The sequence below is a fragment of the Prevotella pectinovora genome (assembly GCF_041323955.1).
Taxonomy (GTDB): domain Bacteria; phylum Bacteroidota; class Bacteroidia; order Bacteroidales; family Bacteroidaceae; genus Prevotella; species Prevotella pectinovora.
The window spans coordinates 1,903,156-1,960,826 of sequence record NZ_JBGLIV010000001.1; the positions used below are offsets into that span (position 1 = coordinate 1,903,156).

Genomic DNA, 57,671 nt, shown 5'->3' on the forward strand with positions numbered 1-57,671 from the left:
GGAAAGTATATAATTAATTGCGACTATGGAGTTGCAAGAATTTTGTTTGACTGGAGTAGGGAACCTATTGGCTTTGAGAGAATCAGCGACAAATTGATAGCGTTGACCATTTATCTTTCTACTTTAAAATCTAAGAGTAGTCGAACAAAGTTTGAAGTATATCGCAATTCAGTAAAAGACTTAAACGATATTTATGATGCTGTGATGACATCATATCCCTATAGAAGAATGTCAAAAGTCCAAAAGGATTCGATAGAAGATGCTCGCACTCAACTACCGAAATTATTAGAATTCGTTGAATCGTTTTCGTAACAAGAGAGAGACATTTTTTAGTTTTGGGCTATATAGAAAAAGTGGTGTAGAGGATTTCTACACCACTTTTTCTACTCTATATCAAACTACAACTCATTATTCCATCTATTATAATCAACCCATGGAACCGTTGGGAATATTTCTTTTATGTTATCTTCTGTGATTTGAATTTCAATTTCTTCATCGCTTCCCATGTAAACGATAGTGACAGCAAACGGAACTGCTCTTGTGTTCTTGTCAGTAGCGGTTATCACACCACTCGCCCATCTGCTATATGACTTTTTAACCTCAAATGGACCAGTCATGTCCAGTCTTTTCGGCTTTATGTATTCCTTACCTTTGAAAATGAACCCTCTATCTTTTCCAGAAATGACATCATCAACTGCATTAACAGCATAATACCAGACCTTTACATACTTCAAAGGTTTATCTGAAGTGTTCTTAAATTTACAATCTATAGCCTTACGACCTCTAAATGCACCGAAAGGTTCGTCTTTGATAAACTTAAACTTAGAAAACTGTACTTGTGACATTGCTGATAAAGCAAAAATGCCAAAGAGGAATGCTAATAATGTTCTTTTCATAAAACCTATAAATCTATTTGTTAATAATTATCATAGATTCATAAAAAAGAAGTGAGGCTCCACCTATCAAATCCAAAGTGAGGCCTTCGACTGCCCGAATAAAAGATAAGATAGACGAAAGCCTCACCTTGACCGTATATCGGGTTGTGATAATACAAAGTCAAGGGAGTACTTCCTCTACTAGTCCTGCTGCTTGTTTGTGAAGTTGTCGAAGTTTCACTGAACAGATTCAAGTATGGAATGCACTTCCAAATTATGTCTGCAAACGCTATTATGCGAATGCAGGTGTAAAATTACTAAAAAAATATGGATTTTCAACGGTTTATGGGCTTCATGAAGCGAAAAAACATGAAATTTAACGCTATATTGCCATTAAATGGCAGAATACGGCTGACATTGTGGCAATTCTTATCGGTTTGAAGCAAGAAACGGTGATATTAATGTGCCGGAAATGTGCACGAGAGAATTGTGGCACGATGATTGCATCTTTCCGAAGAGGAAGACGGCAGAAACAGCGTTTCTTGCATTACTCCATACGATATGGTGCACGAAACGCTGTTTTTGTGTCCTGACGGGACTGAGCGAATGTGGAAACAATGTGTCTGGCTGATTCCAAACAGTATTAGTTAACGGAAACAATGTTGTGGTGGTATCAGCAATATGTCTGGGGCGACGGCGACAGCGTTTCCACATTAGTACAAGGCATATGGAGCTACTACAAACCACCTCACATCACCCACATTTTTTGTAATTTCGGTGTAACAGAAGGTTAAATACGTTAAATCTCACGCTTTTCGTATCTAAACAGAATCCACACAGTCACTTTTCTACTGTTTAGAGCGTATAATACTGATAATCAACTAATAATAGACACGAGGGTTGTTATAACATCCCGTTAGTGCGAATCAGTAACAAATCGGCACCGCCGTCCCATTGCATGACGACTTTATCATACATTATGGACAAGAAACAGACGGTAATCGACTTTTTCGGTTGCCACTTTATTATATTGTAGACAAATAACCAGAATTACTCAATATAATAACCAGAATCACTTAATAGATTATGACGAGACTAATGACTACAATGACTGCCACTGCCACGATGGCGGCGGAGGCGATGCAGGTGGTGAAAGACCTGAGATGGATGATTGTGTGCATAGCGGTGCTGATAGTGACCGACCTGTGGTTCGGCGTGTCGGAATCGCAGAAACGGAAGGTGCCCATCAGACTGTCGAGGGCTGGCAGACGCACCTGCAACAAGCTGATAGACTATTTCGCATATCTCTTTTTCGGTGCGATAATGGGAATGGCAATCTTCGAACCGCTGGGCATCGCCAACCACACCACCACGGCGGCAGCAGGACTGTCGCTGGCTTGCGTGTGGGAGATGGACAGCATCGTGAACCACGTGCTCGCGCTGCATGGCTATGCCGGCAGGTTCTCGCTCATGCGGCTGGCAACGGGATTTCTGAAGCGAAAGGACAACGCACTGGGCGAGACGCTGGAGGAGAGTCTGAAAGAGAACCGGAAGGAGAACAGAAAAGAAAACCATGAGGAGGACGCGAAAGAAAATCGGGGGAACAGGAATCAGGAGGAGAACAGGGACAAGGACCTGGATGGAGAATGACAGTAAGGATAAACCCAAAACGGTCATTAGGCCGTTCAATGTATTATTTTAATACCGCTTGCAGTCTTTTGATTTTTATAAGGCGTCTTTCGTCTGTTTTTAATTCGCAATAGCTTGCTATTACTCATTAAAAGCCAAACAAAATCCATCCTTCTAAAAAACAAAATCCAAGCAAGCCCTAACGACCGATTCGGGATAATCAGAAAGGAACATGAAGCTTATCCTACTACTACAATAATCACACTAACAAATAATCAAAACATTATCATGAGAAACATCAAGAGAATTTTTATCCATTGCACGGCGAGCAGCCGCAAGACGAGTATTGAACAGTTGCTGGCAGAATTCAAGAGCCGCGGATGGCATGCACCGGGCTATCATTATGTGGCGATGCCAGACGGCAGGATGGTGAAGCTGCTCGACGAGGAGAAGGTGAGCAACGGAGTGAGGGGCTACAACCAGTCGGCGATAAACATCGCCTACGTAGGCGGCATCGACGCCAAAGGCAGCCCTACCGACAACCGCACGATAGAGCAGAAGGCAGCCATCGTACACCTGCTGATAGAACTGAGGAGCCGTTACCCCAACGCCCTCATCATGGGCCACCGCGACATCTGGGGCGCCAACAATCCCAAGGCATGGCAGAAGGCATGTCCGTGTTTCAATGCAACGAGGGAGTATGGGGCGATTTAAACCCATTCTTCTGAAAAAACAAAATCCAATCAAGCCCTAACGACCGATTTGGGTAAAAAGAAATCATCCTGCATACGAGCGGCGACAGGCATCGTCGCATCGCAATGCAGGATGATTTCTTTTTCTGTCCGTTAGCATCCGGATTATGTCCCTATCTCTTTATCATCTTGAAGGAGCGTGTCTTGCCGTCGGCAAACGTCTTCACCACTACGTTTACGCCCTTCTGCGGAGCCTGGAGCCGTGCGCCGTCAAGGCTGAATTACCTTCTTCTTTCCCATGATGTAGACGCCGCTCTTGAGATTCTTCACATTGTCGCCGGTTTGAACACGTATGGAGTGTTCTCCTTCAAGTTCTTCCTGTCGGAGATTTCGCTGAAGTACACCTTGTTCTCTATTTCGTCATATTCCTTGAGCTGCCAGTATTCGCCGTCAGGGTATTTTGCCACGTCCGGCAGGACGACAGTAGTCCATTCACCTTTTTTGAAGGCGTTGCGTCTTACCTTATTTTGTCAGAACTGCATATATCGCTGACTTTGTGCATAGACAAGTATTCGTTCCTCTTTCTAAATTCTTCCAATTTCTTCTTTCCGACGACAAAAGTATATATTTATTCCTTATCGTCAAATAGTTTTCTACAAAAATTAACGTTTTAATTGACGATAATCATAATACAAGCACATTTATGCGTTAAAAAGACTACTTTATTGACAAATATACAATAAAGTGTTATCCTTTTATACGATAGTTTGCCCTATTATTCCCCTCTTTTGTTTCTATGATGCGGTGTGTTATTGTTCCAGTTGCAAAGGTAATGCGCAAGGAGCGTATGTCATGGGATTGACTGATGGTTGGGATTAGCTGCCGGATGGGATTGACTGCTGCTTAGAGCATCACTTCACATAGTCTACGAAAGCATAGTCATGCGAATGGCGGTCGTCGGCAGAATGGGCTTCGCGAGCTGCTTCATGCCATGATGAATAATCGGGGAAGAAGGCGTCGGCTCCCTCCGTCTCGGCTTCTATCTCGGTGAGACACAGGCGGTCGGCAAACGGCAATGCCTGCCGGTATACGCTCTCGCCGCCGATGATATATACGTCTTCCTGGGCTGAACAAGACTTCAGCGCCTCGTCAATCGAAGGGTATACGTCGCATCCCGGCAGCTCCGCCACGCTGCGGCTCACCACCACGTTGCGTCTGTTTGGCAATGCTCCTTTGGGAAGCGACTCAAAGGTCTTGCGACCCATCACTATGGTGTGGCCCGTGGTGAGGAGCTTGAAGCGCTTCAGATCGTTGGGCAACCAATACAACAGTTTGTTTTCCTTTCCTATCGCCCTGTTTCTGTCCACGGCGGCAATGATGTTTATTCTCATGTTTTTTTATTTTAGGGGAGACAAAGATAATGCAAGGCGAGAGAAGAACGAAATGAATCCATTCATTTCTTATCCCGAGCCGAAGCTTATCTTATGCAAAGATAATGCAAGGCGAGAGGAGAACGAAATGAATCCATTCTTTTCTTATCCCGAGCCGAAGCTTATCTTATGCAAAGATAATGCAAGGCGAGCACAAAACAAAATGAAAAGACGCAAGACTTTCATTTTTTTGCCGAGCCGCAGCTTATCTTATTTAAAGATAATGCAAATACCTAACATTTTCGCCCAAGCGTGGCAAAATCTCACCAATAATGAGTATTTTTGCAGATTAGAACCGAATCCGGCATTAGAAACCTACTTGGATTTTCGGAACCGGAAAAAGAATATCACGGCATGACGGTCCAACGATGCGACAAGCATCTCAGGTTTTCTGCCGGCATGAACAAAAACAAGACAACAATATAGCAATATGGAAAGAATCGACATGAGAGATCTCAACGACAACGTGTTTGAGACTATAGGCAAGGAATGGATGCTCGTGACGGCGGGCAATGAAGAGAAGTTCAACATGATGACGGCATCGTGGGGATGTCTCGGATGGCTATGGAACAAACCTGTGGCAGTGGTCTTCATCCGTCCGGAACGCTACACCCACCAGTTCATCGAAGAGAACGACACGCTGACGCTGCAGTTTCTGGGCAACAGCGAGAAGGCACGCCAGGCATACAACTTCTGCGGTTCGAAATCGGGAATAGACTTCGACAAGGCACATGAGGCAGGACTCACACCGGTGACACTTGAGGGAGGAGAGGTGACCTTTGAAGAGGCCCGACTGACACTGGTCTGCCGCAAGCTATACAAAGACACACTGAAGGAGGAGAACATGATTGACAAGCAGCTGACGCAATGGTATGGCGAAAAGCACGGCGGATACCACGACGTGTATGTATTGGAAATAACCGAAGCACTGAGAAAATAAGCAGAGCCTACAAATGATAGTTTGCATAGCAGAGAAACCCAGCGTGGCAAAGGACATCGCCAAGATTATCGGAGCCAACAGCGCACACGACGGATATATGGAGGGCAACGGATACCAAGTGACGTGGACCTTCGGACACCTGTGCACGCTGAAGGAACCTGAAGACTACACCGCCCTATGGAAGCGGTGGAGCCTGGCGGCGCTGCCCATGATTCCACAACGCTTCGGCATAAAGCTCATCGACGACAAGGGAATAGCAAAGCAGTTCTCTGTCATCGAGAAACTGATGCAGAATGCCGACGGCATCATAAACTGCGGCGACGCCGGACAGGAGGGTGAGCTGATTCAGCGATGGGTGATGCAGAAGGCCAACGCGAAATGTCCGGTGAAGCGCCTCTGGATATCATCGATGACCGACGAGGCGATTCGCGAGGGATTCGGCAACCTGAAGCCGCAGGACGACTACCAGCCGCTGTATCTCGCCGGACTGAGCCGTGCCATCGGCGACTGGATATTGGGAATGAACGCCACCCGCCTGTACACGCTGAAATACGGGCAGAACAGGCAGGTGCTGTCGATAGGACGAGTGCAGACACCAACGCTGGCGCTGATAGTGAACAGGCAAAAGGAGATTGACAACTTTGAACCGGAGCCTTACTGGGTGCTCGCCACGATATACCGCGACACCACGTTCACGGCTACGAAAGGAAAATTCACCACCAAGGAGGAGGGAGAACAGGCGTTTGCCACGATAGAGGGAAAACCGTTCACCGTAACCGACGTGCAGAAGAAACGCGGCACAGAAGCACCGCCACACCTCTACGACCTCACCTCGTTGCAGGTGGACTGCAACCGCAAATTCGGCATGAGCGCCGACATGACGCTGAAGATAATACAGACTCTCTATGAGCGCAAGCTGACTACATACCCCCGTGTGGACACACAATATCTGAGCGACGACATCTATCCCAAATGCGGAGGAATACTGAACGGCATAAAGGGCTACGACCAGCTCCTCACAGCGCTGAGGGGAAAACCGCTGAAGAAGTCGAAAAAGGTGTTCGACACGAGCAAAGTGACCGACCACCACGCCATAATACCCACCGGAGTGCCGGCACAGGGACTCACCGACATGGAACGCCACGTCTACGACCTGATAGCCAGGCGCTTCATCAGCGTGTTCTATCCCGACTGCAAGTTCGCCACTACAACAGTGATGGGCGATGTGGACGGCATAGAATTCAAAGCCTCCGGAAAACTGATTCTCGATCCGGGATGGAGGGCGGTGTATGCCAAGGACGCTGCCGACAGGCAGACTGCAGACGACGGCGACGCCAAGCCGCAGGACGAGGAGCGCACGCTGCCGGCATTCGAAAAGGGCGAGAGCGGAGAACACACGCCTACGCTGACGGAGAAATGGACCACACCGCCGAAATACTACACCGAGGCAACGCTGCTCAGGGCAATGGAAACGGCAGGAAAGTTCGTTGACAACGAGGAACTGCGGGCGGCGCTCAAGGAGAACGGCATCGGCAGACCATCGTCGAGGGCAGGCATCATAGAGACGCTGTTCAAGAGGCACTATATCCGAAGGGAGAGAAAAAACCTCGTGGCTACGGCTACAGGCATCGAACTCATCGACCTCATCAAGGAGGAACTGCTCAAGAGCTGTGAGCTGACGGGAATATGGGAGAAGAAACTGCGCGACATAGAGCACAAGACTTACGACCCGGCTCAGTTTATCAGCGAACTGAAGGAGCAGATTGCCACCATCGTACACGACGTATTGAGCGACAACTCCAACCGACGCGTCACGATTCTCACTGAAGAGGACCTGAAAAAGAAGACCAAGCGGAAAACTGCCGCCAAACCTAAAGCTACGACGGCAACGAAGTCTGCAGCCAAGCCAGGCGACGCAGCCGGAGTGAAACCGGGCGACGTATGTCCGGTGTGTGGCAAAGGCGTGGTGATAAAGGGAAAGACAGCATACGGATGCAGCAGATGGAAAGAGGGATGTTCTTTCAGACTGCCTTTCGAACAATAAAGCTGCCGATTGCACAATAAAAACGGCAAGTTTGAGTTTTTTCTTATATTATTAAGGAATAAGCATGAACAATATATCAAGGAAATCAAAAAGCAACGCAATGCCCCGTCAGCCTCATCACTATCCGGGATTGAGGATGTGGGCGGCATTGGCTGTTCTCGTGGCTGTTCTCGCCTCCTGTGGCGCCGACCGCAACTTCAAGAAGGGTGAGAAATTTCTCGCTCTTGGCGAATACTTCGACGCTGCGGCCCAATACAAACAGGCATACTCCAAATCGAAACCCAAGGACAGGACGGCAAGGGGTCTCTATGCCATGCGCATGGCATACTGCTACAACCGCATAAACTCCAACGGGAAGGCTATCGCCGCCTACCGCAACGCCATCAGATACGGCGCCGACAGTCTGCAGACGCATCTCGATTTCGCACGTGCGCTGCTAAAAGACGCCAACTACAAGGAGGCGGAGAAGGAATTCCTCCTGGTGCTCGACTCCATGCCAGACAACCAGCTGGCGAAAGACGGACTGCAGTCGGCACGCACGGCAAAGGCTGCAAAGGATGCGGGATCGAGATATATAGTGAAGAAGATGGACATATTCAATTCACGACGTGCCGACTTCTCGCCGATGTTCTGCGGAGACCAGTATGAACAGCTGTTCTTCACCTCTACACGCAACGAGGCGGAGGGCGACGAACTGAGCGGAATAACGGGAACGAAAAACGGCGACATCTTCTATTCGCAGAAAGACGACAAAGGAAAATGGGGACGGCCGCAGACCATCACATCGGGACTCAACACAGAGTTTGACGAGGGTGCATGCTGCTTCTCGCCAGACCAGAGGGTGATGTATCTCACCCAATGCGTGAGCGACCCCTCCTACCCCAGATATGCCACGATAGCCACATCAAACCGTGCTGACGCGGCATGGGGAAAGGCAACGAAGCTGGAGATAACACGCGACACGCTGTCGAGCTTCGCCCACCCCGCAGTGTCGCCGGACGGAGAATGGCTCTACTTCACTTCCGACATGCCGGGAGGAAAGGGCGGACTCGACATCTGGAGAGTGAGAATCACGGCGGCAGGACTGGGAGGAGTGGAAAATCTGGGCGAGCCCATCAACACGGCGGGAGACGAGATGTTTCCTACATTCCGACCAAACGGTGACCTGTATTTCTCAAGCAACGGACATCCGGGTCTGGGCGGTCTCGACATCTTCATCGCCAAGACGGACAAGAGCGGAAAGAAAATCATACTGGAACATCCGGGATATCCGCTGAACTCCCAGGGCGACGACTTCGGAATGACTTTCGAGGGAGCACACAACAGGGGATTCTTCTCGTCAAACAGAGGCGACGGACGCGGCTGGGACCATATCTACAGCTTTGAGAAACCGGAAATAATACAGACCGTCACGGGATGGGTGTATGAGATGGAAGGATATGAACTGCCCGACGCACAGGTGTATCTCGTGGGCAACGACGGCACGAACAAAAAGCTCAGCGTGAAAGGCGACGGATCGTTCACCGAAGTGGTGGAACCGGGAGTGGACTACGTGCTGCTCGCCACCTGCAAGGGATTCCTGAACCACAAAGAGGAGATTAGCGTCAAGCCCACTGCGGAGTCGGAAGACCACGTGCTGCAGTTCCCGCTGGCATCAATCCGTGTGCCGGTGCTCATCGACAACATCTTCTACGACTTCGACAAGTCATCGCTGCGCAAGGAATCGGAAACGGCTCTCGACGAACTCGTGAAACTGCTGCAGGAGAACCCAAACGTGACGATAGAGCTGAGCGCACACTGCGACTACAAGGGCAGCGAGGCCTACAACAAGAAACTGTCGCAGCGAAGGGCTGAAAGCGTGGTGAGATATCTCATCGCCAAGGGTGTGAGTGCCAAGAGGCTCACGCCTGTGGGATACGGCAAGATGAAGCCTAAGACGATAAGGAAGAAACTCACCGAGAAATACACATGGCTCAAAGAGGGCGACGTGCTCACCGAGGAATTCATAAAGAAACTCGACAAGGAGAAACAGGAAATCTGCAACCAGTTGAACAGAAGAACGGAATTCATCGTGCTGAGAACCACCTACGGCATGTTCGATGAAAACGGACAGCTGAAGAATCCGCCGAAGCCTAAAGAGAAAGAAGACGACACAGACGCCAATGGCAACGAAGACATCTTCCTGATTGAATGACGGGACAGCAAGCAACGGAACAACAAGGAATGCTGCCCGACCCAAATCGGGTCATCTGCATCTGACGGCATAATGACCAGTTGGAGCTTAATGATGTTCTCCCCCATTACGGGAATGAATCATGGGATGACTTCATGACATTACAACAATCAAAAGAAGACAATGAACAACAAAGCAACATTAGAATTAGGCAACAAGCCTGTGGGCAAACTGCTCATGCAATATTCACTGCCTGCCATAATCGCGATGACGGCATCGTCGCTGTATAATATGGTGGACAGCATATTCATCGGACAGGGTGTGGGACCGATAGCCATCAGCGGATTGGCGCTCACCTTCCCGTTCATGAACTTGGGAGCGGCTTTCGGAGCTGGCGTTGGTTTGGGAGCATCAACATGCATCTCGGTGAAACTCGGACAGAAAGACTACAACACGGCACAGAGGGTATTGGGAAATGCTGTGACGCTCAACCTCATTATCGGACTGGCATTCAGCATCGTGTCGCTGCTGTTTCTCGACCCGATTCTTTATTTCTTCGGCGCAAGCGAACAGACACTGCCCTACGCCAGAGACTATATGGTGATAGTGCTGCTCGGAAATGTGTTCTCACACATGTATTTCGGAATGAACGGCGTGCTCAGAGCATCCGGAAAACCGCGCCAGGCAATGTATACCACGATATTCACCGTGGTGCTCAACACCATACTCGACCCTATATTCATCTATCCACTGAACATGGGAATACAGGGTGCAGCCTATGCCACAATCCTCTCGCAGATGCTGGCACTGGTATGGCAGATGCGCATATTCAGCAACAAGAACGAACTGCTGCATCTGAAACGCGGAATATACGGACTGAAGAAGGCAATCGTGAAAAACATACTCGCCATCGGACTCTCACCGTTCTCGATGAACGTGTGTGCGTGTATCGTGGTGATATTCATCAACAAGGGACTGCTCATGTATAGCGGCGACCTCGCCGTGGGTGCCTACGGCATAGCCAACAAGGTGTGCTTCATCTTCGTGATGGTGAACATGGGACTGACACAGGGTATGCAGCCCATAGCCGGATACAACTACGGAGCGCAGAAGCTCGACAGACTGATGCGTGTGCTCAGCCTCGCCACAATAGCCGGAACGGTAATCACAACGATTGGATTCCTCGTGGCTGAACTGATACCCGGGCCTTGCGCACGACTCTTCACCACCGACCAGCAGCTCATCGACCTCTCTGTAAACGGACTGAGGATAATGATGGCGGCATTCATGCTCGTGGGATCGCAGATGGTGATAACAAACTTCTTCCAAAGCATCGGAAAGGCAAAGATAAGCATGTTCCTCTCGCTGTCGAGACAGATGCTGTTCCTTTTCCCCATGCTGCTCATACTGCCCAAGTTCATGGGAGTCGACGGTGTGTGGTTGTCGATGCCTATCTCCGACACCATAGCGGAGATAGTGGCTGTGGTGATGATGTATACATACATGAAGAAATTCAAGAAACAACATAATTTATCAATGGCAAACGAAAAGCATTGAAGACATGGATAATATAAAAACGCATAGAAGACATGGATAATATAAAAAAGAACATTATAATAAACGTGGGACGACAGATCGGCAGCGGCGGACGCATAATAGCCAAGATGCTTGCCGACGACTTCAAATGTGGGTTCTACGACAGGGAGCTGCTCACCATAGCAGCAAAAGAGAGTGGATTCTGTGAGAAATTCTTCGAGCAGAACGACGAACAGAAGGGTTTCTTCCATTCGCTGTTTCACATGCACACGCCATTCGTTGGCGACGGCAGCTTCTACGACAACGACTTCTCGCAAGAGGGACTCTTCAAGATGCAGAGCGATACGATACGCAAATTGGCCGACGAGGGGTCGTGTGTCTTCGTGGGCAGATGCGCCGACTATGTGCTCAGAGACTACGAGAATGTGGTGAACATCTTTATCACGGCATCAATAGAAGACCGCATCAGCGAAATCCGCAAGCGCAAGGAATGCCAAGAGGATGAGGCACTGAAGATTATAGAGAACGGGGAGAAATCACGTTCCACATATTATAATTATTATACGGGAAAGAAATGGGGCGACAGCTCGTCGTATGACTTGTGTGTAAACACCTCACTGCTCGGAATCGAAGGCACGGAGGCTTATATCAAGGAGTTCATCGAGAAGGTGCTACACATAGGATGAGGGGCAGGAAGTGAAAAAGATAGGAATAATAAGCGACACCCACGGATATTGGGACGACAAATATCTAAAGTATTTCGATCCCTGCGACGAAATATGGCATGCCGGCGACATCGGTTCGACAGAGGTGGCTGAGAGACTTGCTGAATTCAGAACCTTCAGGGCGGTATGCGGCAACTGCGACGGCGGTGACCTGAGGCTGATGTATAAAGAGAAGCTGAGGTTCAAATGCGAAGACGTTGACGTGCTGATGAAGCATATCGGCGGCTATCCCGGCAACTACGACAGCAGCATACGCTCGCAAATCTACGCCATGCCGCCTCAACTTTTCATCAGCGGCCACAGTCATATTCTGAAAGTGAAATACGACAAGACGCTCGGTCTGCTCCACATCAATCCCGGTGCGGCAGGTCTGCAGGGATGGCACAAGGAGCGCACCATAGTGAGGCTCACCATCGACGGCAACAAATTCAAAGACTGCGAAGTGATAACTCTGGCATAAACTGGCTGAAAACACAGCCGGATAATCTATATCTAGAAAAAACTAGAAAAGCTAGAATGTCTAGAAAGTCTAGAAAGACTAGAAAAGCCAGAAGGTCTAGAAGGTCTAGAAGGTCTAGAAGGTCTAGAAGAACTAGAAAATCCAGCCCACTCAAAGAAAAAAAACAACAAAAAAAACATAACATGAAAACCTATTTAGTAACAGGAGCTGCCGGTTTCATCGGCGCCAACTACATCAAGTATCTGCTTCACCGCAAATACAAGAATGAAGAAATAAAGGTGATAGTGCTCGACCTGCTTACATACGCAGGAAATCTCGGAACTATAAAGGATGACATCGACAACGACCGTTGCATCTTCGTGCGCGGCGACATCCGCGACCGCGAACTTGCCGACAGGCTCTTCACTGAATACGATATAGACTATGTGGTGAACTTCGCTGCCGAGAGCCATGTGGACCGCTCTATCGAGAACCCGCAGCTCTTCCTCGAAACAAACATCTTAGGCACACAGAACCTGCTCGACGCGGCACGCCGTGCTTGGGTGACGGGAAAGGATGCCTCAGGATACCCCACCTGGAAGACTGGCAAGCGCTACCATCAGGTGAGCACCGACGAGGTGTATGGTTCGCTTGGCAAAGACGGATTCTTCACCGAGAAGACGCCTCTCTGTCCTCACAGCCCCTACAGTGCTTCTAAGACAAGTGCCGACATGATAGTGATGGCATACCACGACACCTACCACATGCCGACCTCTATCACAAGATGCTCTAACAACTACGGACCATACCACTTCCCTGAAAAGCTCATTCCGCTGATCATCAACAACATCCTGGAGGGAAAGAAACTCCCGGTATATGGCAAGGGCGACAACGTGCGCGACTGGCTCTACGTTGAAGACCACTGCAAGGCAATCGACCTCGTGGTGCGCCAGGGACGCGAAGGTGAGGTATATAATGTGGGCGGCCACAACGAGATGACAAACATCAACATCGTGAAACTCACCATCAAGACAATCCACGACATGATGGCTGCCGACAAGAACCTGCGCAACATACTGAAGAAACAGGTGAAGGACGCCAACGGCGACATCGACATCAGCTGGATAAACGACGAACTCATCACATTCGTTGCCGACAGACTGGGCCACGACCAGCGCTACGCCATCGACCCTACCAAGATAAAGGAGGAACTGGGATGGTATCCGGAAACGATGTTTGCCGACGGCATCGTGAAGACCATCAAATGGAACCTCGAACACCAGGACTGGATTGCCGAAGTGACAAGCGGCGACTACCAGAAATATTACGAACAGATGTACGGCAACAGATAAGCTGACCGGTCACAACGACGACCGACAAACGTTCTGTCATAAAGACGAAGAACCAATGCACTGTCATAACATCACCGCAAAACGGCGACCGGTCACAACAACCGGACGGCAAGACGGCTATAAAAGAAGGGGAAAGGAAAGGACATGACTGACAATCCCCGAAAATTTCACACAAACCCAAAGAAGATAAAAAAAATGAAGAAGATACTATTATTAGGATCCGGAGAACTTGGAAAAGAGTTTGTAATCGCAGCAAAACGTGCAGGACAGTATGTCATAGCCTGCGACCGCTATCCTAATGCCCCTGCCATGCAGGTGGCAGACGAAGCAGAAGTGTTCAACATGCTCGACGGCAAAGCCCTCGACAACGTAGTGGACAGACACAAACCGGATATCATCGTGCCTGAGATAGAAGCGATACGCACTGAGAGACTCTTCGACTATGAGAGCAATGGCATACAAGTGGTGCCGAGCGCCAAGGCGGTGAACTACACCATGAACCGCAAGGCTATCCGCGATCTGGCAGCCAAAGAACTGGGACTGCGCACGGCGAAGTATTTCTACGCCAAGACTCTCGATGAACTGAAGGCTCACTCAAAGGAAATCGGTTTCCCATGCGTAGTAAAGCCGCTGATGTCGTCGTCTGGCCACGGACAAAGCATCGTGAAGAGCGCCGATGAACTGGAGATGGCTTTCAACGCAGCCATGGAAGGCAGCCGCGGCGACGTGAAGGAGATAATCATCGAGGAGTTCATACATTTCGACAGTGAGTTCACGCTGCTCACCGTGACACAGAAGAACGGTCCCACCCTGTTCTGCCCTCCTATCGGCCACGTGCAGAAAGGCGGCGACTACAGAGAGAGCTGGCAACCGTTCTGTCTGCCTGCCGACGAACTGAAAAAGGCTGAAGACATGGCAGCAAAGGTCACTGCGGCTCTCACCGGCGCCGGCATCTGGGGAGTGGAATTCTTCCTTACGAAACAGGGTGAAGTGATATTCTCCGAACTCTCTCCGCGTCCTCACGACACAGGAATGGTGACCTTGGGACACACCCTGAACCTGAACGAGTTTGAACTCCACTTCCGTGCCGTTATGGGATTGCCAATACCTGCCATCCATCTGGAGCATGCCGGAGCGAGCGCCGTGGTTCTCGGCAAGGAGGAAACCGACGATGCACCGGCATACAATATGACCGACGCCGTAAGCGAAGACTATACCCGTCTGCGCATCTTCGGCAAAGAGCATCAGCTGGTGGGCAGACGCATGGGTGTAGTGTTGTGTTATGGCGACAAGGACGACGATACTACTCCGCTCCGCGACAAGGCTAAGCGTCTGGCTGCCACAGTGCTCGGAACTGACCCGTATATGGAGAAATAGATGTGGACCTGACTGACCGCCGACAACCCGCTAAGCAAACCTGCCGTTTCCTATAGAAACACAAAATGGACCTTGCCAGATCGTCTGGCTTGCAAACTTGCCTGCTCGTCAACTCGTCAACTAAAAAACATACAATAATGAAAGTTTCTGAAGCAAAGATTATCGACATCCCCAAGATTGAGGACCGCCGCGGAAATCTATCCGTGGTGGAGGAATACAACCAGATACCGTTCAAGATATCGAGGGCATACTGGGTTTACGACGTGCCGGGAGGCGAAAGCCGTGGCGGACACGCACACAAGAAGCTGAAGCAGCTGATAATAGCTCTCAGCGGCAGCTTCACTGTTACCCTCGACGACGGCACGGAGCGCCGCACTTTCCTGCTCAACCACCCATACCAGGGACTGGTGATAGAGACGGGCATCTGGCGAACGCTCGACGATTTCTCTTCTGGAGCCGTATGCCTCGTGCTTGCATCAGAGGTTTATGAACCAGAGGACTATATCTACGACTACGAGGAATTCCTGAAATACAAGGGAGTAAAAGACTGATTAACGTGACATCACACAATGTGTATGAAGATAAGGCTATGTGTATGGAGATAAAGGAACTGTCGGCTGAAGAATACGACAAGACATACCCCTCTGAGTATGTCTACAACAGCGTTGCCTTCTGCGAACTGAACAGAGAGAAGGTGGAACGGATAAGATATCTCTCCATCGGCGATACAAAACCGCGTTTCGGCATCATCCTCGGTGAGCGTGCCGACTCGCTGGCATCGCCTTTCTCTGCTCCTTTCGGCGGATTCACACAGTGCGACACGCTGAGACTCGACTATATGGACGAGGCTGCAAGACTGGTTGCCGACTATGCCTGCCGGATGGGAAAGAAACTCATCATCACGCCGCCGGCACTGGTCTACGACACTACGCTGCTGTCGAAATGGACCAACATCCTGTCTTCGCACCTGTCAACGAGGTGGGTGGACCTGAACTATCACTTCGACCTCAGCCGCATGGACGACTACTCCTGCCACATGGAACGCAATGCCAAAAAGAACCTCAACCGTGCCTTGCGGCAGGACTTCTGCTTCGTGAAGCTCGACAGCGGCAAGAGGAGCGATGTGGAGCGTGCCTACAACGTTATCCGCCGCAACAGGGAGGAACGCGGCTTTCCGCTCAGAATGACTCTCGAACAGGTGTGGCAGACGGTGAGCAGAGTGGTAAGCGCCGATTTCTTCGTGCTCGAACATGGCGGCAACGACGTGGCTGCGGCTCAAGTGTTCCGGGTTTCCAGAAACATTGCCCAGGTGGTATACTGGGGTGACATAAGAGAATATTCCGCCCTGCGCCCCATGAACATGATCACCTACTGCGTGTTCAAGCATTACCACGACGCCGGACTGCGCATCCTCGACATCGGCATATCCACGGAATGCGGAGTGCCAAATTTCGGTCTCTGCGAATTCAAGGAGAGCATCGGATGCGGGGTGACGCTGAAATACAGTTTCGAAAGCAAACAATAATAATCATCACTTCATTCTCATGATAAAATACTTAGACCTAAAAGACATAACAGCCCAGCATGCTGACGAGATACAGCAGGCAGTTGCCGGCGTGGTGGCTGGCGGATGGTATCTGCACGGCAAGGAGACTGAACGGTTTGAAAACGACTATGCCCGATATATCGGCACCCGTCACGCCATAGGCTGCGGCAACGGACTCGACGCGCTGACGCTGATATTCCGTGCATACAAAGAAATGGGAGTGATGAATGACGGCGACGAAGTGATAGTGCCTGCCAACACCTTTGTGGCATCCATCCTCGCCATAACGGAGAATGGTCTGAAGGCGGTGCTCGTGGAACCGCGCCTCGACACTCTGCAGATTGACGATTCGCTGATAGAACAAGCCATAACACCGCGCACCAAGGCGATAATGATAGTGCATCTCTACGGCAGATGTGCCTATACCGACCACATCGGTGACATCTGCCGCAAGCATCACCTGAAACTGATAGAAGACAATGCCCAAGCTCACGGATGCCTGTATCGGGAGACTGCCACCGACAATCCCCTCTACGGCAGACGCACGGGAGGTCTGGGCGATGCCGCAGGCCACAGTTTCTATCCGGGCAAGAATCTCGGAGCGTTGGGCGATGCGGGAGCCGTAACCTGCAACGACGACATGCTGGCGGAGATGATACGGTCGCTGGGCAACTATGGTTCGTCACGCAAATACGTGTTCGACCACTGTGGCCGCAACTCCCGGTTAGACGAGGTGCAGGCTGCCGTGCTCGACGTGAAGCTGCGCCATCTCAACACCGACAACGGGCGGCGCCGCCAAGTGGCGCTACGGTTGATTGAGGGCATAAACAATCCTCTGGTAAGAGTGCCTTCGCCGGATTTCCATTCCAACAGTGTCTTCCACATCTTCCCCATCCTATCCGAAAAGCGCAATGCCCTGCAGGAATATCTCCTCAGCAACGGCGTGCAGACGATGATACACTACCCCATTCCGCCCCACCGGCAGAATTGCTATGCCTCGCCGGCATCTGCAGATGATGCAGGGGTGACAAATCATAATGCAGGGATGACGGCTGATAATGCAGGGATAACAACTGATGCTGTCGGGCTGAAGGCTGACTGCAAGGGCTGTCTGGTTTTGCCCGACGGCGGACTGCCCGTCACGGAACTAATCCACAACGAGGAACTGAGTCTGCCCTGCAACCAGACCATGACTGAAGACGATGTGGAGAGAATAATACGGTTGATAAACGATTTCCGTGTCTGACCTCACCGGCGGCAAGACAAGGCCATACACCATACCACTCAGTGGCAATACAAAACAACCCGCCTTTTTATCCGGCGGCAAAAAAATAAAAAATGTAACACTATAATCCACCATATCAGTAACACCATATCAGTAATATCATATCTGTAACACCCTAATCCATCATATCATGATAAATCTGTCATCACACAAGGCCTTCTCCATCTATCTGCTCTTTGCGGCACTGTTTCTGGGAGTGCAGATGTTCCAAGGTCTCTCCTATCTCGACATCGGAATGTATATGTCGGGATACCAGCATTTCACGAGCGACCCATACGCTTCATACTTCCTCGGACAGTGGATTCTCACCTACGACGTAACATCGGCTCTCTGCAAAATATTCTCCATCAACTCTTTCCTGGGGCTCAGGGTGCTGCATCTGGTTTATGTGCTTGTCACCCAGACCGTGGTGTATCTATATCTGCGGCAATACATATCCACAAGGAGCATCATCACCGGACTGCTCATCGCCACGCTTGCCCACTACGGCAGCTACACGGAGATAAACTATAACGACTATTCTGCCCTGCTGCTCCTGCTCAGCATCCTATGCTATCATGGCGGAGCCGACAGAGACAACCAGTGGATAATAATGATGGGCGGTGTGCTGGCTGGAGTGGCGGTATATTTCCGCATCGTCAACATCACATACATCTGTCTCCCTCTCTGCGCCATGCTCATATCCAAGAAATGGAACAACGGACACAGTCCGTCAAACGGCGCAACATTCTTCTATATCGGTATGTGCTTCGGCGGACTGCTGGGATATGTCGTGCTGCTCTGCCAAGGTCTCGACAACGTGTTCGCACTGACCTTCAACGACATCGCCGGCATCTCCTCCGACAAGAGCGACACCCACGGCATGCTCTACGTGATGCGCAGCATGTACGACCTCTACACCGAGGTGGTGGCTAATGCCGGATACATCATGCTGTTCTGGATTATCATCGTGGCCGGAATGAAGCAGACCAGAAGGATAATGAGGATAACGCTGGTTGCTGTAGCCATAGTGCTCACGCTCGTAATGATGAACTTCTCGTTCTTCCCCTCAAACATCACCATGGCTCTATGTCTGATAGGCGGCGTGGGGGTGTTCTTCATCCGTGGCGTATACCCTCCGCTCGCCCATCTCGTGATGATCAGCCTGTTCCTGCCATTCGTGATGCCGGTGGGAAGCAATGCCGAACCGTCGTTCTATGGCAAGGAGACGTGTTTCCTCACCCTGCCCCTCGTGATGTATGTATTGTTTGAGGAACTGATGCCCAAGAAGGAACAGCTGGAGAGACGTGCCGCCATGTGTATGATAGGGGTGCTGGGTGCCGGCCTGCTGTTCTTCAACCTCACCCACAAGCAGATGGAAGAGGGCAACCGCATAGCATGCCGCTACACCGTGGACAGTCAGCTGACCCGCGGCATCCTCACCACAAAGGAGAACGCCGACATGTATAACTATCTCATCCGGGAGGTGAAACCCCACATCCGCCAGGGCAGCTATATGATATGCTCGTTCTCGCTGCCTGCCGTTTCGATATTGGATTGCAAGCCGTGGGCGGTGTACTCCACGGTATACAGCACCGACCGCATGAACGACCGCTACATCAAAGTGGCATGGAAGCATACCAAAGAACTGCCATACGTGCTGCTCGACGAGGAGAATCTCCCTGATGGCTACAAGCATATCATGGAGGAACTCTCGCTCATAAGGAAATACCAGAAGATATGGACCGACGGCAAATATTCGCTATACTACAGCAAGCCTTATCCGGGACCTGAAAGACCGAAAATCACCGACGTAGATCCATACAGGCATCATCCTTGATGAAAATCCATAATAACAACTCTGCATATCATGACACCAAAGGAAAAGAGAAACGCATTGCTCGCCGAAAAGCTGGTGGGCAACCTGAAGCAGCGACACTACGAAGCATTCTTCTGCCACACGGCACAGGAGGCTGTGGAGAAGATTACCGGGATGATTCCCGAAGGAAGCTCCGTGACATGGGGCGGATCGATGACTATCCGCGACATGGGACTCACCAGGGCGCTACACAACAAGGAGGGGCTCGACATCTGGGACCGCGACCTGGCGCCAGACCGCGAGGCGGCACAGGAAATCTACCGCCGCGCCTTCTATGCCGACTACTATCTGTCGAGCGTCAACGCCATGTCGGAAGACGGCGAGATAGTGAACATCGACGGCAACGGCAACCGTGTGGCGGCTATAACATTCGGTCCGAAACACGTGATTCTGGTGGTGGGCATCAACAAGGTGGCGCAGAACCTGGAGGCTGCCATATCGCGCGCCCGCAGTCTGGCGGCACCTGTAAACATGATGCGATTCGCCGACCTCAACACGCCATGCAAACACGACGGCACGTGTCACGACTGCAAATCGCCTGACTCCATCTGCAACTACATACAGATAATGCGGAACTCGCATCCCACAGGCAGACATATCGTAGTGATAGTGGGCGAAGAACTGGGATATTGAATCTTTTAAAACATGAAATAAGAACTTATGCAACAATACTTGAACCTCCTCGACCGCATCCTGACAGAGGGCACGAAGAAGTCCGACCGCACGGGAACGGGAACAATAAGCATCTTCGGCAATCAGATGCGTTTCGACATGAGCAAGGGATTCCCACTGCTCACCACAAAGAAGCTACACCTCAAGTCGATAATTTACGAACTGCTGTGGTTCCTGCAGGGCGACACCAACGTGAAATACCTGCAAGACCACGGTGTGCGCATCTGGAACGAATGGGCCGACGAAAACGGCGAACTGGGTCCTATCTACGGACATCAGTGGCGCTCGTGGCCGGGACACAACGGTGAACCGATTGACCAGATAAAGAAGGTGGTGGAACAGATAAAAAACACTCCTGACTCCCGACGGATGATTGTGAGCGCATGGAACGTGGCCGACATCGACGACATGAAACTGCCGCCTTGCCACTGCTTCTTCCAGTTTTATGTTGCCGACGGCAAACTCTCGCTGCAGCTATACCAGCGCAGCGCCGACACTTTCCTCGGAGTGCCGTTCAACATCGCCTCTTATGCCCTGCTGCTGCTCATGGTGGCACAGGTGACAGGACTCAAGCCGGGCGACTTCATCCATACCACCGGCGACACTCACCTCTATCTCAACCACATCGAACAGGCAAGGCTGCAGCTGACCCGCACTCCGAGACCTCTGCCCCAGATGAAGCTGAACCCGGATGTGAAAGACCTCTTCAGCTTCAGATTCGAGGACTTCCAGCTCGAAGGCTACGACCCATGGCCGCATATCGCAGCACAGGTGAGCGTATAGGGCAGTCTGCTTTTCATCATTTGGGCTTAAGATAAAAAATGGACAGCATGCGTGCCCACATAGGGCAAGCACCTTGCCCCAGTTGAGAAAGCACCTTGCCCCAGTTAGGCACGCGTCTTGCCCATTTTTTATATAATTGCATAGTCAACCACAGGCTCAAGCAAGTATTTGCAGATAGAATATCGCCTGAAGTTCAAACTGCCATTTTGAATTTTAGCTCAAAAGTTATAAATTATATTTTGAAAAACGCTCATTCCCTTTCTAAAAACGACAAATTTGGATTATAGTGCAGATATGCGTATGGGCACGATAGAAATCAGAAGAAGGAGAATGATTTATTTTTGAATTACCAGACAAGGATAAAAAATTAAAAGGAAACTGCATTTTCTGATTACAAACTATTGCAGGTTACTTCAAAAAAATATATCTTTGCACGGTTTAGCAAACTGCGTCGGTCATTGTCAACCGATGGTTTTATGGTACAATAATCCCCACATGGAAGTTACGGGAAAAGACATCATAAAGGAGCAAGAAAACAAACGAAAGAATATAACATAACAATTATCCACAAACATCATAACAAAACATGGCACATCATAATTTAGATTCTTTGGACAAGAAGATTCTCAAACTCATCGCGGAAGACGCAAGAATGCCGTTCCTCGAGGTGGCAAGAGTCTGCAACGTGAGCGGAGCCGCTATTCACCAGCGCATTCAGAAACTCAGCAACCAAGGCGTGCTGAAGGGTTCGAAATTCAACATCGACCCTGAGAAAATAGGATATGAGACGTGTGCCTTCATCGGCATCAACCTGAAGCATCCGGAGAACTTCGACGAAGTGGTGGAGAAGCTGAAGCGCATTCCGGAAATCGTGGAATGCCACTACACCACCGGTGACTACGATATGTTCATGAAGATATACGCCCTTAACAACCATCATCTGCTCAACATCATCCATGACAACCTGCAGCCGCTCGGATTGTCGCGCAGCGAGACCATCATCTCGTTCAACTCGGCTTTCTGCCGCCAGCTGCCTATCGTGGACGCTCCCGCTGAAGAGGACGACGATGTGGACGACACCAATGAGATGAACATAGAATAAATCAGAAACTATTTATATCAAATCGTCGGTCGTCAGGCCGGATTGGGGAAATAGAGAATGAGTCTCTGTCATAACTACTGATATGACTGAGACTCATTCATTTTTTTGTAGGGGCAGACGTTGACTTGTTTATCTTCCTGACTTTGACTATGCGTCACCCTTTTTGAATTTTTCTATTTTTCGGAGGCATAATCTCCACTTTTGCCACCACCACAAAATCGTCCAAAGAGAAACGTTGTATGAAATCATCAATGATAGGAAGCATTGTGTATCCCTCATATTGACTGCCATTGAAAATACAATATGACAATGGATAGCCATCACGACTAACCAAGAGACCTAGTACGATCTGCGACTCCGAGGTCTTGCCGCCCGCGAAACTGCAGCACAAACCTTGCATGAGGTGCGCGAAGCAATGAAGATAAACTACTTCGACGATGCTGCACTCATCCAGCAACAGGCTGAGATGTACAAAAACAAGAATTTATAAACCCCAAACGGTCCTTAGGCCGTTTGGGGGTTATTATAAGTCCAACACTATATGACAGACACTATTCCGTCAACTGATGTCTCTCCCTAAACTCTGTAGGCGTACACCCCTCAGCCTTTTTGAAACATCGACTAAAATACTTCGGATCGGTAAAGCCACAACGATAGGCTATTTCCGACACATTCAGTCCTTTATCGTTTATCAGCATACCGTAAGCTTTCTCAAGACGATAGTTCTGCATATATATATTAGGTGTGCATCCATACACCTTCTTCATCTGTATATAAAGCAACGAACGGCTCAATCCCATCTCACAAGAGAACATTCCCACATTCAGCTCGGAATCGGAATAATGCTTCTGCATAAACGTTTCCACCTTTTCCTTAAAAGCATTGTCGGAACCGGTCCCATCAGAACTGGATACAGAACCGATACCGTAAACACTGCCATCAATTGCAGCAGGCAACGCCGGCTGGGCGTCTCCCTCTATCATATCACCTAAACGCACCTTTATATATTCCATCTTTTCTTCTTTGGAAAGTCTGAGAATCCTTATCTCCTTCTCAAGACTACGGATATAGCAGATTACTTTCACTAAAAGGAATATAAACGCAAGCACCAATCCGCCATACAGCATCCATGCCACTGGACGTTCGTTAAAGTATGGCGTACGATGGATTATAATGCAGGCTTCATTGTCTACCCAGACCCCGTCACCATTAGTGGAACGCACCCTCAAACGGAATGTCCCTGCCGGAATATTTGAAAGATTTATATGATTGTCCTTTGTATAAAGCCACTTCTTGTCTACGTCTTCAAGCATGTAGGCATATTGTATAGGCTCCGTCTTATTATAGTCGATTGCCGCAAACGATACGTTAAGTGATTTTTCTTCCGGCGACAGAGATATACTGTCAGGCATATCAAACACAATCTTCGGCACGTAACGACTCTTGCCCAAAACATTCTCATCTACGGCAAGCACACCTTGCGTAGTGCCGAAAAGTGTTGTCTTGCCAGTGTTTATGCCAAGTGGAGGACATTCGGAAAAAGAAAAGCCTTTAGTGAACGTCCCCTCTATATAATTCGTAAAAGTATCATTACGTGGATTGAAAGACATAAGTCCATGTTCCGACACTGCCCATATCAAACCTTTCTTGTCTTCGTAAAGAGCAAGCACGATGTCGGTTGACATACCATTATCCATCGTGTAGGCACGGAAACGTATCTTGTCGCTGAACAGATTTCCAGAACTTACGACATTCAACCCTCCTCCATACGTTGCAACATATATCTTACCATCCTTACTACGCAACAGACTCATCACCTGGTTGTTGCCGAGCGACTCCACATCCGACGGCACCCGTTTGTTCTGCAAGAAGCGAAAACCATGAATACCACGCTGAATCTTTGTTGCAAACAATCCGTCATTAGTGGCAAGCAGAAGGCTACCGTCAGGAACAAGCAGCATATCATGAATGAACTTAGCCTCAACAGGATAACGGTCAAGACCATTGTCACAATGGATGAATTGCGGGGTTTCGCTCCAAGGATTAACTATCACATTCAGTCCTCCTCCGTATGTTCCGACAAGAATACGCCCGAACTTGTCTTCCAACACCGAATAAACACTATTGTTGTTTATACCATACTTATTATCCTTTCCTTTGAAAAACGCCTTGACTTTAAAGCCGCCATCTTTTAATGGCATCAGTCTGAACAGTCCGTTTGGCTTTGTGCCTATCCACAAATACCCATGTGAGTCCCTAAACATACAATAGGCATTTGCACCAAACGGATGACGCAACTTAGATATTGAGCCGTTACCACATAAGTATCCTTTAGTATTTCCGACTTTGTCCCAGACACAGATAACTCCGTTTTTATCGGCAACAAAGATGTCATCGGCTCCATATTGGAAAATACAGCGTATAAACTCTTCGCCTTCACTGCTCCTTTTAACAGGTGACAAACGCTTCTTGTTAAAGACAACACGGTCAAGTCCGCTATGAGTGAACACCCAATAGCCGCCTTGACGGTCTTTATACAAAATACGTGTTTCTATATCCTTATATTCAGGCAGACAGCCAATCATGGATTTCTGTTGGGCTGTCGGTCTGAAACGATCTGCCTGACTCTTCACTCTGTCAGGCAATGCGACAAAGCGTTTTTCATTGCATTTGAAAAGAAAGAACTTGTTTTCATGAAACTTACACAGGATATTCCCGTCTTTTGTCTCACTAATAGACAAGATACGGTTGTTTGGCAAAGGGCAATTGTCACCTTGCCGTGCCTTATAGTGGAAGAAGGAATAGCCATCATAGCGGCAAAGACCGTTCCACGAGCTAATCCAGATATACCCCTTTGAATCCTGAATAATCCCAGTAAACACACTTTGGGGCAAGCCATCCTTTTCAGAGAAATGAGTTATTTGCACTTCCGTATTTCCAGCAAGCGAAATACCGGTAAGCAACGTCAACAGGAAGGAGAGCAACATCCTTTTTACATTCATTATATTATCCGAAATAAGCCTCATTACAAGTAACGATTAGTCATTAGCACTTGCAAAGATAACACTTTTAATCATTAATACAAAAGGAAAGGGAGAATGTCAACGCATTCTCCCCTCACTAATATTATTCAACAAAGAATTATTTGCTATTTAACATATTTCTTTCCCTTAGCGACAACTACGCCATGATAACCTTCTCCAATACGCTGACCGTTAAGATTATATATAGCATTATCTTTTTCAGACTCTCTGGAAAGACCTGATACAGGAACAATAGCAGCAAGGCCTCCAACAAGCGTTATCTCCTCACCTGCATTAGTTGGAATATCATAGAGATAAGTATCCGGAAGCGTAGTGGCAGGAATCTTACTTGCATCCTTGACTATAGGCTCCGGCATGCCGTAAGGCTGCATCAAAGAATTGGTATTATTGCCTTCTGCTACAGAAAGAGCTGTACCATCGGCTTTTGTCAATGGTGTTGCAGTACGCAGACGTAAGTTTCCGCCGACAGTAGACTTCACTGCAAGCTTCTCTATCTTGCCGTCAACCCATTTCATATCTGTCACCACAAATCCGCCACGGGCACACAGTCCTTTCACTTCGCCACCGGCTTTCCATTCCGTAGGCAATGCAGGAAGAACATGCAAGAAGCCGGCATGTGACTGCACAAGCATCTCTGCTATAGCTGCAGTAGCTCCGAAGTTTCCGTCAATCTGGAATGGAGGATGGGCATCAAACATATTTGCATACGAGCCGCCGTCGGAAGAAGCGATTGTCACATTAGGGTCGAGCAGGACAAGCTGGTTCTTAAGAATCTTCATGGCATGGTCTCCATCAAGCATACGTGCCCACATGGCTTCCTTCCATCCCATCGACCATCCGCGGGCAGCATCGCCACGTCCGACAAGACTCTTGTGTACTGCCTGATAAAGTGTAGCGTTTTCGTATGGAGAAACCTGATTGCCAGGATAAGCGCCCCAGAGATGAGACAGATGACGATGAGACGAATTCTCTCGATCCCAGTCTTCCTGCCATTCCTGTACCTGTCCGTATTTACCAATCTTCCATGGAGTAATCTGTGCCTTCAGAGCATCAAGAGCATCTGCGAAATCCGCATCCTCACCAAGAGCACGAGCTGCAAGAGCTGTATTCTTCAACAAGTCATAGACCATCTCGTTATCCATGGCAACTCCTCCGAAAAGGGCAATGTTTGCAGTATTACCGTCAGACTTGGTATAAGAGCCTATACCAGGATGATTCTCCGGTGAGTTGCTCGGACAAACAACCATATACCCTGTATTCGGATCCTTCACAAGAAAATCCTGGAAGAATTCTGCCGCTCCCTTCATTATAGGATAGACCTCTGCAAGATATGTCTTGTCGCCAGAGAAGAGATAACGCTCCCAAAGGTGAGAGCAGAACCATGCGTTACATGTAGGCCATACTCCTACGGTGCCATTGTCTACCGCACCTGTCGTACGCCAAATATCTGTATTATGATGTAAAGCCCATCCACGTGCGCCATACATCTTCTGAGCTGTTTCCGCACCTGTAACACTTACATCCTTGATCATCTCGACAAACGGCTCATGGCATTCTGCAAGATTTGTGACTTCTGCAGGCCAGTAGTTCATCTCAACATTGATATTTGATGTGTATTTCGAATCCCAAGCCGGATACTGACGCGCATCAGGATTCCAGATACCCTGCAGATTAGCTGGCTGTGTGCCTGGTTGTGAAGAAGATATGAGCAGGTAACGTCCAAACTGGAAGTAGTTGGCTGCCAACTGAGGATCAGAAGTCTTATGGAACTCCTTTATACGCTGTTCCGTGTTCTTGGACTCCTGTGTAGCATTACCTGCAAGAGTCAGGTCCACACGGTCAAACTGTGCCCTGTAGACAGATTCATGATCCGAAAGCGTTGTAACATAATCTTTCTTGCTGTTCTCGTAAGCTTCCAGATAGGCAAGAGCTGATGCACTTGCATCACCGCTTACATCATCATATTTCTTGAAATTAGTGGCTTGCGAAATAATGATTGTAGCGTATGTAGCACCTGTCACATTAAGACGCGGAGCATTTGTAGCGGCTCCCACTGTTCCCTGAGCATAGATATTGACATTGTCGTTTGTAATAGCGCCGTCAGTGTCCACAATACGCAGATAAGTACAAAGGTTGAGCTTGTTTTCCACATTCTCACACTTGTCACGTGCCGGTCCCATCGTTGCCTTGACAGTATGATCGTCATAGAGGACGTTAGACGTGAGCTTCTCTATATTCGACTTATTACAACCGGCATAAGCCACATTGAAGTCGAGTTTACCTGTCTGGTCCGCTTCAAGACGCACCACTGTGACATTATCCTTGAAAGAAGTGAATACTGTACGCTTATACCCTACACCTTTCACATGATACTCCACATTGCTTGTTGCAGTATTCATATCAAGATAGCGAACATAGCCTTGTGCATCAACAGCATCCGAAGTCTGTGCACTTTCCATATCATCGAAACGCTGTCCCGGGAAGCCAAGCAAGACAACACCTGCTGCACGATAACTTGCTCCATGCGAGCCTTGCGACATCCAGTTCGTAACTGCAAGATTCTGTACCGAAGCATAATCTTTATTGAAGATGCCTTGCTGTACTTCTCCGAGTACTCCAAAAGCATTTGCATTATAGTTCGTGTTCGGTCCCTGGTCCCAGAATGTATCTTCGTTGAGCTGGAGCGTATCGCATGCGACACTACCGGAGTGCATAACACCAAGACGACCGTTTCCCAACGGTAGAGCTTCTTCCCAATAGCCTGCTGGCTTGTTGTACCACAAATGATTCTTGCTTTCTATTGTAGGAGCAGGTATCGGATCGGTATCGGCGGTGATGAAACTGAACGTCAAGGCTTTCGCAAGCACATTTCCAGAAAGGTCACTTACTGTATTTGCCGGTAGCTCAAAGTTATACATCGCACTTTTGTCAAGAGCAGAATAGCTGAAACGAATTACATTGCCGTTTACTGTTGGAGCAAGCTTGACAACACTGTTTGTATTTGCATTCGTAAGCGTTGCCTCTGCCCCATCCGCCACATGCACACTCTCGTCAAAGTTCAAAGCAATGGTTCCTGTTGTCACGACATTATCCTCATTATCCTTTGGACGGCTTGATACGAATGCCGGTGCTTCATGGTCGTCAGCAAGCACCTTTACATATTTCAGATTGTAATTGCTATTCTTCGTGGCACTGACAATAAAGAGTCTCACTATGACATTCTCCTTATTGTCGGCATCAAGAGAGTAAACAGCATCATTATATGTATTCCAATGACTGCCGCTGACATAGTCATCAAGTGTTGTCCATGTCGTCCCTCCATCAACGGAATACGCCACACCAAAATGTGTGGAGCTGCTTGAGCCGTCGCCTATAGCGAAATTAAGTTTCACGTTGTTCAGGTTTACAGTAGGGAAATTCACTTCGAAATATTGGTCATGTGTTGAGGCATCACCATAGTTTTCCTTTTGTGTAAATTTATCTATCGAAGCTGTGTTCAGACGCAAGACATAGCTGTCCTTACTTTGCTTTACCTCCCACTTGCCGTCACTTGTCTTCAGCGAAAGCTTATAGTTGGTCTGTACTCCAGAACATGTGTTCGGCAGAAACACCGGTTGTTTACTTTTCCATGCGGTATTGCTTATCGCCTGCCATCCGCTGCCATCCGGAGTGTAGGTCACAACAGTTCCGCTGCTTGAGCTTTCCCATCCCTCCGAGAACACCCATGACGCAACAGCTGTCTGTTGCGCATGGCTGATAACAGGATTCGCAAAGGTAAAAGCCAAAAGCATCAGAGCCACATGGAATAAATGACTCATCATTCTTTTCATAATTTTACTTTTTAATTGTTTTTAGATTATATTTTTTAGAATTCGTAAATATGCCGCAAAGGTAAAGAACAAAGGAAAGAACTATGCGGATTATTGTTTTTGTGATGTGGAAAATCGTATAAGTGACGAAAAAAAACAACTTGGTATGATTTCACCGTCACTTAATGAGAAATAGCGAACAATTGCAAATCAAGAACGAGGGCGTATCAAAAGAAAAACTTTGACACACCCTTTTCCTGACTTTGACTATGCGTCACCCTTTTTTCATTGTTATTTTTGCTAAGTTATTGAAAATGAGGGAATGTTATTTTGAGGGTACACATTTTGTCAAAGTCAGGTGTCATAACTACTGATATGACTGAGACTCATTCATTTTTTTGTAGGGGCAGACGTTGACTTGTTTATCCTGGTTCCGATGAACGTCACCTTCAGGGCGTTTGCCCGTCGCAGCGCCTGCTTCACCTCCATCATGGTCTTCATGTCTACATCCTTGTCGGCAGAGAGCGCCACGGTCATCTCCTGGGCCTCGTCGGGCGACATGCCGGAGCGCGACTCCGCGAGATAGTCCACGAGCTGGTCTATTGCCACCACCTTGTTGTCCACCTGTATGCGGTAGCCCTCCTGCCTGCCGTCTACAGGCTTTCCGATATACACATGGGTCACGCCAGCCTTCTTCTTCATCTTCGTGAGCTGTCTGCCCTCAGGCACACGATATCTCACCTTCACCTCGTCCTGTCGCATGTGGGTTACGATGATGAAGAAGAACAGCACCGTGAAGATAAGGTCGGGCAGCGATGCCGTGTTCAGTTCCGGCACGCTGCGGCGTTTGCGTATAAACATATTCTGTTGTCTCCTATTCTGTTTTTAGTTCCTCAAATCGGTCATCAGCCAGGTTGGGGGTTATTCTTTGTCTGCCGCATCCTGACCGCTCTCCTCGTTCAGGTTTTCCATCACACGCTGCGGATAGAGCTTGTCTATCTTCTTGCGCTCATACTGTTCGCATTCCACATACCGCTTGTGGTAGATGCCCATCGCGGCAGAGTTTCGGATTGAGGTGTATGCCGAGCTTACGGCATCCTGAACGTGGAAATAATCATCGTATTTGGATGTGGGGAGCATCTTGATGCTCACCACGTGTGTGGCGCGGTCGGGACAGCCGGCAACGAATTTCTCCACCATTCCCTGCAGGCGCCTCACGTCGACAGGCTTGCCGTCTACTCTCACGTCGCCCTCGCCCCAGATGCTGATATCCATCACGTTGCGGCGGTCCATCTCCGTCACCTCCTCCGTCTTCGCCTTGTCTTCGGGCGGCAGCTGCTTGAAGACACCCTTGGTGGAATCCATCGACGAGATGACGAGGAAGAAGACGAGCAGGATGAACGAGATGTCGGCGGTGGAAGTGGTGTTCAGCCCCGGCACCTCACGCTTGCCGCGTCGGAAATTCATTGAAAACCTTTTCTGTCTTATCACTTTTCCTCCTTTTTCCTGTTTTTCCTCCTCATTGCCGATCCGCCTACCGAAACCGCCACTGCCACTACGGCAGCGAGGAGCATGGCGAATACGGTGTATATGAACATGTCGGCAACCTTGAGCCACATGGCATCGCTGAAGGTCTTGCCGTTTACAGACAGCGGATCTGCCGACCCTGCCACGTATGCCAGCACGAGCATTGCCACGAACGCCATTGCCGACCAGCGCTTTATCCTGGCCACGGGAATGCCGTTGACCACCTTCTCGGCAGACCGGATTTTCGCCGCTTTATACAGCGAGAAGACCAGCACTCCCACAGCCCCCACCACCATCAGATAGATGAAAATGAGCACGATGTCGGTGAGCAGCGGAGCATTGTAGTCGGGGTCGAACACGTATGGCATATCGTAGCCCACGAGATAGAAAAGCGCGAAGACCACTGCCGTCACGCCTATCATGGCATAGAGCAGACGGGTGGACATCTGCCATGCCTTGAGCTTTCTCTTTTTCATACCCATAGCGTTATTGTCTTGTTTTTCTTTCTGCTGCATGTCAGCCTTTCTGGTTCTTGTATTTGCCGATGGAGTCGAGGAGCTTTATCGCCGACTCCTCCATATCGGCAGTGATATGGTCTATCTTGGAAACGATGTAGTTGTAGAACACCTGGAGCACGAGCGCCGCGATGATTCCGAAGATGGTGGTGATGAGCGCCACCTTCATTCCCGATGCCACGATGGTAGGACTGATGTCGCCGGCGTCTTGTATCTGCTCGAATGCCATCACCATTCCTATCACGGTGCCGAGGAATCCGAGCGACGGTGCGATGGCGATGAAGAGTTTTATCCATGAGCATCCCTTCTCCATGTTTGCAGCCTCTACGGAACCGTAGCTTGATATGCCCCGCTCGATATTGTCTATCGGTTCGGCGATGCGGGCGAGTGCCTTGCGGCAGATGGATGCCACAGGACCACGCTCCTGCTCACACATCTTCTGTGCCGCCTGCAGGTCGCCATTTGAGAGCGCCCCGTCGATGTCTGCCATCATTTTCTTGGCGTCTATCTCACTGAGCGTGAGGAATATTATTCTCTCCACACAGAAGGCGAGTCCGAGCACGAGAGCCAGTGCCACGAGCGACATGAATCCTGCCGAACCCTCGATGAACTTGGTTTTGAGCACCTGATGGAAGCTCAGCGGCTCTTCGTCGTCGATGCCTTCCAGATCGGCAGCCATATCTGCCGTGTCGGTAGCCTCAGCCTGTGTGTCGTCGGCACCGAGACTGTCGGCAGGGGCATTGGCGGCAGCTTTCGGTGCGGCGGCAGGTGCAGCTTCTGATGCCGCAGCCGACGCAGCACCATTTTCATTATCCGCAGCGGTTTTTGATTTCGCGGCAGCCGGTTTTTGTCTTGTCTTTTCCACGGCAGCCGGTTTTGCCGCCGCTGTCGCCTTGTCTTGTGCGGCGGCATCTGCCGGAGCTGCCAAGACGAGACTGATGATAATGAGCATGCTGCCCAATAGTCTTTGCATTTTTTGCATTGCAGTTATGTGTTATGTTTTCTATTCCGTTATGTCTGTATTCACACAAGGCAATTCCTGCCTGGTCTGTTCTCCGGGCATGGATGTATCTTCTTTATGCCAAGTATCACAATACGAAGTTCACTGGTATGCAGAAATATGTGAGACAAGGTTTGCCCTTGTCCTCGCCGGGTTTCCACTTCGGCATTCTCCTGAGCACCCTCAGTGCTTCGGCGTCGAGCAGCGGGTCTGCCTTATGCACCACCTTCAGCTCCGACACGGTTCCGTCTTTGCCGATGATGAATCCCACCACCACTTTGCCTTGTATCTTCTGGTCGCGCGCCGCCTGCGGGTAGCGCAGGTTGCTGGTTATCCATTTCATGAACTCCACCATTCCGCCGGGGAATTCGGGCAGTTTCTCCACAATCCTGAAGTTGAGCGGATTGTCGTTCATGTCGGTTGCCACGGGAGCCTGTGCCGTTGTCTCGTTGCTGCTGTCGTCGGCAGCCTGTCCGGCGTTGCCCACTCCTTTGCCATCGTCGGCATCTCCGTTCGGCTGGTCCATCTTCGTGGGCATCTCCGTCTGCGGTTGTTCGTCCACCGCCTTTATCTTCTCCGTCACCGCCTTCGGTGTTGTTCCTGGCTTCAGATATGCTATCATGTCTTTCTGTTGCTGCCGCGCCAGCAGTTCCGGGTCGAACGACAGGTCGGAGTCAACATCCATGTCGTCAAACATCTGCGGTCCGCCGCTTCTCCATTCCAGTGCCACGAACAGCAGCGTGAGGGCAAAGACGAGTCCGAGCAGGACTCCCGTGGTCCTGTTCGCCGTATAGTCGATATGTATCTTCATCTTTGCCATTGTGCGTAATGCGTTAATTTATGTGATGCCTGAATAACAAGGGCAATCACAGTTCTGCCACCTCTTCCAGAGTGAGTCCGGTGACAGTAGAAATCGTCTCTGCCGGCAGTCCCAAGTCTTTCATTCTTCTTGCATTCTGCCTGCGTTCTTCCTCACGACCTTCTGCACGACCTTCTGCACGACCTTCTGCACGACCTTCTGCACGACCTTCCTCACGACCTTCCTCACGACCTTCTGCACGACCTTCAAGTCTGCCTTCCTCACGCTCCGTATAGATATTGTCGCGGAGTATCACGATATTGTCGAGATGCTTGTAATAAGCAGAGCGTTCAGCCTTGCTCATGCGGTCCACCTTGAGTTGTTCCTTCACTTCTTCCATACCAGGTGCTTTGGCTCCCTTAGGCACATCACCTGTATTCAGATAATATGCCCATTCTTCTATGGAGCTTTTCGCCACTCGGTTGAAGTCGTTCACCTTCAAGATGTAATATTCAGGATACAGGTCGCTTACTTCGTCCACATTGAATTTCTGCCTTTGGAAAGGACTGAGTTCAAGCAGATCGCCATTGTGTATGCCTCTGAATTCCGTCTTGCCATGGTATACGATGTCGGTGCCTTTTCCAAGCGAGAAATAAACGATATTCACGCTATACACCTTTCGGACGTTCTCGTAGCCTTGGCCTTTCTTTATATATTCCGTCACGAGCTTAGACGTACCGAAAAGCATACGCTGGAAATATGCGTATTCCGTGTTGTTCTGCACCTCAATGAGAAACAGTTCACCCTTGTCGTTCTCAGCAAGCATGTCCACACGATTATATTTGTCGTTCTCATCATCCTGATTACCTTCACTCTCAAGCATTTGCCTAATTTTTATTTTCATTCCAAGCAGCGTAGTGAGCAATCCTTCCAGAATTCCGAAGTTTGCCTTTTGTCTGAGCAGGCGTTTCATTGCCCAGTCAAAACGTATGTATTTATTCTCTGCCATAACGATAATGGTTTTTAGTTGTCTATACAGCTTTTCTTATGCCGAGCCGCAGCTTATCTTATGCAAAGATAATGCAAGGCGAGAGCAGAACGAAATAAATAAATTTATTTCTTATGCCGAGCCGAAGCTTATCTTATGCAAAGATAATCCAATTACTTTTAAACACAAAATTAAAGGAAGTGAAACCTACTTATTTAGTCTTAACCCAACCAAAATCCTCTATGCAAGAACAACAACAGAATCCCTACAAGTCCAAACGACAGATTTGGGGCTAAACTATATACACGTAATTTTCCCCACGCCGTGGGGGAAATTCTGACCTATGTGATTCGTTATGGCGTTTCGATTATATTCTGAGTGAATATCATATCACCACACGAGAATTTTCTCGCCGTTAACGATGTAGACGCCCTGGTGAACGCAGATTGTGCGTGAGCCTTCAATTGTGCCGCTGAACAACAAGCTGCCCTGAAGGTTTACGATCTCCACTCTCGTAGCCACTTCGGCGTTGAGAACGATCTCGCCCTTGCCAGCCTTCACGGTGAATGTCGCTGGTGTAGGACTGTCAACGCCTGAAGGCTTGCTCTTGAAGTACGGCACGAAACGGATATTGCCATCTACGCAGTCGGCAGGGATGGTATACTCACCGTTGACGAATTGTGAAGCCTGCACTGTGTATTCCTTCCACTGCGGATTCTCATTCAGCATGTTCGCCCCCTCAAGATTGTAGCCATGGCGAATCTTCACGTAGTCGAGCAGGAAGCCTTCTGCCGGCTGGGTCTTTATCTTGAATGACCGACCGAAGGGAGTGGTCTGTCCTGTCACTGGTTTGCCGTTGGAGAGGAGAATCTCACCGTTCAGACCACCGCCGTTATCCTCAACAGTGCGGTAGATATCCACCTCGTCAGCGTGGATGTTTACGAGCACGTCAACGATGCCTCCGCCGTTGTCCGAGATATTGTTGTCTGTTGTGGTGCTGCCGCCGGGGTCTGCGTTGTCCCAGTCCACTTTGTACCGCATTCGATAGATGCCCGGTGTCTGGTCTTCTGCAATCCTGAACGAAGGCATTGCCACGCCGCAGCCGTCGCTTGCCGTACCGCCCTTGCTGTCCTCGCCCTTATAGTAAGAAAACGCTACGAGGTCCTTGTTGTCGGTGATGCCGGTGTCGGTGTAATCAACGTTGAACTTGCCGTCGTTACCCTTGTCGAGGTAAGCATACCCATGCATACGCTCGCCTTTCCAACTGATAGCAGGCGTGACCGTCTCGCCTGGTCTGGCAAGGAAGATGTCGTCGAGGTTCTTGATGTAGAGTTTCTTGTCCGTGTCCTGGTTTACTGCTGCGGTCTGCGAACCGAGGCCAACAGACTTGATGTAGCGGTCGGCACGTGTGTGGGCTGTCGTCTTGTTGTAGTTGATCGGGTAAACCGGTTTTGAGAAGAACGGAGCGACCTTGCTGCTGAGGATGATATCATCGATGAATACGGCGAAGTCGCTCTTCTGGTCGTGAGGCGACTGACGGTCTACTACAACGAGGAGGCTCTTGATAGTGACGCCCTTGGCTCCCGTGACCGGGAACACCACGTCCTTCCATTTGCCTGCCGTACCGATTTTTGTGGGCAGGCTCCAGAACTGCTCTGTCGTTGCCGGCTGGCAAGGACGGTCGTCGCGGTTGCCCAGACCGATGAGCATAAACTGGGTGTAACGGGTGGAGCTGATCTTCACGTGTATGTATTGTGTCTTTTTTTCAAGAGCGAACGGCTCCTTCAGTTCTACGAGAGCGCCGAAGGTGTTGCTGCCGAAGCGTGAGCGCTGCACGCCGAGAATCTTTGACGATTCATCAGGAGCGTAACCCAAATCGGAGTCCACTTCGTTGAGGTCGTTGTCAACCACCTGCACATTACCCTTGAGCCTGTTGAGGTTGAAGGGGGATATAGGACATGTGTCGTATGCACGCACACTCACGTAGCTCTCCGGAGTCTCGAAGTCACAGAGTGTCTTGTCCTGTTGCGCCATAGCGACGACAGGAAGAATGAGGCCCGCAAGGCAGATATATTTCTTTATGTTCATTGTTTCTTTGCTTTTTGCTTGATGGAATAAGTATTAGCCAAAATGGTCATCATACCGCTTTAATGTAGTATTCCAGAGACAGCCTGTGCAGTTTTAGAACACTTCTATTGTGTGGAGCAGCGGACAAGACCTTGAGTTCTCGATGGTGATGCGTATAGCCTTTGCCATATAGCCGTCTGTAGAGTATTCTGCCGTTGAGCCGTTGAGTGGGATGATGCGCTTGTAGCCTACGGTTGTCGTTGCCTGATTGCCACCGCGCTTGGTGAATGTCACTCCGTCTTCACTTGTCTCGATCTTAAACTTCTTGATGCGCTGTCCGAGCTTGATATACTCCATGAGCGAAACGTAGCGCACTGTCTGCGGCGTGTCCCACTTGAGTTCGATGACAGCCTTCTTACTGCCGTCGGGAGTTGCCCAATATGTGTCTTTGTTTCCGTCAATCAGATTCCTGGCTTCGTAGTTGCCGTTGCCCATAGCCTCGCGGGTGCAGTCGGCTGTCACGGTAGCGCTCTTTGCGAGGTCGGTGCCGAGGCGCTTGTCGAGCAAGTCGCCGAGTGCCTCCATCTGTTCTGCAACAGAGTCGTCGATAAGGCCGGCGCGATTTGGCGGGAGGTTGAGCAGCAAGGTGGCGTTACGGCCTACTGTCTCAAGATACATCTTGAAGAGAGTCTCGGCAGTCTTCACCTCGTTGTCCAGGTTTGAGTCCCAGAACCAGCCTTTTGTAGATCTGGCGTCGCTCTCGCCGGCTGCCCACATCCATGCGTATTCACTGCCCGTCTCGCCGTCGCCCATTGACCAGCATGTCTGTCCTGAATAGCCGTTCTCGTTGCCTATCCAGCGTACCTCGTCGCCAACGCCCCACATTACGACGTCGGGAAGGAGATTGTGGATAGAGTCGCGGAGGTTGGGAATGTCGTAGTATGTCTGCGAGTTGTCGATGGTGCGTTTCTCCGAAGTGGTGTAGCTGCCATAACCGCCTGCATAGTCGCCACCGGTAGCGCCGTCGAACCACATCTCAAACTGGTCTTTACCATACTGTGCAAGCTCTGCACACTGAGGCAGGAACACGAGCCTTGCATACTCGTCGGTATAGTTGCCGTTGCTGTCTTTCTTGCCCCAATACGGACTCGACAGGTCCCACGGAGAGACATAGAAGCCGTATTTCATGTTGAGCTCGCGTGCGGCGTCGGCAAAGTCCTTCGGGATGTCTACATCCTTTCCGTAGCCGGAAGAGTTGCGTGTGCAGTGCTCTGTCGTTGCTGTAGGCCATAGGCAGAAGCCGTCGTGATGCTTCACCACGGCGATGCCACCCTTCATATGAGCCTTCTTTGCCACCTCAAGCCACTGCTTCGGGTCGGGTTTCTGTGTCGGTGCGAATACTGTCTCACGCTCCATGCCTGTTCCCCATTCCTGGTTGGTATAGGTGTTCATGCCGTAGTGGAAGAAAGCGTAGAATTCCGTTTCGTTCCATTTGAGCTGACGGTCGCTCGGCACCGGATATACGGGAGCCGGTGTATTGTCCGGATTGCTCATGCTCTCCTCAACCAACTGGAAATTGTTTTGTGCCGACAAAGTGGCGGGTGCCGCAGCAGCCAGACTCAATGCCGACAACAAGATGTGGATTTTCTTCATAAATGTCATCTATATGTTTTGAAAAACAATTGGGTTCTTAACTGATTCAAAGTCGCAAAGCCACGAAATGGAAATCCCTAAATATCACATCCCCCTGTTTCGGGTTTCCCAACCATTCTGCTCTTTTTTGTTTCCGCCGCTAATTTACGAAGTTTTTCCGGCATTTCAAAAAGTTGCCCCTATTTTCAATCCCCCCAATGTCAAATATGAGATACGACAGCCCTTTTAGTGATGATGAAATATTTTCGCCGCCACTTATTTGGACATATTGCATATTATTCTGTTTTTATTCATTACTTTTGCACCTGCTTACGAAAAATGACACATCATCAAGTCCCAATCGGTCATCAAACCATTTGGGTACAATCAGCAAAACCGCACTATGCCAAAAGGATTATTATCATTCAGCAGCCACAACGATATCAACGAAATCAAAACGGAATGGACCGAACTCGACAGGAAAGCGGAGGAGAACGGCGTCAGATACGTTGAATACACATATTATCAGACTTACGAATGGAACGAATTCCTGTTCCGCCACACCACCAGGGGCTTCGGCAAGTTTGCCTCTGCGATGCGCTACCATCTGGTGAGACTCGACGGCAGACCGTTCGCCATCATACCCACACTGGTGACACGACTGTCGAAGAAGGTGAGGATTCCCTCATGCAGAGTGGCGTGAGTGCTCAACATCTGCTGCCCCTACACAGGGGAGTGGGACGGGGAGATGACGGCTGCCATCGCCGGATATATCGAGACGGCACACAAGGGGATGAAGATCAGCTTTGCCGACGTGCCCATGGCGGCTCCCTTTGCCGGCGTGATGAAGAGAATTGGCGGAGAACTGAAGGAGCGCACGAGCTATCATGTGCCGCTCGACGGATTTGAAAGCCATGAGGATTATGTGGCATCGCTCAACAAGAACATATACAAGAACATCCGCAAGGCATACAACCATCTGAAAACCGACTCCAAGAGGATGGAACTGAAGGTGTATCGCCGGGGCGGAATGCCCGACGACGGATATATGCGCAGTCTGTGGAAACTCTATCTGAGACGCAAGATGGCATGGCGCCACCGCAAGACGGGAGCTCTGTCAGAAATCGGCATCAGCCTAAAGGCTATGTATGAAACCCGTTCGGGATGCGCCAACCGCAGTCTGAAGACGCTCGATGCGGCGGAGCTCTACGTGCTGCATATCGACGACCAGCCGGCGGCATTCATGATAGTGTATCGCCACCGCAACCATCTGCTCATGCCGAAGCTCGCCATCGACACTTCTTTCAGCCGCTATTCTCCCGGCATCCTGCTCATACTCGAGGCTTCGAAGAGATGGATAGACGAGGGAGTGGCAGACTTCGACATGTGTCGCGGCGACGAGAGATACAAAAAGGAGATGGGCGGACAGAACGAACCGCTTTGCCGCATCGACAAGAGGCTGTAGGACAAGACTTCTCTTCTGAAAGACAAATCAAGTTCTTATAACCCATTGGTGATAAAGTCGCTCTTCTGAAAGACAAAACCCGGACAAGCCCTGAAGCCCTGTTAGGGATAATAAAAACAAAAAAATCGCTCAAACATTATGCTTTGAACAATATTGTTTTCAAGACATAATGTTTGAGCGATTCTGCTTTCTGTGCTTTTTCACACCCAGATATTCTATTCTATCGTCAGCTTCTCGAAGAGCATCCTGTCGATGCCGTCGCCCGTGAGAGTCACCTTATAGCTGCCGGCATTGGTCTGCGAACCAGTGGTGATGCTCGTGTTGCGGCGCTTGGTCTTCTTCTCCGGAGTCTTCACGAAGGTGATGTCGTCTTCCTTATACACCACACCGTTGAGGTCGGTTATCTTCACGTGGAGCGTGCGCTCCTTCTCAGGATTGTAGTAGCGGAATCTCAGGGCATACACCTTTGCCACACCCACGTTGTATTCAAACGTCATCGTTCCCTTGTGCAGGATTCCCTCTGCGGTGATGGCACTGCTGGTCTTCGGCGGCAGCAGACTGTCGGGTGTGGCGGCATAGGTCTCTTTCTCGAAGTCTGCCCACATCGTCTTGCTCTCCTTCTTCGGCTTCTTCTCCACCGGCTTCACGTCGTGGTTTTCGGTCGCCACGGCGATGGCAGAGATGACAGCCTGTCCGGCATTCACCTTCGGGAAGTCGATACGTATCTCCTTGCCCTCGTTGTGAACATTCAGCACCCGCTTGTATGGTCTGCCGTAGCGCGCCTGTGCCCAGAGGTCGAGGTTGCGGATTCGTGTGGTGTCGTTCACCGCCACATCAAAGAGTCGCAAGCCCTCATAATCGGTAGTCGCCGACTCTCCCCTGCCCCACCAAGGCTCGATGAAATAGAGTTCCACGCGATAGTCACCGGGCTGCGCCGGTATAGTGTACGACAGACGGTGTCTGCCGAATCGCGAACTGCGGAAGAGCGGCGATGCGAACATCAGCGGATTATACGTCTGGCTCGCCTGATAGGGGCTGGTCTCCTTCTTGAACCCGTCGCCCCACGACGATGACCAGCTGCTGTTGTCCTGCTGCCAGGTCAGTCCGTAGCTGTCCACATAGTCGTCGCCGCCACAGTTTATGCGCGCTATGTAGTTGTATCCGTTGGCAGGCTTTATGATATCCTCGTTCCATGCGTTATACGAAGGCATGGCGAGAGAGTCGCAGCTCACCAGACGGTCTTTGCAGTATCCGCGTGCCACGAGGGCGTCGTCGCCCGCCTTCACTCCATAGAAGCAAAAGAGCGTGGTGTTGCCCTTCACGTCGCGCTCCTTGGTCTGGCTCCACTGTCCGCAGCTCAGCGTCACACGGTCGCAGTTGCTGTAAACCCTGACGCTGTCGAGAGTTGCCTTTGCCATGCTGTCGCCCTCCTCTTTCTTTCCGCCGATGCTGTCGGTATGTATCGCCGGCACGATATACACCAGCGGTTCCTTGTCGGCAGACACGTAGTGCGACTTATACATATAGAATGCGTCGCCCGGCTGCTCCCATGTGGATATCAGTCCCTTGTGGTTGAAGGGTCCCACCTTGTCTATCATCCTGAAGCCCTCTTCCGGCTGTCGACGTCCGGGATTGTCGTGGCTCTGCAGGGTCCAGAGGAACTGTCCGCACACACTGTCCTTCACGCTCTCTGCCAACTGCACCTTGCGCTCCAGTATGTCACACTGCTTCTCCTCAGTGTAGCGTTCTCCCGAGTGGTTGCCCAGTGTGCGCCACGCACCGTATTCTCCGTTGAGGAGCTGGTCGTCGCGCGAGAGTTCCTTGGCGTAGTCTTCGAGCTTTCCGCCATACGTGCCGCTCCAGTTCTGCACCACGTTCCAGTCTGTCCCCTCGCCTCCGTTGCAGGTGGTCACGAGGCGCTGCGTTCCGCATGTGGGGTCGAGGCGGCGGATGATGTCGGAGCATTCCTTGGCGAATTCCGCCGGTATGGTGCTCTCGTTCTGCAGTCCCCACAGGATTACCGACGGAGAGTTGCGGCGCTCCTTCACCCATTGTATGAGGTGGCGCTTGAAGCTCTCCTTGAACTGTGGCGTGTCATACCATATATGTGCCGAGAACTGCGGCCACCACAGTATGCCGTTCTCGTCGATTATCTTCTTGTAGAGCAGGTTGTGTGGCTGGTGTGCGTCGCGGAAGGCGTTGAAGCCCGTGGTCATCACCTCCTTCATCCTCGCCTCTATCTGCTCGTCGCTGAAGGCGTGGCTCTGTCCGAACAGGTGTTCATACTCACACACGCCGTTGATGAACTCCGGTCTGCCGTTGAGATAGAAGCGCTTGTCGCCGTCGCCTCTCGTCAGCGGCCATGATATGCTGCGGAATCCGAACGGCGTCAGCAGGTCGTCGGTAGCCTTTCCGCCTCGCTTTATCATGGTGTTGAGGTTGTAGAGATACGGCTTCTCCATCGTCCAGCGCCGCGGATTCTGTATCGCTGCCTGCTGGCGCACGGTCTTCACCTCTCCCGGCAGTAGCGTCACCTCGTCGGTCAGGCGCAGGGTCTGCTTGCCGCTCTTCTCCGAGAGCTTGTTTATCAACTGGAAGGTGGCTGCCTCCTCTCCGTAGTTCTTCACCTCGGTGTCGACGAAGATACTGTCGCATGCCTGGTTCGACCACACATGCACTCCGAACGGCTCTATGCGCACCTTGTCGGTAATCTCCATCACAACCGGACGGAAGATGCCGAAGGGCTGCGATCCCTCGCTGAATCCCCATTCCGAACTGCATCCGCCGCACACCCACGGCATGTCGGTGATGCCTTTGGGATGCGACACGCGCACCTCAAGACTGTTTTCCTTTCCCCTCGCCACGCTCTGCGTGATGTCTATTGTCTCGGTGGTACGTCCGATGTCGTAGGTGCCGAGCTTCTTGCCGTTGAGCAGTATGTCGCAATATGTGCCCACTCCCTCGAATCTCAGGAAATACTCCTTGCCTTCCAGATCGGGAACTGTGAACGATTTGCGGAACACCGCCTTGCCGTGCAGGTTGCCGTGTTCCTTCTGCAGCGCTCCGTAATAGTCGTCGAGGTTGAAGGGTATGTCTTTGGTGAAGGTCTCACCACCGAAGGTTATCTGCCAACTGCCGTTCAGGCCCACAGTGGTGCGTTTGCCCACTGGGTCCGGCGCCGGGAATGAGATTTCGCTCTTTCCCATCGGACGGCTCGTAGCCACGGCGATGCCCCGCTGTCCGCTGTTGTTCACGGCGCAATAGAAATGATATACCACTCCGTCGTGTTCCACCACATAGCTCTTGTGGGCGAACATCTCGTCGTATGGTTTCGACGGCACGATGAGGTCGGCTCCCTGCCAGTCATACCAGTGTATCATGTCGCGGCTTGCGGCGAAGGTGTTGTAGGCGTTGTATTCGCGGGTGGGGTTGAAGGCAGAGAAATAGAACATCACGTAGATGTTTCCCATCTTCACTATCTGCGCGTCGCCTGTTATGGTGCCGTCGGTGTCGTGGGCAAAGATGGGGTTAGCCTTGTAGCGTGTCCATTTCTTCATGTCGTGTGAGAAAGCCACTCCGATGCGCTCGCCTTTGGGATGTGTGGCATTTTTTCCTCCGGCGTTGTAATACATCATGAAGGGATAGCCGAAGAGTTTCTTGTCCACACGATACACCGTGCTCTTATACTGTGTCATGTATTCCCACCACTGGGCGTTCTTGTCTTTGTAAGACATCACCGGCTTGCCTGCCGTCTCCCAAGGGTGAGCCTTCGTCACGTCAAGCTTCGTAGACGCCAGTCCGATGCTCAGCGGAGCGTTCACCGCCTCATAGCCGGTGCCCTCTCCTCCGATGTATGTCATCCAGTAGCGTCCCTTGTATCGCTCTATCTCATAGGAGCCGCCCCAGGTGTAGTCTACGAGCGCCGGGAATCCTCCGCGCTGGTTTCTGTCCCATTCGTCGCCGCTTCCGTATTCGAGCACTCTGCCGAGTGTCTGCCAGTGGAGCAGGTCGCTGCTGGTGGCAATCCATGTCTCGTAGCCTCTGCCGTCAGTGCCGCCTTTGCCGTTGTAGCACACGTAGGTCATAAACCACTTGCCGTCCTTGCGGAACACCGTCGGACAGTCTATCTTGTGGCCGTTGTCGGCCGGTGCCACCACCATTCCGTATTTGTATGGCGTCTTCACGGTCTCGTAGATACGCTGCATCTCCTGCTGCGTCACTGCCGCCGCCTTGGCTGCCGTGCGGTGCTTGCCGCGGCGCTGGGCTGCTGCGCTGACTGTGAGCAGGAGACAGAGGGATATTATAAGATATATTCGTTTCATAATCCGTTTTGAATTCTATATTTGCCTGATTGCCGTTTGGGGTTACAATGGCCGTTTGTCGGGGTTACATGAACAGCCAGTCCACTTCCGTTCCTGCGCCGTTGAGTTTGGCGTCGCGTATCTTCAGCTCGCTGTCAGTGAATCCTGCCACCATTATTATTCCCTTGGGCAGGTTTATCACATGGTGACCGGCAGGGAAGCTGTAGGCGTGGATGTTGGCTATCGGCATTGTGGTCATTATCAGTGCGTTGCTTATCACTGGCTCTGCCTGTCCGTATTCGTTTCCGGTAGCGTCGGTTTCGAGTTTCGGCGGACGGGCGAATTTTGTCTGGTCGTCAACGAAGAATCCCACGAGGAGTTTCACAGGCTTCGTGGCGGTGAACTCCACCGAGATGCCCTTGATGCGTGCCGTGTCGCGGTTGAGCACCAGTGCCTTCATTCCCTGCAGTTCTGTTGCCAGCGTGTCCACAGCCTCATCGCGACCGGCAAAGAGGCGTGCGCCCTTCTTCAGCGTCACCACGGGGTAGTCGCTCAGGAGCGTCACTTCGCCCTTCTTGGCGTTGCCCTTGCCCGTCAGCGCATCATTCAGCTTGGCGATGTTCTCGCGGCGTGTGGCTGTCTTGTCGGTGGATGTGAGACTGGCGATGTTCTTCTTCAGGTTGTCGAGTTCCTGCTGATACACGGGCATCATCTCCTGCCATGTGCTGTATTTTCCTCCGTCGCCTCCCACTGGGATGCGGCGCTGCGAGGTGAGCATGCTGTTGGCGTTGTAGTATGTGTCGCGGGTCTTGTCCACGAGTGCCATATAGCAGCTGTCGCTCTGTTCGAGGAGCGGCACGGCTTTCTTGAGATAGCCGGCGTCTTTCGTCCATTTGTAGTTGAGCACCTGCTCGGCGGCAAGCACCTTGTAGCGGAACGAACGGGCGAAGTCGCTGTAGCAGTCGATGTCGTTGGCGAGTCTGAGGAATTCGTCCCTGTTCTTCGTCACGCTTGCCGCGAGTCCCTTCAGCGCCTCCTGTGCCTTTTCGCCGTGTGCCACACACTGGTCCACGATGTCGAGGGGCAGTTCTCCCACATGTTTCTCGTGCTTCCATTCTTTCTCCACATATTCTATGAGTTTCTCGCCAGTAGGTCCGCAGCTCTCATAGAATCCCGGATAGATGGTGTATTTGTATGGGTTGACGAGCTGGCTCATCTTCATTCCGAGCAGCAGACACTGGCGGTTGCCCTCTGTGATGCCGAAGCGTCGCAGCAGCTTGGGTGCTATCTCTCCGCTCTGGTCATACGCCTCTATGATGCGGCCGGCGGTCAGCGTGTCGGTGCCGTAGTATTCTGCCAGAGTCTTCTTCCAGAATGTCTTGTCTTCTCCGCGGTGGCAGTTCCATGAGTATCGTCCCCATGCCTGATACCACATCCAGTCGCGGTCTATCTGCAGCTCCCTCTTTCCGTCGGGCAGCTTGTCGGCGGTGTAAGGCCAGTCCCAGTAGTTTGCCTGCGGATAGAGATGTAGTCCGTTGGCGTGGTGCACGTTGTGCATCGCCTGCACGGTTTTCTCTATGAACGTCGGTGAGCTCCACCGCCACGGTTCGAGGTTGGCGAGGATATGCACATTGCTGATATGCACGGGTGCTGCGGCGGCGAGCTGGCGGTGGGTCTCAGCCCATGGTCCTTGCGGCTGATAGGTGGTGAGCGATTCGCCGGTGTATTTGCTCATCGTATAGATGTTCTTGTATAGCGGCAGCGCCTCGTGTAGCACCCGCGGTCCGTCGGTGTCGTGTGATCTCAGGATGATTGGCGGTTCGTCGGTGCGTCCCGAAGCCTTCAGTCCGTCTTTGATGCCGGGAATGATGGTCTCGTTCATCCATTTTATGTCGGTGTCGACTCCCGACATCGCCTCTCCCAGACACACCAGGAAGCCCACATTGGGATAGTTCTCTATGAATGCCGCGATGCTCTTGCGTGTGTAGTCGGCGATGAGCGGTGTGATGGGGCGGTTGCGGTCTTGTGTCTTTATGCCGTAGTGGTCGGCAAAGGGTTTCGACACTATGATGTTGTAGAACATCTGTATCACGCGTATGCCTCGCTTGCCTGCCTCCTGGGTGAGGAAGGAGAACATCTCCTGGTTTTTCCGCATCGTGGCGTCGTCCACTTCGGGTGCGAAGGGATAGTCCTTGAGCTTCACGAGCGAGGCGAAGGGATGGCCGTTCCACAGAAACACGGCGTTCATATTGTCGGCGGCGAGCATGTCGAGGTATTTCACCCACAGCTCCTTGTCGTAGAACCACGGGAAATTCTCTGGCGTATACGGGTATTCATATACTTTGTGGCCAGGCAGATACACGGTCTTCTGCAGTCCCACGCATGCTCCGCGGAGCTTCATCTCGGGTGCGTCAACGATGGTATAGGGTATTTCGAGGGAGTTGTTCATCCTGAAATATTCCACGAGGCGGTTGGCGCCGTAGATGGCTCCCGAGGCATCGTTGCCGATGATGCTGATTTTCTTTCCCTTGCGCTGCAGCGAGAATCCCTCTGCCGGTTTTCCCACGGTGTCGCCGGCTATTCCGATGCTGATGCTGTAGCCTTTGGGCATAGCCTTTATGTTGTCGGTGATGAGGGTAGCGGCATAGTCGGTCTGTGGCGACTGTACCGTTGTCTTCACCAATGTGTCGTTGTGTCCGCATGAGGCGAATGCCACAGCGGCAGCGAATGCTAATATCGTTTTGCTTGTCATATCTGTTTTAGTTGGGTGTGGCACGTGTGTCACGTTACCAGATTGTCCATTGTTCAAAAAAGTCGTTTTCTTCCGATTTCCGCTGAAGGCGGCTTTTCCTCCATAGCCGTCCTCAGAAACGGTCTATGCGGAGCTCCTTGCCCACGGGGATGTCGTATTTTCTGTCTCCCAATACGAGGACGCCTTTTCCGCCATCGCTCTTCACGCTGACGCTGGTGGCATCCATCTTCACTCTGACTTCTCCGAACGGTGTGGGCACGCTGCCCTGCATCCGTTTCAGTCCGCCGAGCACGGGGCGCACCTCATATTCCGCATAACCGGGTTTGGTGGGGTTGACGCCGAGGAAATATCTGCCTATGAGATATATCGGACTGGCTCCCCAGGCGTGGCAGAGGCTCTTGCCGTAGGGGCGGCCATACATGGCGAGATGTTCTGCTCCCTGGTCGGCGGGATTGTATTTCTCCCAGAAGCTGGTGGCTCCCTCGCCTATCATTCCTCCCCAATAGCCGAGAATCTCGGGCAGCACACGCTCCTGATATCCCATCCGGCACATCGCCTCGAGTTCATAGAAGCGCATATATGGCGTGGTGATGGGTTCGATGTCGGAATTCAGCATCACGGAGTCCATTATCCGGCGCTTGTCATCGTCGTCCACCATATCATATATTATGGCGAACATATTTGGGAATGCCGTGATGTCACGGTTCATCCTGCCATCCTCTATGGCGTGCATGAAGGCGCTGCGGCTGTCGTCCCAGAAGGTGGGCTTGAGCTTTGACTTGAGGTCGGCGGCGAGCTTTCCGTAGCGGTCGGCATCCTTGGCGTATTCAGCGGTGGTGATGCTGCCTTGCGGAGGATTCTGCAACGGGTTGTCGCGGAGCACCTCGGCACAGGTGTGCATGGTCTGGAATGCCTTGCAGAGCAGTATCTGTTCGAAACAGAGTGTGCCGCGCTTGTGCATAGGGAAGTCCACCCAGTCAACGAATATCCAGTCGTCTTCCTTTCCCTCTGCCATCCCCTCGGGATTGAGTCTGCCGATGACATACTGCATGAGGGTCTGCATCCTGGGGTATATCTCTCTGACGAAACGGATGTCGCCGGTGTACTGATAGAAATCGAGCACCGACTTGAACCAATAGAACGTGTAGTCCATGATGGTGTTGACATGTGCCGTAACGGGGTCTTTGCCTCTGAGCTGACGGATGGTGCGGCGCACGCAGTCGGTGTCGAAGCGCAGATAGTAGTTCATGAGATACGACTGTATGGCGTCGCCCGACCATGTCCAGCGGTCGCGCTTGATGCCATCCACGAAGAACTCGCGTGTGGTGAGGTCCATGGTATATGCCGCCACCTGCCATATCTTGTTGAGCCGGCGGTCGTCGCATCTGAACGAACCGCTCTTCTTGTGGCTGAACGCCGAATATTCATAGTCCATCGCCACATCAGAGAATGTTATCATCCCCTTTGCCTCCACCATCACGTAGCGGAACGCCTTGCTGTCGTCGAGCACTATCTCCACCTCTTCCTCGGCAAACCTGTTGGCGCGGAGGTCCAGGCGGTCGAGGGTCTCGCAGCGGTCCATGTCGAGGGCTTCCTCACGGCTCTCGCCATAGTATATGTTCAATATTCCCATGCCTGTCACGCCCTTGAGCCTGACATAGCCGAAGGTTTCGAGTCCGAAATCAAACAGCCATTTGTTCTTGCCCGTCTGCTCTTCGCCAACGGGCTGCATCTCCGTTCTCTCCAGACTGTATGACGAGGGCGGGGTGTCGATATTGTCGAAGGTCCACGACGCGGCGGGCACGTAGATTCCCGATCCGTGGGCAACGCCATTCTCGTCTATCCATATCTTGTCTTCATAGGTGGCGAGCCATGTGTTGCCGCTCTTTATCGTCCTGCCCTTCACGTAGAGGGCTGGCGGCACCGACTGGTTGTGAACCTTGAAGTTGAGACGGTGGTCGCCTGCCGGCACGGTGAACCTGCCGGGCATGCCGAACTGCAGCTTGCCGTCGAGCATGAAATTGAAATCTCCCTCTGCGGCTATCGTTATCGTCTCTGCCTTGTCGAGGCTCACGGCGGTGGAGAACTCCACTGTGACGTAATGGCTGTCTTGCTTCCAGAACGGCGGAAACATCGCTCCGCGCTCCGTGCGGCGGTTGTTGAACTTGTTGCCGAGCCACACCTCAAAGTCGCCGGGATACCATATCCATGTTGCCTTGTTGTCCATATCGTTGTATTATATTTCTTTTCCGTATCTTTCTTCCGTAATCTGCTCCAGCGACTTGCCGCGGGTCTTGGGGGTCCAGATGGCTCCGATGAGAAGCGACACCACGAGAAGCGCCATCATCAGATAGGCGGCAAGGGTGAATCCCTCGCCTTCCTCGCCATAGATATTCACAAACACCAGTCCCCAGGCTGCCGACAGTCCGCGCACCATGAAGAACATCACGCCCTGGGCGGCGGCACGATATTTGGCCGGGAACAGTTCGGATGCCCACAGCGCATAGAAGCCCTGCACGGAGATTCCGCCCTGGATGCCCCAGAGCAGGGTGAAGAAGAGCAGGCCCGACATGCTGCCGATGCCCACAGTGACTATCATCACCCAAGCCAGTACTGCAGCGCCCACGCCAACGATATAGAGCAGGCGCTGGTTCACCTTGTCTACGAGCATCGAGAACACGAAGGTCATGAAGATTATTATCACCCACTGTCCGGCTGAGAGCATGTTCGCCTCGCCGTTTGAAAGTCCGCCTGCCGTCTCGTAGATATGCTGCTGGAAGAAGCCCATCACCGAACTGACGAGGTTCCAGGTGAGATACATTCCGGCAAGGAAAAGCATCGTGCGCACGTTGACCTTGTTGGAGAACAGGGTGCCGAAGGAGGCGAAGACGCTCTTCTTGCCTGACGGCTCATCTGAAGTCTGCTGCGACTGCGTGGCCTTCCATTCTGCCGACTCGTCGAGCTGGCGCTGAAGCAGCCAGGCTATCAGTGCCACCACGAAGAGGGAGGCGAAGACAATGCGGGAGCTGAACACGTTGATGGCGTCCTGCGAGGCGGCATCACCCAGAATCTGAACTGCCGACTGGCTGACGAGGGGGAACATGAAGCCTGCCTCGGCATTGTTGGTAGGCGGAGCGAGAAACCATCCCAGGAGCAGGATGATGAGCGGTCCGATGCCCCACGCCATCTGCGAGATGCCGATGTTTCGGCCTCGGTTGCCTATCTCCGAACTCTCAGAGATATAGGTCCACGATGCCGGCACTCCCACACCTACGCTGACTCCCGTGACCAGGAATCCGGCGAGAAGCATGGGGAAGCTGGTGGTGAAGACCACGAGCAGCACGCCCACCATATAGATGAGCATATTGTATGTGTATATCGCCTTCCTGCCGTATTTGTCGGCAAGGAATCCACCGATGATGGCTCCTATCGCCGCACCGAGACAGTTGGCGCTGATGGCGTTGAGGATTCCGAGATGCGACTCGGTGAGCGAGAGATAGTTTTTCCAAAGCGACAATCCGCTTGCGCCTGCCACGATGGCTCCGGCATCGAGATAGTTGGTGAGAGACACGGCGATGGTGCTCTTCAGACTGCTTTTGTTGTTTCCCATAATGTGTATGTCTGTATTTCGTTTTCTTTTCGTTTGCTTTCTCTTTTGGGGTGATCTGCCTTACGGGGCGGGATGCTCCTGAGTCTGTTCTCCGCTCATCCTACCTGTCCTGCAAATCATCAAAAATAAAGACGCTGAAACTGCTTTTTTGTACTATGCCATATCGTGAGGTTTTCTCCCATTTTGGGGCAACGTGCTTGCCCACTTGGGGCAAGCACGTTACCCAACATGGGCAAGCACGTTGCCCCACCTGGGCACATTTTGTTGTCAGCTTCCTGCCCAATATTTTGACTTTTGAGGATGAGCAGTATGGGGTGAAAACAGGTGGAGTTGCATAATGATGCAGCCGGACTCCAACGAAATCCGGCTGCTCCGGGATGTGGATATTGTTGAGGTGAATGGGATTGAGGAGTATGTAAAATTTTTACCTGTCACATAACAACATTAGCTGATTTTTATTGCCACAATGGTTCATTTTCCCAACCAGAAGGAAAACCAAGGGCAGCCTTATCTACTTCTGGAAATGTAGCAAAAAGTCTGTTCATCTTATCAAGCATATCGTTATTTGGAGATATGATGTCAAGAAAGTACTTGATGATGCACATATCAAAGTACACTTTCAAAGGATCTGTCGGCAAGGTAATCCAAGGACGTGACATTCTGATTAGCATGGTAGCACGAATAGAGAATACCCTATTCCATACACGTGCATGATGACAACATGAGTTTCTTGTTACAGTGATAATGGTAAGCCAAGATTCTTCCATACCTCTTGTTTTGAGAAGCTGCACTAACTCATGTGGGGTGGAATATGTTTTTATAAACGGAATCCTTGTTGCCATATACCCATAAAAACAAAAACGACCCGCACATTTGAGCATCGTTGAGAGGCTTGGCGGGTTCTCGTGCTGCAAAGATACGAATAATCATTTATAATACAAACTTTTTAGCAGAAAAACACGCAAAGACACTCTTATTCTAACAACTTATATGATATGGGACTTATCTATGCTGACAAGAAAATAGATAATCAAAGGAAACAAGCAGATAATCAGGTACCGTTTTGTGGATTTCATTATATAACATATTGAGCCACATATTTTGTATGCAAGAATAATAAACAAAACCCAAGCAAGCTCTAAGACTGATTTTTTCTTTAAAAATGTATCATACTTTTGTAATGTATTGATAATTTCCATAAATTTGCAGGAACAACAAACTATTTGTCACAATTAAATTCATAAGGGCATTATGAAAATCAGAAAAAACATCATCATAAGTATTTTAGGACTTATGACTTCGGCCGGGGCACTCGGTGGAAACATCTGTATGCCTCAACGAACAGAGGTGAAAGACTTCTGCTCTGTCATCTCACTAAACGACAAGACGGGAGACAGCAGACCGTTTGTACATTTCGTCACGACACTGTGGCCAAAGCTTGATACAGCCAGCGGCCGTGAAGCACTGGTGAAAATCCATCAGCTTGCCATGAAAGAATCTTATGGCAACGGAAACACGCCTAATGACAATGGGGACGTGCTTGCCAAGCTGTTTGAGATGCTGGACAAGTTAGGGATTACCGGAGCTGACCTGACAAAAATGCTCGAATATATGAAGAAGGTGTATCCGCTCTATGTATTCCAGATAGAAAACCGTGTGCGTCCGAATGTGGACTATGACAACGGACTGACCGTTGACACCATCTACCAGGCACCGATTGACGAGGCCTATTACGGTCTGGCAAACGAGAAGAACAAATACGTTCCCGCCGGACTGTCTTTGCAGGAGATTGAGGAGCTGGAGAGCAACGGCGCTATCGGCAAACGCAACGGCTCCTACGCATGGGGAATGGGTACATACAAAGACAAGCTCTACTGGTCTACCAACAACAACTATCTCTGCATGCAGGGCTATGGCAGTTTCGTGCAGCCGGGCGTGGGCGACAATGTGCCATACGAAAACAAGTGCTGGGCATGCGAATACGGACAGTCTACTTATGCCAAGGAAGCCTATGCCGACGGCGATGAGAACAGCAAGTATGCCGACATACGTCCGCCTCGCATATACAGCTATGACACGAAATCGGGCATCGTCACCGACATAACACCGTCGATAGATGAATATCCGATATTGAAAAACTGTCAGGGACTGCGCTCCTGCGGCATCCTTAACGGCGTAGTGTTCTTCGGCGGACCAGGCCTGTATGCCAGCGACTGGGACTCCAAGGTTTCGGCTGCCTTCGTGGCATACGATGCCGACAACGACCGCATTCTGGGAGCCAGCAGTCTGAGCGACGTTGACGGATGCAAGGTGGTGAACGTCAGACGATGGCGAGTAGTAAACAATGTTCTCTATGTCACCGTGGGCATAACGCATCCTACCACAGGCAAGAAGATCGGTGCACTGCTCCGCTGGTATGGCGACAAGAATGACCCGTGGAAATTCCATATCGTGGGACTCGTAGACAACGAGGCGGCAGAACTTGCCTGTTTCAACAACCGCATATATATAGGAACGTGGGCAACGGTGTCTGCCGTTCATGTCAGTCCGGAAATTCCTGAAGGAGGCTTCACTCCAGTCAGCATCGACAGCGAGATGTGGCCTAAAGTATGGACAAGTGATGTGGCGGAGCCGACAAAAACGCTCGGCCGTTCTATTACCTCCGTCGCCGGATTCCATGAGTGGCGCAACCATCTGTATTGGGGAGTGTTCTGTCCTAACTATTATGTGCTCTCTACGGCACAGTCAACATACGGATCCCTGACCTCGCCTGACGCCCTGGCTTTCATTCTCGGCAACTACCGCACACCGTCGTTCTGGCGCATCGACAAAGACAACAACTATGAGTTGCTCTATGGTGACACTACGAACCCGAAACCTGTATACGACAAGGAAGGAAAAATTGAAAACTGGGAACTGGAACCTAGCGGACTGGAAGCCAAGTGGGGACGAGGAGGCTTTGGAAACCTCTGGACCATATATATATGGGCAATCCAGGAATATGACGGCAATATGTATGTAGGTACGATGGACCTGTCTAACCTTGCCGATGCTGCAGGTTCGAACCTCGTGGGCGACGCAAGCTTTGCCACACTGTCGAAACTGCTCACTGGCCTTGACGCGAGTGACGAGGGCTTTGAACTTCTGCGCATGACCGACGAGGAAGAGGCTCCGAAATACATCACCGAGAACGGCTTCAACAATGCTCAGCAGTATGGCGTAAGAAATCTTGAGGTTCTTGACGGCAGACTGATGCTTGGTTCTGCATCCATGTCGAGCCTAAAGCCAAATGGCGGATGGCACGTGCTCAGTATTACTGACGACAAGAATTCTGCCTCTGTCAGCCAGAGCATGATAAAGAAGCCGGGCATAATAATGGAGCGCAACGCCGGATACATAAACCTTGCCACCGTGGGTGGCGAGAGGATTACCGCCATTGAGGTATACGATGCTGCCGGCCGCAGAATCAACTCTGCCCGTCCTGACAGTCATCTGGCTTCTATTCCATTGCAGAATGTCAAAGGTGTCAATATCATCAAGGTTACTTCTGAAAAAGGGGAATGGGAGATCAAAGCCGGTTTATAACCTCCTGACTGACAAAAGAGATCTTATAAAAAACGAAAGACTGCAAGCAGTCATAAAATCCCCAAACTGCCTAATGAACGTTTGGCGATAAACAACGACCAGGTTACTGTAGGAAAAAAGCAATCCATATTATTATCCCAAATCGCTTTCTATGTTAATATCCAAATGTTTTGACCATTATTTTCAATTTATGCTGAGATTTTATATTCAGGGGTGAATGTTTGGCGATTTCTGACCATGGCTGTGACCAAATGTACAAGTTTGTTCTTGACATTGTTCAGTGCAACCTGCTTCTTCTTTCCTCGTTCTACGAGGCGCATGTAGTACCTCGCCATAATGGGATTGAAGTTGACGGCAGCTAGTGCCGCTTGCGTCAGCATGGCCTTTATCTGGCGGTTAGCCATATAATGTACATGCGGATCGGAATGCACACTGGTTCCCGAATCTTTGCCAAATGGAGCTAGGCCGTAATAGCAGGCAATCTTGCGTGAGTCGTAGTTGAAACGCCGGAAGTTGTCGGTGTACACCATCAGGCACACAGCGTTCTGCGTTCCTATGCCAGGCACCGAGGTCACGATGGTGAACACCTCGGTGAGTTCCTCGTCCGACTTGATGAGATCGGCAATGCGCTTATCTATCTTCTCTATCTCCTTATTGAGTTCAGAGACGATGTGCCGTCCGCTCTGCGAAATCATTGTCTTGACTGGCGACTTCTCCATAGTGAGTCGCTTTTCGCCTCTACGCACCTGGAAACTGCATCTGTGTCTTACGATCATCTGACGGTATAGGAACAGCTCACGCAGTTGTGTAAGCGACTCGCTAAGAGGCTCGTACATAACGGCTTTATCGTAATTCCTCATGGCGTATTCTGCAATCATCGAGGCGTCAGCACGGTCAGACTTCAATCGTCTAAGACCAGATGCGTCTTTGATGCTCTTTGCGTTCTCAAGCCACATGTCGTAGCCTTTACCGTAGAGGAAGTTGCACAGTCCCTTGCTGTAGTCGCCCGTGTTCTCGCCACAGAAGAGCCACAAGGACGAGTCGATACCGCAGGAATTCTGCTCAACCCACTTGACCAACTGCCTATAGCCAGACACGGTTGTCTTGAACTCGTTGAACACTCTAGCAGCGGTTTCTGCCAGTCCGTCTGCAAAAAGGATAGCCACATCAACTTTTTCTTTCGAAAAATCAACTCCGATAAATAAATTCTTCATAACTTTGTACGAGTTATATTGTGTAGAATTGGTCAATAGTTGTATGGACTAACACTCTAACAAGGCTCAGAGCCGATAACTTTCTATCTGGTCTTTGCAACTATGTCGATGAGGACCTAAACGATTTATAGCTTTACGGCTGGGTCATTAGCTGGTTTACCTCTTCGACAGACCGATTCTACCTTTTTACAACAAAGGTACGAAACTGTCTTTAGCAATCATAGTTTTACCTTGATTATTTTGGAGTTTATGCGACTTCGTCGCAATCTTCTGCAAACTTAGAGGTCATTAGGCCGTTTAATGTATAATTTTAATAACTGCTTGCAGTCTTTTGCTTTTTATAAGGCGTCTTTTGCTCGTTTTTAATTCGCAATAGCCCGCTATTACTCATTAAAAGCCAAACAAAATCCACTCTTCTAAAAAACAAAATCCATGCAAGCCCTAATGACCGATTTGGGATTATTGGAATATCCGGATTGCAGCATTACGGTAACCTGGTCGTTTTCTTTGGGAGGCCAGACGACCTCCGTCAATTATTCCATCATCACTTGATTCTATACATCCTGAACAATTTCGCAGAACACATACAGACAGATACACTACGAAAATTCCCCACGCTGTGGGGGAAAATTACGACTTGAATGAATGTCTGGCAATCAACGAAACACTACAGCAAACAAAAAGCCCACACGCAATGTGAGGGCCCCCATGATACATTATTGCCTCACGGCAATACTAACAGGTTATTATGAAGAATGTTTGGATTGTCTTTATCCATGTCTGACGCCGGACGGCAGCAGGACTGTAGTCTGCTGACGCCATGGCAGAAAAGCAATCTGTCCGTCGGGGCGTCATTGCTTCTGGATTCCAGCTTTCGCCTTGATGCTGTCGGCAACGGCAGGACCGTTGTTTTCCCATGTGTTGCACGGGCCGTTGGCATTCTTGAGGAATTTCTCTGCCGGAGTCCAGTTGTTCCTCACGGTGATGCAGGATGATCCCTCGTCGGTGTAGAGATAGAACCAGTGGTTGGGATCGTGGGCATAGCCGGGAGTATAGATGTCTCTCACCACATTGCCCTCTATCAGCGTGTGGGGCTGCGAACCGAGGGTGTAGATGCCGGCAGTGTCGTACATGTGCTTGGCGTAGTGGTGGATGAGGTTGCCGCTGATGAGATTGTTTGCCATGGAGCACGGCTGCTGGTTCCATCCCCACCCCATACTGATGCCGGTGTATGAGATTTCGGAAATCTCGTTGTGCAGGATTCTGATGTCGCGCACGAATCCGGCTCCGATTCCCACGCATCCCCAGTCCTCGTTGGTCACGTCGGTGATGAGGTTGTTGTCGATTGTCAGTCCGGTGCAGATAATGCGCGAGTCTGAAGGATTGTATGGCAGATGTGCCTCATGGGTGTCGGGACCGAAGCTGCCTGCCAATATGCCGTTGCCGCCGATGTCTCGGACGGTGCAGCGGCTGATGTTTCCACCCTTGGTATATTCATGGAATTCCACTCCCGTAGAGGCGCAATGCTCGAAGGTGCAGCGGAGGAAGTCCACGTCTTCGGCACAGTCCACGCTGACGGCTGCCGCCGGACGGCCTACCCATCCCTGGTTGTCGAGCTTATGGTCGCCGTTGGGGCGTATCATCTTTGGTCTCAGCTTATATGCCTCAGTCATATACATGCCTGCCTGGAGCGGGGCATGACCGCTGACGGATGGTCTCATCCATGTGGCATGGCTGAAGGTGACGCCTTCGAAGGTGACGCCACGCACGGGATTGTCGGGTGTGCCGCATACGCGGAGCAGGGTCTCCACGGCTGGAGCCTCAACATCTGCCGTAGCCATATTCTCGCCCTTGAGCGGGATATAGTATACTTTCTGTTCCATGGCATCGAGATACCACTCTCCGGGAGTGTCGAGCAGCGCCTTGTCGTTGGTGAGATAGAAGGCGGAGTTGTGGCCGTCGGTTGTCACCATCGGCGATGGCCAGGGGTGCATGAAATGGATGTGGCTCTCGGGTTGGTGGAAGGTGACGGCGGCGCTGTCGCCTTGTATTCTGACGCTCTTGATGCGCAGGTTTGCCACACACCACATCTCGTGTATCACCATCTCGGCATGACGGGCATGGAGTATCTTTCTGACGGCAGCTGCCGGAACATAGAGTGTCTCGTTCTTCTTGTCGATGCTTCTGATGCGATACATGTTCTCGAAGTCGCTCACATCTCTGGCTCTCACTGCCTTCCTGCCGTTTATCCACAACTGGCGGAACTCCAGCGGACGGCCGTTGAACTCGGGCACGTCGGCTACGTATGCCTTGCCCTGCTTCTTCCATCCCTTTATCTGCACTCCGCCGCTCACCACGGCATTGCCGTCGGCTATGATGCGTGTGCCGCTGTCTTCGGGCCTCACCGTGACGGTCTGGTTCAACCGGTAGGTGCCTGCCTGGAGGCGGATAGTCACGTCTTTGGCTCCCTCCATGCGGCGCGCCTCTCTTGCCTGCTGCAGTGCCTGCTCTATGGCGTAGGGTCCTGGCTTCACCACAATGTCGGTGGCGAAGGCTATATTACTGATGATTGCCGAAAGGATTACGGCTATTGATCTGATATTCATTTTTTTATTGTTTGTTACTCCGTTTATGGAGGACCTATTTAGGTTAAACTCAAATCGTGCCAGAGGTAAAAGTAACCAGTCCTAAGGTATCAGTCCCTCCCCTACGGGGGAGGTCAGGTGGGGGCTGATGTCTGAAGATTTGTTTCACATCATGACTAATTAATCTGCCAATGATTGCAGCCCCCTCTCGTTCTCCCCCGAAGGGGAGATGCCGGTCACTCCGCTTTGTCAAGGACTAATGACAATAGGTCACTCCGCTTTGTCAAGGACTGTCGAAATAAACCGATGGCTGTCAAACA

At 50.7% G+C, this 57,671-nt stretch carries 41 protein-coding genes and 2 pseudogenes (1 of these 43 running past the window's edge); 22 read left to right on the forward strand and 21 right to left on the reverse strand.

Features of this window, described 5'->3' with window-relative positions; genetic code table 11:
• Nucleotides 1-312 carry the 3' portion of a hypothetical protein gene (locus ACDC99_RS07585; protein WP_370756485.1) on the forward strand. It extends 162 nt beyond the left edge of the window, so only the last 312 of its 474 coding nucleotides appear in the window; the start codon falls outside the window, past its left edge; it ends in the stop codon at nt 310-312.
• Between the two features lie 86 nt (nt 313-398).
• On the opposite strand, the gene ACDC99_RS07590 is transcribed toward ACDC99_RS07585, so the two are convergent.
• Nucleotides 399-896 carry a hypothetical protein gene (locus ACDC99_RS07590; RefSeq protein ID WP_370756486.1) on the reverse strand — a complete coding sequence of 166 codons (498 nt, stop codon included), beginning with the start codon at nt 894-896 and terminating at the stop codon, nt 399-401.
• A gap of 1,065 nt (nt 897-1,961) precedes the next feature.
• On the opposite strand from ACDC99_RS07590, the gene ACDC99_RS07595 reads away from it, so the two are divergent.
• Both ACDC99_RS07595 and ACDC99_RS07600 read left to right on the forward strand, forming a co-directional pair.
• Nucleotides 1,962-2,525: a hypothetical protein gene (locus ACDC99_RS07595; RefSeq protein WP_370756487.1), complete on the forward strand. Its 564-nt coding sequence runs from the start codon at nt 1,962-1,964 to the stop codon at nt 2,523-2,525.
• 267 nt (nt 2,526-2,792) lie between these two features.
• Nucleotides 2,793-3,218, forward strand: coding sequence for an N-acetylmuramoyl-L-alanine amidase (locus ACDC99_RS07600; RefSeq protein ID WP_042519966.1), 426 nt, complete (start codon nt 2,793-2,795; stop codon nt 3,216-3,218).
• Nucleotides 3,219-3,522: 304 nt separating this feature from the next.
• Here the strand turns inward: ACDC99_RS07600 and ACDC99_RS07605 are convergent, their stop codons facing one another.
• Nucleotides 3,523-3,663, reverse strand: coding sequence for a hypothetical protein (locus ACDC99_RS07605; protein ID WP_370756488.1), 141 nt, complete (start codon nt 3,661-3,663; stop codon nt 3,523-3,525).
• A gap of 444 nt (nt 3,664-4,107) precedes the next feature.
• Complete coding sequence (locus tag ACDC99_RS07610; protein WP_022317550.1) at nt 4,108-4,587, reverse strand: dihydrofolate reductase; 480 nt, start codon at nt 4,585-4,587, stop codon at nt 4,108-4,110.
• 469 nt (nt 4,588-5,056) lie between these two features.
• Here ACDC99_RS07610 and ACDC99_RS07615 point away from each other — a divergent pair, with 469 nt between their 5' ends.
• From ACDC99_RS07615 to ACDC99_RS07685, 15 genes are all read left to right on the forward strand, one after another.
• Complete coding sequence (locus tag ACDC99_RS07615; protein WP_288762281.1) at nt 5,057-5,566, forward strand: flavin reductase family protein; 510 nt, start codon at nt 5,057-5,059, stop codon at nt 5,564-5,566.
• Between the two features lie 13 nt (nt 5,567-5,579).
• The gene (locus tag ACDC99_RS07620) at nt 5,580-7,610 is read left to right on the forward strand and encodes a DNA topoisomerase 3 (RefSeq protein ID WP_370756489.1); all 2,031 of its coding nucleotides are present in this window, start codon (nt 5,580-5,582) and stop codon (nt 7,608-7,610) included.
• Nucleotides 7,611-7,746: 136 nt separating this feature from the next.
• Nucleotides 7,747-9,804 carry a PorE family type IX secretion system protein gene (gene porE / locus ACDC99_RS07625; protein WP_370756919.1) on the forward strand — a complete coding sequence of 686 codons (2,058 nt, stop codon included), beginning with the start codon at nt 7,747-7,749 and terminating at the stop codon, nt 9,802-9,804.
• A 162-nt stretch (nt 9,805-9,966) separates the two neighbouring features.
• Entirely contained in the window at nt 9,967-11,340 is a 1,374-nt protein-coding gene (locus ACDC99_RS07630) for an MATE family efflux transporter (protein WP_370756490.1), read from the forward strand.
• Between the two features lie 32 nt (nt 11,341-11,372).
• Nucleotides 11,373-12,005, forward strand: coding sequence for a cytidylate kinase-like family protein (locus ACDC99_RS07635; protein WP_288309730.1), 633 nt, complete (start codon nt 11,373-11,375; stop codon nt 12,003-12,005).
• A gap of 10 nt (nt 12,006-12,015) precedes the next feature.
• Nucleotides 12,016-12,504 carry a metallophosphoesterase family protein gene (locus tag ACDC99_RS07640; protein WP_370756491.1) on the forward strand — a complete coding sequence of 163 codons (489 nt, stop codon included), beginning with the start codon at nt 12,016-12,018 and terminating at the stop codon, nt 12,502-12,504.
• 182 nt (nt 12,505-12,686) lie between these two features.
• On the forward strand, nt 12,687-13,835 hold the full coding sequence (rfbB, locus tag ACDC99_RS07645) for a dTDP-glucose 4,6-dehydratase (RefSeq protein WP_042519959.1): 1,149 nt from the start codon (nt 12,687-12,689) through the stop codon (nt 13,833-13,835).
• A gap of 195 nt (nt 13,836-14,030) precedes the next feature.
• The gene (gene purT / locus ACDC99_RS07650; RefSeq protein WP_287074895.1) at nt 14,031-15,212 is read left to right on the forward strand and encodes a formate-dependent phosphoribosylglycinamide formyltransferase; all 1,182 of its coding nucleotides are present in this window, start codon (nt 14,031-14,033) and stop codon (nt 15,210-15,212) included.
• 137 nt (nt 15,213-15,349) lie between these two features.
• Nucleotides 15,350-15,763 carry a sugar 3,4-ketoisomerase gene (locus ACDC99_RS07655; protein WP_022317541.1) on the forward strand — a complete coding sequence of 138 codons (414 nt, stop codon included), beginning with the start codon at nt 15,350-15,352 and terminating at the stop codon, nt 15,761-15,763.
• A gap of 5 nt (nt 15,764-15,768) precedes the next feature.
• Nucleotides 15,769-16,737 carry a GNAT family N-acetyltransferase gene (locus ACDC99_RS07660; RefSeq protein ID WP_156136937.1) on the forward strand — a complete coding sequence of 323 codons (969 nt, stop codon included), beginning with the start codon at nt 15,769-15,771 and terminating at the stop codon, nt 16,735-16,737.
• A 19-nt stretch (nt 16,738-16,756) separates the two neighbouring features.
• Nucleotides 16,757-18,004, forward strand: a complete 1,248-nt coding sequence (locus tag ACDC99_RS07665; protein ID WP_370756492.1) for a DegT/DnrJ/EryC1/StrS family aminotransferase — start codon at nt 16,757-16,759, stop codon at nt 18,002-18,004.
• A gap of 169 nt (nt 18,005-18,173) precedes the next feature.
• Nucleotides 18,174-19,862: a glycosyltransferase family 39 protein gene (locus ACDC99_RS07670; protein WP_370756493.1), complete on the forward strand. Its 1,689-nt coding sequence runs from the start codon at nt 18,174-18,176 to the stop codon at nt 19,860-19,862.
• 30 nt (nt 19,863-19,892) lie between these two features.
• Entirely contained in the window at nt 19,893-20,534 is a 642-nt protein-coding gene (locus tag ACDC99_RS07675) for a lactate utilization protein (protein ID WP_278839624.1), read from the forward strand.
• A gap of 27 nt (nt 20,535-20,561) precedes the next feature.
• Complete coding sequence (locus tag ACDC99_RS07680) at nt 20,562-21,356, forward strand: thymidylate synthase (protein ID WP_370756494.1); 795 nt, start codon at nt 20,562-20,564, stop codon at nt 21,354-21,356.
• Between the two features lie 586 nt (nt 21,357-21,942).
• Nucleotides 21,943-22,458 (forward strand): Lrp/AsnC family transcriptional regulator, encoded by a 516-nt coding sequence (locus ACDC99_RS07685; protein ID WP_370756495.1) that lies wholly within the window; start codon nt 21,943-21,945, stop codon nt 22,456-22,458.
• Nucleotides 22,459-22,633: 175 nt separating this feature from the next.
• Here the strand turns inward: ACDC99_RS07685 and ACDC99_RS13115 are convergent.
• A pseudogene (locus tag ACDC99_RS13115) lies at nt 22,634-22,828 on the reverse strand (IS1634 family transposase); the annotation flags it as partial.
• On the opposite strand from ACDC99_RS13115, the pseudogene ACDC99_RS07690 reads away from it, so the two are divergent.
• Nucleotides 22,823-22,948: pseudogene (locus ACDC99_RS07690) on the forward strand (tryptophan--tRNA ligase); the annotation flags it as partial. The pseudogenes ACDC99_RS13115 and ACDC99_RS07690 sit on opposite strands and share 6 nt — an antisense overlap.
• Before the next feature lie 61 nt (nt 22,949-23,009).
• Here ACDC99_RS07690 and ACDC99_RS07695 read toward each other — a convergent pair.
• From ACDC99_RS07695 to ACDC99_RS07745, 10 genes are all read right to left on the reverse strand, one after another.
• Nucleotides 23,010-25,460 (reverse strand): two-component regulator propeller domain-containing protein, encoded by a 2,451-nt coding sequence (locus ACDC99_RS07695; RefSeq protein ID WP_288745284.1) that lies wholly within the window; start codon nt 25,458-25,460, stop codon nt 23,010-23,012.
• Between the two features lie 146 nt (nt 25,461-25,606).
• Entirely contained in the window at nt 25,607-29,323 is a 3,717-nt protein-coding gene (locus ACDC99_RS07700; RefSeq protein WP_287074910.1) for a glycosyl hydrolase family 95 catalytic domain-containing protein, read from the reverse strand.
• Nucleotides 29,324-29,701: 378 nt separating this feature from the next.
• On the reverse strand, nt 29,702-30,172 hold the full coding sequence (locus ACDC99_RS07705; protein WP_370756496.1) for an ExbD/TolR family protein: 471 nt from the start codon (nt 30,170-30,172) through the stop codon (nt 29,702-29,704).
• A gap of 60 nt (nt 30,173-30,232) precedes the next feature.
• Nucleotides 30,233-30,778, reverse strand: coding sequence for an ExbD/TolR family protein (locus ACDC99_RS07710; RefSeq protein WP_042519949.1), 546 nt, complete (start codon nt 30,776-30,778; stop codon nt 30,233-30,235).
• A 20-nt stretch (nt 30,779-30,798) separates the two neighbouring features.
• A complete protein-coding gene (locus ACDC99_RS07715; RefSeq protein WP_156136936.1) occupies nt 30,799-31,314 on the reverse strand; it encodes a hypothetical protein in 516 nt (171 codons plus the stop codon).
• A 40-nt stretch (nt 31,315-31,354) separates the two neighbouring features.
• Nucleotides 31,355-32,326, reverse strand: a complete 972-nt coding sequence (locus ACDC99_RS07720; protein ID WP_370756497.1) for a MotA/TolQ/ExbB proton channel family protein — start codon at nt 32,324-32,326, stop codon at nt 31,355-31,357.
• Nucleotides 32,327-32,441: 115 nt separating this feature from the next.
• Complete coding sequence (locus ACDC99_RS07725; RefSeq protein ID WP_370756498.1) at nt 32,442-33,173, reverse strand: energy transducer TonB; 732 nt, start codon at nt 33,171-33,173, stop codon at nt 32,442-32,444.
• A 46-nt stretch (nt 33,174-33,219) separates the two neighbouring features.
• Nucleotides 33,220-34,161 carry an Rpn family recombination-promoting nuclease/putative transposase gene (locus ACDC99_RS07735; protein ID WP_410525651.1) on the reverse strand — a complete coding sequence of 314 codons (942 nt, stop codon included), beginning with the start codon at nt 34,159-34,161 and terminating at the stop codon, nt 33,220-33,222.
• Nucleotides 34,162-34,530: 369 nt separating this feature from the next.
• Nucleotides 34,531-36,228: a hypothetical protein gene (locus ACDC99_RS07740; RefSeq protein WP_288768799.1), complete on the reverse strand. Its 1,698-nt coding sequence runs from the start codon at nt 36,226-36,228 to the stop codon at nt 34,531-34,533.
• Nucleotides 36,229-36,321: 93 nt separating this feature from the next.
• On the reverse strand, nt 36,322-37,860 hold the full coding sequence (locus tag ACDC99_RS07745) for an alpha-L-fucosidase (protein WP_278839589.1): 1,539 nt from the start codon (nt 37,858-37,860) through the stop codon (nt 36,322-36,324).
• Nucleotides 37,861-38,242: 382 nt separating this feature from the next.
• On the opposite strand from ACDC99_RS07745, the gene ACDC99_RS07750 reads away from it, so the two are divergent.
• Nucleotides 38,243-38,542: a hypothetical protein gene (locus ACDC99_RS07750; protein ID WP_370756499.1), complete on the forward strand. Its 300-nt coding sequence runs from the start codon at nt 38,243-38,245 to the stop codon at nt 38,540-38,542.
• Nucleotides 38,543-39,304, forward strand: coding sequence for a GNAT family N-acetyltransferase (locus ACDC99_RS07755; RefSeq protein ID WP_370756500.1), 762 nt, complete (start codon nt 38,543-38,545; stop codon nt 39,302-39,304).
• A 215-nt stretch (nt 39,305-39,519) separates the two neighbouring features.
• On the opposite strand, the gene ACDC99_RS07760 is transcribed toward ACDC99_RS07755, so the two are convergent.
• From ACDC99_RS07760 to ACDC99_RS07780, 5 genes are all read right to left on the reverse strand, one after another.
• A complete protein-coding gene (locus ACDC99_RS07760) occupies nt 39,520-43,626 on the reverse strand; it encodes a beta-d-glucuronidase/beta-L-arabinofuranosidase (protein ID WP_370756501.1) in 4,107 nt (1,368 codons plus the stop codon).
• A gap of 64 nt (nt 43,627-43,690) precedes the next feature.
• Nucleotides 43,691-46,357 (reverse strand): alpha-d-galacturonidase, encoded by a 2,667-nt coding sequence (locus tag ACDC99_RS07765; protein WP_320874758.1) that lies wholly within the window; start codon nt 46,355-46,357, stop codon nt 43,691-43,693.
• 112 nt (nt 46,358-46,469) lie between these two features.
• Complete coding sequence (locus tag ACDC99_RS07770) at nt 46,470-48,584, reverse strand: alpha-L-rhamnosidase-related protein (protein ID WP_370756502.1); 2,115 nt, start codon at nt 48,582-48,584, stop codon at nt 46,470-46,472.
• A gap of 9 nt (nt 48,585-48,593) precedes the next feature.
• Complete coding sequence (locus ACDC99_RS07775) at nt 48,594-49,967, reverse strand: MFS transporter (RefSeq protein WP_042519941.1); 1,374 nt, start codon at nt 49,965-49,967, stop codon at nt 48,594-48,596.
• Between the two features lie 455 nt (nt 49,968-50,422).
• Nucleotides 50,423-50,734 (reverse strand): Abi family protein, encoded by a 312-nt coding sequence (locus tag ACDC99_RS07780; RefSeq protein WP_370756503.1) that lies wholly within the window; start codon nt 50,732-50,734, stop codon nt 50,423-50,425.
• A 484-nt stretch (nt 50,735-51,218) separates the two neighbouring features.
• Between ACDC99_RS07780 and ACDC99_RS07785 the strand changes: the two genes are divergently transcribed.
• A complete protein-coding gene (locus ACDC99_RS07785) occupies nt 51,219-53,552 on the forward strand; it encodes a hypothetical protein (RefSeq protein ID WP_370756504.1) in 2,334 nt (777 codons plus the stop codon).
• Nucleotides 53,553-53,740: 188 nt separating this feature from the next.
• Here ACDC99_RS07785 and ACDC99_RS07790 read toward each other — a convergent pair whose 3' ends face one another.
• The gene (locus tag ACDC99_RS07790) at nt 53,741-54,766 is read right to left on the reverse strand and encodes an IS110 family RNA-guided transposase (RefSeq protein WP_042517114.1); all 1,026 of its coding nucleotides are present in this window, start codon (nt 54,764-54,766) and stop codon (nt 53,741-53,743) included.
• Nucleotides 54,767-55,617: 851 nt separating this feature from the next.
• Nucleotides 55,618-57,372 (reverse strand): right-handed parallel beta-helix repeat-containing protein, encoded by a 1,755-nt coding sequence (locus tag ACDC99_RS07795; RefSeq protein ID WP_288745643.1) that lies wholly within the window; start codon nt 57,370-57,372, stop codon nt 55,618-55,620.
• Between the last annotated feature and the right edge of the window lie 299 nt (nt 57,373-57,671).

What these genes read in the sequence shown, in the direction of transcription:
- ACDC99_RS07790 (WP_042517114.1), bottom strand. Translation starts at nt 54,766, where the DNA reads ATGAAGAATTTATTTATCGGAGTTGATTTTTCGAAAGAAAAAGTTGAT.
- ACDC99_RS07600 (WP_042519966.1), top strand. Translation starts at nt 2,793, where the DNA reads ATGAGAAACATCAAGAGAATTTTTATCCATTGCACGGCGAGCAGCCGC.
- purT (WP_287074895.1), top strand. Translation starts at nt 14,031, where the DNA reads ATGAAGAAGATACTATTATTAGGATCCGGAGAACTTGGAAAAGAGTTT.
- ACDC99_RS07685 (WP_370756495.1), top strand. Translation starts at nt 21,943, where the DNA reads ATGGCACATCATAATTTAGATTCTTTGGACAAGAAGATTCTCAAACTC.
- ACDC99_RS07750 (WP_370756499.1), top strand. Translation starts at nt 38,243, where the DNA reads ATGCCAAAAGGATTATTATCATTCAGCAGCCACAACGATATCAACGAA.
- ACDC99_RS07655 (WP_022317541.1), top strand. Translation starts at nt 15,350, where the DNA reads ATGAAAGTTTCTGAAGCAAAGATTATCGACATCCCCAAGATTGAGGAC.
- ACDC99_RS07780 (WP_370756503.1), bottom strand. Translation starts at nt 50,734, where the DNA reads ATGGAAGAATCTTGGCTTACCATTATCACTGTAACAAGAAACTCATGT.
- ACDC99_RS07745 (WP_278839589.1), bottom strand. Translation starts at nt 37,860, where the DNA reads ATGAAGAAAATCCACATCTTGTTGTCGGCATTGAGTCTGGCTGCTGCG.
- ACDC99_RS07670 (WP_370756493.1), top strand. Translation starts at nt 18,174, where the DNA reads ATGATAAATCTGTCATCACACAAGGCCTTCTCCATCTATCTGCTCTTT.
- ACDC99_RS07635 (WP_288309730.1), top strand. Translation starts at nt 11,373, where the DNA reads ATGGATAATATAAAAAAGAACATTATAATAAACGTGGGACGACAGATC.
- ACDC99_RS07720 (WP_370756497.1), bottom strand. Translation starts at nt 32,326, where the DNA reads ATGCAAAGACTATTGGGCAGCATGCTCATTATCATCAGTCTCGTCTTG.
- ACDC99_RS07765 (WP_320874758.1), bottom strand. Translation starts at nt 46,357, where the DNA reads ATGACAAGCAAAACGATATTAGCATTCGCTGCCGCTGTGGCATTCGCC.
- ACDC99_RS07590 (WP_370756486.1), bottom strand. Translation starts at nt 896, where the DNA reads ATGAAAAGAACATTATTAGCATTCCTCTTTGGCATTTTTGCTTTATCA.
- ACDC99_RS07630 (WP_370756490.1), top strand. Translation starts at nt 9,967, where the DNA reads ATGAACAACAAAGCAACATTAGAATTAGGCAACAAGCCTGTGGGCAAA.
- rfbB (WP_042519959.1), top strand. Translation starts at nt 12,687, where the DNA reads ATGAAAACCTATTTAGTAACAGGAGCTGCCGGTTTCATCGGCGCCAAC.
- ACDC99_RS07695 (WP_288745284.1), bottom strand. Translation starts at nt 25,460, where the DNA reads ATGAATGTAAAAAGGATGTTGCTCTCCTTCCTGTTGACGTTGCTTACC.
- ACDC99_RS07705 (WP_370756496.1), bottom strand. Translation starts at nt 30,172, where the DNA reads ATGTTTATACGCAAACGCCGCAGCGTGCCGGAACTGAACACGGCATCG.
- ACDC99_RS07680 (WP_370756494.1), top strand. Translation starts at nt 20,562, where the DNA reads ATGCAACAATACTTGAACCTCCTCGACCGCATCCTGACAGAGGGCACG.
- ACDC99_RS07770 (WP_370756502.1), bottom strand. Translation starts at nt 48,584, where the DNA reads ATGGACAACAAGGCAACATGGATATGGTATCCCGGCGACTTTGAGGTG.
- ACDC99_RS07715 (WP_156136936.1), bottom strand. Translation starts at nt 31,314, where the DNA reads ATGAAAAAGAGAAAGCTCAAGGCATGGCAGATGTCCACCCGTCTGCTC.
- ACDC99_RS07665 (WP_370756492.1), top strand. Translation starts at nt 16,757, where the DNA reads ATGATAAAATACTTAGACCTAAAAGACATAACAGCCCAGCATGCTGAC.
- porE (WP_370756919.1), top strand. Translation starts at nt 7,747, where the DNA reads ATGTGGGCGGCATTGGCTGTTCTCGTGGCTGTTCTCGCCTCCTGTGGC.
- ACDC99_RS07735 (WP_410525651.1), bottom strand. Translation starts at nt 34,161, where the DNA reads ATGGCAGAGAATAAATACATACGTTTTGACTGGGCAATGAAACGCCTG.
- ACDC99_RS07620 (WP_370756489.1), top strand. Translation starts at nt 5,580, where the DNA reads ATGATAGTTTGCATAGCAGAGAAACCCAGCGTGGCAAAGGACATCGCC.
- ACDC99_RS07595 (WP_370756487.1), top strand. Translation starts at nt 1,962, where the DNA reads ATGACGAGACTAATGACTACAATGACTGCCACTGCCACGATGGCGGCG.
- ACDC99_RS07610 (WP_022317550.1), bottom strand. Translation starts at nt 4,587, where the DNA reads ATGAGAATAAACATCATTGCCGCCGTGGACAGAAACAGGGCGATAGGA.
- ACDC99_RS07775 (WP_042519941.1), bottom strand. Translation starts at nt 49,967, where the DNA reads ATGGGAAACAACAAAAGCAGTCTGAAGAGCACCATCGCCGTGTCTCTC.
- ACDC99_RS07740 (WP_288768799.1), bottom strand. Translation starts at nt 36,228, where the DNA reads ATGAACATAAAGAAATATATCTGCCTTGCGGGCCTCATTCTTCCTGTC.
- ACDC99_RS07785 (WP_370756504.1), top strand. Translation starts at nt 51,219, where the DNA reads ATGAAAATCAGAAAAAACATCATCATAAGTATTTTAGGACTTATGACT.
- ACDC99_RS07795 (WP_288745643.1), bottom strand. Translation starts at nt 57,372, where the DNA reads ATGAATATCAGATCAATAGCCGTAATCCTTTCGGCAATCATCAGTAAT.
- ACDC99_RS07710 (WP_042519949.1), bottom strand. Translation starts at nt 30,778, where the DNA reads ATGAATTTCCGACGCGGCAAGCGTGAGGTGCCGGGGCTGAACACCACT.
- ACDC99_RS07760 (WP_370756501.1), bottom strand. Translation starts at nt 43,626, where the DNA reads ATGAAACGAATATATCTTATAATATCCCTCTGTCTCCTGCTCACAGTC.
- ACDC99_RS07675 (WP_278839624.1), top strand. Translation starts at nt 19,893, where the DNA reads ATGACACCAAAGGAAAAGAGAAACGCATTGCTCGCCGAAAAGCTGGTG.
- ACDC99_RS07700 (WP_287074910.1), bottom strand. Translation starts at nt 29,323, where the DNA reads ATGATGAGTCATTTATTCCATGTGGCTCTGATGCTTTTGGCTTTTACC.
- ACDC99_RS07615 (WP_288762281.1), top strand. Translation starts at nt 5,057, where the DNA reads ATGGAAAGAATCGACATGAGAGATCTCAACGACAACGTGTTTGAGACT.
- ACDC99_RS07725 (WP_370756498.1), bottom strand. Translation starts at nt 33,173, where the DNA reads ATGGCAAAGATGAAGATACATATCGACTATACGGCGAACAGGACCACG.